At 59.5% G+C, this 57671-nt stretch carries 46 protein-coding genes, 1 other RNA gene and 3 pseudogenes (1 of these 50 only partly in view); 28 read left to right on the top strand and 22 right to left on the bottom strand.

Annotated elements, in window-relative coordinates; all coding sequences use genetic code 11:
* Both ACIP8I_RS19840 and ACIP8I_RS19835 read left to right on the top strand, forming a co-directional pair.
* Nucleotides 1-1332: the 3' portion of an amidohydrolase family protein gene (locus ACIP8I_RS19840; RefSeq protein ID WP_400763215.1), read on the top strand. Its footprint begins 126 nt before the window's first position; the window shows 1332 of its 1458 coding nt (coding positions 127-1458); the start codon falls outside the window, past its left edge; the stop codon is at nucleotides 1330-1332.
* A gap of 151 nt (nucleotides 1333-1483) precedes the next feature.
* Nucleotides 1484-1852 carry a glyoxalase superfamily protein gene (locus tag ACIP8I_RS19835; protein WP_041066674.1) on the top strand — a complete coding sequence of 123 codons (369 nt, stop codon included), beginning with the start codon at nucleotides 1484-1486 and terminating at the stop codon, nucleotides 1850-1852.
* Between the two features lie 256 nt (nucleotides 1853-2108).
* Here the strand turns inward: ACIP8I_RS19835 and ACIP8I_RS19830 are convergent, their stop codons facing one another.
* Both ACIP8I_RS19830 and ACIP8I_RS19825 read right to left on the bottom strand, forming a co-directional pair.
* Nucleotides 2109-2474 (bottom strand): DUF6124 family protein, encoded by a 366-nt coding sequence (locus ACIP8I_RS19830; protein WP_400763213.1) that lies wholly within the window; start codon nucleotides 2472-2474, stop codon nucleotides 2109-2111.
* 519 nt (nucleotides 2475-2993) lie between these two features.
* Nucleotides 2994-4010 (bottom strand): AraC family transcriptional regulator ligand-binding domain-containing protein, encoded by a 1017-nt coding sequence (locus ACIP8I_RS19825; protein ID WP_400763211.1) that lies wholly within the window; start codon nucleotides 4008-4010, stop codon nucleotides 2994-2996.
* A 211-nt stretch (nucleotides 4011-4221) separates the two neighbouring features.
* On the opposite strand from ACIP8I_RS19825, the gene ACIP8I_RS19820 reads away from it, so the two are divergent.
* The 6 genes from ACIP8I_RS19820 to ACIP8I_RS19795 all read left to right on the top strand — a co-directional run bounded on the left by ACIP8I_RS19820 (nucleotide 4222) and on the right by ACIP8I_RS19795 (nucleotide 14053).
* Nucleotides 4222-5817: an FAD-binding oxidoreductase gene (locus ACIP8I_RS19820; protein ID WP_400763208.1), complete on the top strand. Its 1596-nt coding sequence runs from the start codon at nucleotides 4222-4224 to the stop codon at nucleotides 5815-5817.
* A gap of 5 nt (nucleotides 5818-5822) precedes the next feature.
* Nucleotides 5823-7418 (top strand): glycerol-3-phosphate dehydrogenase/oxidase, encoded by a 1596-nt coding sequence (locus tag ACIP8I_RS19815; RefSeq protein ID WP_400763206.1) that lies wholly within the window; start codon nucleotides 5823-5825, stop codon nucleotides 7416-7418.
* A 20-nt stretch (nucleotides 7419-7438) separates the two neighbouring features.
* On the top strand, nucleotides 7439-9007 hold the full coding sequence (locus ACIP8I_RS19810; protein ID WP_400763204.1) for an FGGY-family carbohydrate kinase: 1569 nt from the start codon (nucleotides 7439-7441) through the stop codon (nucleotides 9005-9007).
* Between the two features lie 228 nt (nucleotides 9008-9235).
* Nucleotides 9236-10525, top strand: coding sequence for a phospholipase (locus ACIP8I_RS19805; RefSeq protein WP_400763203.1), 1290 nt, complete (start codon nucleotides 9236-9238; stop codon nucleotides 10523-10525).
* Between the two features lie 47 nt (nucleotides 10526-10572).
* Nucleotides 10573-12531 (top strand): DUF1302 domain-containing protein, encoded by a 1959-nt coding sequence (locus tag ACIP8I_RS19800; RefSeq protein ID WP_400763201.1) that lies wholly within the window; start codon nucleotides 10573-10575, stop codon nucleotides 12529-12531.
* A gap of 148 nt (nucleotides 12532-12679) precedes the next feature.
* Complete coding sequence (locus ACIP8I_RS19795; RefSeq protein ID WP_367083009.1) at nucleotides 12680-14053, top strand: DUF1329 domain-containing protein; 1374 nt, start codon at nucleotides 12680-12682, stop codon at nucleotides 14051-14053.
* Between the two features lie 264 nt (nucleotides 14054-14317).
* Here the strand turns inward: ACIP8I_RS19795 and ACIP8I_RS19790 are convergent.
* Both ACIP8I_RS19790 and ACIP8I_RS19785 read right to left on the bottom strand, forming a co-directional pair.
* Nucleotides 14318-14914 (bottom strand): annotated as a pseudogene (locus tag ACIP8I_RS19790) (methyl-accepting chemotaxis protein); the annotation flags it as partial.
* Nucleotides 14915-15223: 309 nt separating this feature from the next.
* Nucleotides 15224-16204 (bottom strand): annotated as a pseudogene (locus ACIP8I_RS19785) (methyl-accepting chemotaxis protein); the annotation flags it as partial.
* Between the two features lie 288 nt (nucleotides 16205-16492).
* Between ACIP8I_RS19785 and ACIP8I_RS19780 the strand changes: the two are divergent.
* Entirely contained in the window at nucleotides 16493-17164 is a 672-nt protein-coding gene (locus ACIP8I_RS19780) for a histidine phosphatase family protein (protein ID WP_400763198.1), read from the top strand.
* Between the two features lie 77 nt (nucleotides 17165-17241).
* Here the strand turns inward: ACIP8I_RS19780 and ACIP8I_RS19775 are convergent, their stop codons facing one another.
* The 6 genes from ACIP8I_RS19775 to ACIP8I_RS19750 form a co-directional block, all read right to left on the bottom strand.
* Complete coding sequence (locus tag ACIP8I_RS19775; RefSeq protein ID WP_400763196.1) at nucleotides 17242-18681, bottom strand: ArnT family glycosyltransferase; 1440 nt, start codon at nucleotides 18679-18681, stop codon at nucleotides 17242-17244.
* A 69-nt stretch (nucleotides 18682-18750) separates the two neighbouring features.
* Nucleotides 18751-19338: a ribosomal protein S5-alanine N-acetyltransferase gene (rimJ, locus tag ACIP8I_RS19770; protein ID WP_400763194.1), complete on the bottom strand. Its 588-nt coding sequence runs from the start codon at nucleotides 19336-19338 to the stop codon at nucleotides 18751-18753.
* A gap of 220 nt (nucleotides 19339-19558) precedes the next feature.
* On the bottom strand, nucleotides 19559-20965 hold the full coding sequence (locus tag ACIP8I_RS19765; protein WP_400763193.1) for a DUF2252 domain-containing protein: 1407 nt from the start codon (nucleotides 20963-20965) through the stop codon (nucleotides 19559-19561).
* Between the two features lie 76 nt (nucleotides 20966-21041).
* Nucleotides 21042-21488, bottom strand: coding sequence for a hypothetical protein (locus ACIP8I_RS19760; RefSeq protein ID WP_400763191.1), 447 nt, complete (start codon nucleotides 21486-21488; stop codon nucleotides 21042-21044).
* 411 nt (nucleotides 21489-21899) lie between these two features.
* Complete coding sequence (locus ACIP8I_RS19755; protein ID WP_400763189.1) at nucleotides 21900-23768, bottom strand: DNA/RNA helicase domain-containing protein; 1869 nt, start codon at nucleotides 23766-23768, stop codon at nucleotides 21900-21902.
* Between the two features lie 24 nt (nucleotides 23769-23792).
* On the bottom strand, nucleotides 23793-24176 hold the full coding sequence (locus ACIP8I_RS19750; RefSeq protein WP_007961389.1) for a nucleotide pyrophosphohydrolase: 384 nt from the start codon (nucleotides 24174-24176) through the stop codon (nucleotides 23793-23795).
* 323 nt (nucleotides 24177-24499) lie between these two features.
* Between ACIP8I_RS19750 and ACIP8I_RS19745 the strand changes: the two genes are divergently transcribed.
* Both ACIP8I_RS19745 and ACIP8I_RS19740 read left to right on the top strand, forming a co-directional pair.
* Nucleotides 24500-25057 carry a hypothetical protein gene (locus ACIP8I_RS19745; protein WP_400763188.1) on the top strand — a complete coding sequence of 186 codons (558 nt, stop codon included), beginning with the start codon at nucleotides 24500-24502 and terminating at the stop codon, nucleotides 25055-25057.
* A gap of 403 nt (nucleotides 25058-25460) precedes the next feature.
* A complete protein-coding gene (locus ACIP8I_RS19740; RefSeq protein WP_400763186.1) occupies nucleotides 25461-26018 on the top strand; it encodes a hypothetical protein in 558 nt (185 codons plus the stop codon).
* A 62-nt stretch (nucleotides 26019-26080) separates the two neighbouring features.
* On the opposite strand, the pseudogene ACIP8I_RS19735 reads toward ACIP8I_RS19740, so the two are convergent.
* The 8 genes and pseudogenes from ACIP8I_RS19735 to ACIP8I_RS19700 form a co-directional block, all read right to left on the bottom strand.
* Nucleotides 26081-26161, bottom strand: a pseudogene (locus ACIP8I_RS19735) (hydrolase); the annotation flags it as partial.
* Nucleotides 26162-26228: 67 nt separating this feature from the next.
* Nucleotides 26229-26618: a transfer-messenger RNA gene (gene ssrA, locus ACIP8I_RS19730) on the bottom strand.
* Nucleotides 26619-26714: 96 nt separating this feature from the next.
* Nucleotides 26715-26993: a hypothetical protein gene (locus tag ACIP8I_RS19725; protein ID WP_007961392.1), complete on the bottom strand. Its 279-nt coding sequence runs from the start codon at nucleotides 26991-26993 to the stop codon at nucleotides 26715-26717.
* A gap of 129 nt (nucleotides 26994-27122) precedes the next feature.
* Nucleotides 27123-29933 carry an FAD-binding and (Fe-S)-binding domain-containing protein gene (locus ACIP8I_RS19720; RefSeq protein WP_400763184.1) on the bottom strand — a complete coding sequence of 937 codons (2811 nt, stop codon included), beginning with the start codon at nucleotides 29931-29933 and terminating at the stop codon, nucleotides 27123-27125.
* A complete protein-coding gene (locus ACIP8I_RS19715; RefSeq protein WP_400763182.1) occupies nucleotides 29930-30601 on the bottom strand; it encodes a lactate utilization protein C in 672 nt (223 codons plus the stop codon). Before ACIP8I_RS19715 ends, ACIP8I_RS19720 begins: the two co-directional genes overlap by 4 nt.
* A complete protein-coding gene (locus tag ACIP8I_RS19710) occupies nucleotides 30598-32055 on the bottom strand; it encodes a LutB/LldF family L-lactate oxidation iron-sulfur protein (protein ID WP_400763180.1) in 1458 nt (485 codons plus the stop codon). The genes ACIP8I_RS19715 and ACIP8I_RS19710 overlap by 4 nt, the downstream gene beginning before the upstream one ends.
* Nucleotides 32052-32876: a (Fe-S)-binding protein gene (locus ACIP8I_RS19705; RefSeq protein ID WP_400763178.1), complete on the bottom strand. Its 825-nt coding sequence runs from the start codon at nucleotides 32874-32876 to the stop codon at nucleotides 32052-32054. Before ACIP8I_RS19705 ends, ACIP8I_RS19710 begins: the two co-directional genes overlap by 4 nt.
* A 161-nt stretch (nucleotides 32877-33037) precedes the next feature.
* A complete protein-coding gene (locus tag ACIP8I_RS19700; RefSeq protein WP_027610771.1) occupies nucleotides 33038-34732 on the bottom strand; it encodes a lactate permease LctP family transporter in 1695 nt (564 codons plus the stop codon).
* A gap of 261 nt (nucleotides 34733-34993) precedes the next feature.
* On the opposite strand from ACIP8I_RS19700, the gene ACIP8I_RS19695 reads away from it, so the two are divergent.
* Entirely contained in the window at nucleotides 34994-35761 is a 768-nt protein-coding gene (locus ACIP8I_RS19695; RefSeq protein ID WP_400763176.1) for a GntR family transcriptional regulator, read from the top strand.
* A gap of 143 nt (nucleotides 35762-35904) precedes the next feature.
* Here ACIP8I_RS19695 and smpB read toward each other — a convergent pair whose 3' ends face one another.
* The gene (gene smpB / locus ACIP8I_RS19690; RefSeq protein ID WP_003221505.1) at nucleotides 35905-36387 is read right to left on the bottom strand and encodes an SsrA-binding protein SmpB; all 483 of its coding nucleotides are present in this window, start codon (nucleotides 36385-36387) and stop codon (nucleotides 35905-35907) included.
* A gap of 119 nt (nucleotides 36388-36506) precedes the next feature.
* On the opposite strand from smpB, the gene ACIP8I_RS19685 reads away from it, so the two are divergent.
* The 3 genes from ACIP8I_RS19685 to ACIP8I_RS19675 are packed head-to-tail and all read left to right on the top strand — an operon-like array spanning nucleotide 36507 to nucleotide 38659.
* On the top strand, nucleotides 36507-37910 hold the full coding sequence (locus ACIP8I_RS19685) for a sodium-dependent transporter (protein ID WP_007961408.1): 1404 nt from the start codon (nucleotides 36507-36509) through the stop codon (nucleotides 37908-37910).
* 7 nt (nucleotides 37911-37917) lie between these two features.
* Complete coding sequence (locus tag ACIP8I_RS19680; protein ID WP_003221509.1) at nucleotides 37918-38352, top strand: type II toxin-antitoxin system RatA family toxin; 435 nt, start codon at nucleotides 37918-37920, stop codon at nucleotides 38350-38352.
* Entirely contained in the window at nucleotides 38345-38659 is a 315-nt protein-coding gene (locus ACIP8I_RS19675) for an RnfH family protein (protein ID WP_400763173.1), read from the top strand. The genes ACIP8I_RS19680 and ACIP8I_RS19675 overlap by 8 nt, the downstream gene beginning before the upstream one ends.
* 61 nt (nucleotides 38660-38720) lie before the next feature.
* On the opposite strand, the gene ACIP8I_RS19670 is transcribed toward ACIP8I_RS19675, so the two are convergent.
* On the bottom strand, nucleotides 38721-39248 hold the full coding sequence (locus ACIP8I_RS19670; RefSeq protein WP_007961419.1) for an outer membrane protein assembly factor BamE: 528 nt from the start codon (nucleotides 39246-39248) through the stop codon (nucleotides 38721-38723).
* A gap of 97 nt (nucleotides 39249-39345) precedes the next feature.
* On the opposite strand from ACIP8I_RS19670, the gene fur reads away from it, so the two are divergent.
* Nucleotides 39346-39750, top strand: a complete 405-nt coding sequence (gene fur / locus ACIP8I_RS19665) for a ferric iron uptake transcriptional regulator (protein ID WP_003221515.1) — start codon at nucleotides 39346-39348, stop codon at nucleotides 39748-39750.
* Nucleotides 39751-39825: 75 nt separating this feature from the next.
* On the opposite strand, the gene recN is transcribed toward fur, so the two are convergent.
* On the bottom strand, nucleotides 39826-41499 hold the full coding sequence (gene recN, locus ACIP8I_RS19660; protein WP_095139827.1) for a DNA repair protein RecN: 1674 nt from the start codon (nucleotides 41497-41499) through the stop codon (nucleotides 39826-39828).
* Between the two features lie 240 nt (nucleotides 41500-41739).
* On the opposite strand from recN, the gene grpE reads away from it, so the two are divergent.
* The 8 genes from grpE (at nucleotide 41740) to ACIP8I_RS19620 (ending at nucleotide 52211) form a co-directional block, all read left to right on the top strand.
* Complete coding sequence (gene grpE / locus ACIP8I_RS19655) at nucleotides 41740-42306, top strand: nucleotide exchange factor GrpE (protein ID WP_007961425.1); 567 nt, start codon at nucleotides 41740-41742, stop codon at nucleotides 42304-42306.
* Between the two features lie 102 nt (nucleotides 42307-42408).
* Nucleotides 42409-44325 carry a molecular chaperone DnaK gene (gene dnaK, locus ACIP8I_RS19650; protein WP_003221521.1) on the top strand — a complete coding sequence of 639 codons (1917 nt, stop codon included), beginning with the start codon at nucleotides 42409-42411 and terminating at the stop codon, nucleotides 44323-44325.
* A 297-nt stretch (nucleotides 44326-44622) separates the two neighbouring features.
* Complete coding sequence (gene dnaJ / locus ACIP8I_RS19645; protein WP_400763169.1) at nucleotides 44623-45747, top strand: molecular chaperone DnaJ; 1125 nt, start codon at nucleotides 44623-44625, stop codon at nucleotides 45745-45747.
* A gap of 9 nt (nucleotides 45748-45756) precedes the next feature.
* Nucleotides 45757-46563, top strand: coding sequence for a 4-hydroxy-tetrahydrodipicolinate reductase (gene dapB, locus ACIP8I_RS19640; protein WP_108591473.1), 807 nt, complete (start codon nucleotides 45757-45759; stop codon nucleotides 46561-46563).
* Between the two features lie 257 nt (nucleotides 46564-46820).
* Complete coding sequence (carA, locus tag ACIP8I_RS19635; RefSeq protein WP_027610776.1) at nucleotides 46821-47957, top strand: glutamine-hydrolyzing carbamoyl-phosphate synthase small subunit; 1137 nt, start codon at nucleotides 46821-46823, stop codon at nucleotides 47955-47957.
* A 126-nt stretch (nucleotides 47958-48083) separates the two neighbouring features.
* Nucleotides 48084-51305: a carbamoyl-phosphate synthase large subunit gene (gene carB / locus ACIP8I_RS19630; RefSeq protein WP_400763166.1), complete on the top strand. Its 3222-nt coding sequence runs from the start codon at nucleotides 48084-48086 to the stop codon at nucleotides 51303-51305.
* Nucleotides 51302-51778: a transcription elongation factor GreA gene (greA, locus tag ACIP8I_RS19625; RefSeq protein WP_003221530.1), complete on the top strand. Its 477-nt coding sequence runs from the start codon at nucleotides 51302-51304 to the stop codon at nucleotides 51776-51778. The genes carB and greA overlap by 4 nt, the downstream gene beginning before the upstream one ends.
* 28 nt (nucleotides 51779-51806) lie before the next feature.
* Nucleotides 51807-52211 (top strand): MFS transporter, encoded by a 405-nt coding sequence (locus tag ACIP8I_RS19620; RefSeq protein WP_400763164.1) that lies wholly within the window; start codon nucleotides 51807-51809, stop codon nucleotides 52209-52211.
* Nucleotides 52212-52220: 9 nt separating this feature from the next.
* Here ACIP8I_RS19620 and ACIP8I_RS19615 read toward each other — a convergent pair whose 3' ends face one another.
* On the bottom strand, nucleotides 52221-52529 hold the full coding sequence (locus tag ACIP8I_RS19615) for a YhbY family RNA-binding protein (RefSeq protein WP_003221534.1): 309 nt from the start codon (nucleotides 52527-52529) through the stop codon (nucleotides 52221-52223).
* A 101-nt stretch (nucleotides 52530-52630) separates the two neighbouring features.
* Here ACIP8I_RS19615 and rlmE point away from each other — a divergent pair, with 101 nt between their 5' ends.
* The 4 genes from rlmE (at nucleotide 52631) to glmM (ending at nucleotide 57584) form a co-directional block, all read left to right on the top strand.
* On the top strand, nucleotides 52631-53260 hold the full coding sequence (rlmE, locus tag ACIP8I_RS19610) for a 23S rRNA (uridine(2552)-2'-O)-methyltransferase RlmE (RefSeq protein ID WP_003221536.1): 630 nt from the start codon (nucleotides 52631-52633) through the stop codon (nucleotides 53258-53260).
* Between the two features lie 202 nt (nucleotides 53261-53462).
* The gene (gene ftsH / locus ACIP8I_RS19605; protein WP_045122149.1) at nucleotides 53463-55370 is read left to right on the top strand and encodes an ATP-dependent zinc metalloprotease FtsH; all 1908 of its coding nucleotides are present in this window, start codon (nucleotides 53463-53465) and stop codon (nucleotides 55368-55370) included.
* Nucleotides 55371-55378: 8 nt separating this feature from the next.
* Nucleotides 55379-56230 (top strand): dihydropteroate synthase, encoded by an 852-nt coding sequence (gene folP / locus ACIP8I_RS19600; protein WP_400763161.1) that lies wholly within the window; start codon nucleotides 55379-55381, stop codon nucleotides 56228-56230.
* Between the two features lie 16 nt (nucleotides 56231-56246).
* Nucleotides 56247-57584, top strand: a complete 1338-nt coding sequence (gene glmM, locus ACIP8I_RS19595; RefSeq protein ID WP_400763159.1) for a phosphoglucosamine mutase — start codon at nucleotides 56247-56249, stop codon at nucleotides 57582-57584.
* Nucleotides 57585-57671 lie beyond the last annotated feature (87 nt).

The following is a 57671-nucleotide window of genomic DNA, read 5'->3' as shown; positions in this document are numbered from 1 at the left end:
GCCACGGAAGAAATTGACGCCGCCGGCCGCGTGCTCGCCCCGGGGTTCATCGACGTGCACACCCACGACGACACCGTGGTCATCCGCCAGCCGCAGATGCTGCCGAAACTCAGTCAGGGCGTGACCACGGTGATCGTCGGCAACTGTGGGATCAGCGCCTCGCCGGTCAGTCTCAAAGGCAATCCGCCGGACCCGATGAACCTGCTCGGCAGCGCAGCGGCGTTCGTCTATCCACGTTTCAGCGATTACCGCGCCGCCGTCGAAGCGGCGAACACCACGTTGAACGTCGCCGCACTGGTCGGCCACACCGCGCTTCGCAGCAATCACCTCGACGACCTGTTCCGCACCGCCACGCCAGATGAAATCACCGCGATGCGCGAGCAGCTGCGTGAAAGCCTTGAAGCCGGCGCGCTCGGTTTATCCACAGGCCTTGCCTACGCCAGCGCCTACAACGCCTCCACCGACGAAGTGAAACAACTGACCGAAGAACTGACCGCATTCGGCGCGGTGTACACCACCCATCTGCGCAGTGAATTCGAACCGGTGCTCGAGGCGATGGACGAAGCGTTCAGCATTGGCCGTCACTCGCGGTCCCCGGTGATCATCTCCCACCTCAAATGCGCCGGTGTCGGTAATTGGGGGCGCAGTCCGCAGTTGCTCGCGGCGTTGGAGCAAGCAGCGAAAACCCAGCACGTCGGCTGCGATTGCTATCCCTACGCGGCGAGTTCTTCGACGCTGGATCTGAAGCAGGTCACCGATGCTCACCGCATCACCATCACCTGGTCGACGCCGCATCCTGAAGTCAGCGGACGCGACCTGATCGACATCGCCGCCGAATGGAACGTGCCACTGCTCGACGCCGCCAAACGCCTGCAACCGGCGGGCGCGGTGTACTACGGCATGGACGAGGCCGATGTACGAAAAATCCTCGCGCATCCATTGTCGATGGTCGGCTCTGACGGACTGCCGGAAGACCCGTTCCCGCATCCACGCCTGTGGGGCGCTTTCCCACGGGTATTGGGACATTTCAGTCGTGATGTCGGGCTGTTTCCGCTGCACACCGCCGTGCACAAGATGACCGGTCTGTCGGCGGCGCGGTTTGGCTTGAAAGGGCGCGGCGAGATTCGTAAAGGCTATTGGGCGGATTTGGTGTTGTTTGATCCGGCGACGGTGCGCGATGTGGCGGATTTCACTGATCCGCAGCGGGCGGCGCAGGGGATTGACGGGGTGTGGGTCAATGGCGTGTTGAGTTATCGCGACGGACAGGCGAACGGTCGTCGGGAAGGACGATTTCTGGCGCGGAACGGGGATTTGCGCGAAGGATTTCATTGATTGCCAAGCCCCTGTAGGAGCTGCCGAAGGCTGCGATCCTTTGATCTGCGTCTCATAGTGGCACTCTGAGATTAAAGAATGTCGAAACCAAGCCGAATTGCTGACATCCAGCCCGGCTACACTCTTGGGCCAACCAGTCAGGGAGCACCCCATGAGCTTCGGCAAAACCACCCCGATCCTGCGGATCTTCGATGAAGCCAAGGCGTTGGAATTTTACGTCGACTTCCTCGGTTTCAAGATCGACTGGCAGCACCGTTTCGAAGCGAACTTCCCGCTGTATTTGCAGGTGTCCCGTGGCGAGTGCGTGCTGCACCTGTCCGAGCATCATGGCGATGCGACCCCGGGTTCGGCGTTGCGCATCGAGACCGATGAGCTGGAGGCGTTTCAGCAGCAGTTGCAGGCCAAGGATTACAAGTTCTCGCACCCACAGATTCAGGCGATGCCGTGGGGCAGTCAGGACATGACGATTGCTGATCCGTTTGGTAATCGGTTGGTGTTTACCAACGCGATCAGTGTTTGAGCTGAGAAGAGCCCCTCACCCTAACCCTCTCCCAGAGGGAGAGGGGACTGACCGAGGTGTCTTGCGCTGTACATCGACCTGAATGATCCGCTGCGATTGTGCATTCACAGCAGCATTTTCAGGTCGGTGTGTCTCGCGAGCATCCCTCGATCGGCCCCCTCTCCCTCCGGGAGAGGGTTGGGGTGAGGGAAAAAGATTCACGCCATACAAAAAAGCCCGCAGCCAAACCACTAAGGTCTGGCTGCGGGGTTTTTCGTTACTCGGTTGGCACTAACTGATCCAGCACCCGATTGACGGCGATTTCCGCCACCATCACCACCTGCGCGATGCCTTGCAGGGTCTTGCGGTGCGAGCCGTCAAGCAGGCCGGCAAAGTCGTTGAGCATCACGGTGGCCGAGCCAAGGGATTCGCAGGCGTCGGCCAGCAACGGTTCGGTGCCGCTGGCCGGATTGGCCATGTAGAGACGATTGGGCTGGTATGGGGTGGCCATGATGGCGGGCCTCGGTGGGCCGAGGTAGTGGTCGAGGGCGCGCTCGGCGGCTTCGTGGAATTTCCTTGATTCGGGGGATTCGTAGGGGGAGGCCGCGTCGGTGGGCGGCGGGTTGGGTGTAACTTTGAACATGATTTTGGGTCCTGAAGTAGGAGCCATCACCGCTTCTCTACTAATAAGAAGAGGTGGCAGCTGTGCGCAGGTTAGTAGACCGGGGACCCAGGGAACCGGCGCGCTCGAAAGCGCCCTACGCACAGCCACCATAGAGCGCAGGCGGAAAATACCTGACTGTTTGATGTGCAATGCACCCTGGAAGAACCTCGGGCTACTAAACCCGATCACTGGAAATCAGTGACGGATTCAAGTTACCGACGGCCTCCGGGGCGCACAAGCCGGCGGATTCTGGCGTAGCCGTAGGCAGTGGCGCAAGGATTTGTAGGCAGTAGGGCGTAACACTGAGTGTCTTTAAACACTGGGGCTGCAGCGGGTTTATCGGCCGCTGAAATTGAGGAATTGTCTGTCGGGTTTTTGGTGTGGACACTGGCGCCATCGCTGGCAAGCCAGCTCCCACAGGGTTATGTGCGAGCCGCAGATTTTGTGTACGACCCGGTCACTGTGGGAGCTGGCTTGCCAGCGATGAGGCCAGTCCCGTCACCCCCGATGCATCTGCCGAAACTCCCCCGGCGGCATCCCGCGCCTACTTTTGAACGTACGATGAAACGAACGCGGCTCGGTAAACCCCAGATACTGCGCAATGTCCTGAATCGGCAACGTGCTGTTGAGCAAATAATGCTCCGCCAGCTCCTGACGCAAATCATCCAGAATCTGCTGATACGACGTCCCCGCCTGATGCAACTGGCGTTGCAACGTGCGCACCGACACCGCGAGCTGTTCTGCCACCTGCTCCTTGCGCGGCAAGCCTTCCTTGAGCAACTGGCGCAGGATGCTTTTGACCCGCTGCTCCAGCGACGCATCCTCCAGCGTCGCCATCAAACCCATCGCATGTTCTTCCAGGGTACGCAGCAATTGCGCGTCGGCCTGGCGCAGCGGTAACTGCAGATACGCCAGCGGCACGATCAGCGCCGAATAGGCCTGATCGAACAGCACCGGGCAATCGAAAAACGCTTCGTACTGCGCCGGTGTAGCGTCTGCCGGGCACGGGTGTTCCAGCCACACGGCGGCGGGCGACATCTGTGTGTCGGCAATCCAGCGCGCGTATTGCAGCCACGAGCCGAGGACGTTTTCCACCAGATGCCGGCGAATTCGCGGACGCTCATAGCGGCAAGTCCAGATCAGATGCACATGGCCGTCCTGCACTTCGGCGCGGCTGACGCCCATGTCGCCCACCAGTTTTTCGAACGGCATGATCCGGCTCATGGCATCGCCCAGGGTCGCGCAGTTCATGGTGATGTAACCGAGCACGCTCCAGGAATTGGGCAGGACGAAATTGGCCGCGTTGAGACCAAACAGCGGATCGCCCGAGTGCGCGCAGAAATAATCGAGCAGGCGCTCATGGGTTTCGCCCGGCAAGCGCAGGCTGTTGTCGCTCAGTTGCTGCGCCTGCAATCCGGCTGCCGCCAACGCCGGCTCGATGGCCATGCCCAGTTGCTCGGCATGGCGCACGTATTTGAGCAGCGGCGGAACCGAGGTGAAGCCGAGCGATTGCATGATCCGAATCCCTTGATCAAGGCCTGCGTGAGCGAATGAATGGCTGAAAGGTAATTTGAAACCCCGACTAAAGTAAATGGCTGGCACTTGCGCGACGTTTGACTCAATTGGCTACTCGAACTGGCCGGATGTGACCGTGACACTTTGCGGCCGCTGACTAGTATGGAGGCCTGCCACATCACTGATCAGACTGCATAAGAAGGACACACGCATGCGACGCTGGAACGGCTGGGGAGATGCAACCACGGTGGTCGAACTGCCGGCCCAGGGTGCGAGTTTTCTCCATGAACGGTTGGGGGCCGGGCGGGCGCTGCCCGATGCCACGCTGGAGGCAGCATTGGCGCGGGTGCCGGTCTCACGGTTGGCGGCGCACGCCTTGTACAGCGTCGACGCCCATGACCGCCTGCTGCACGCCCGGGGCCAGAGCCTGCCGGACTGGCTGGCGTTGCGCGAAGGCGCGCTGGGCAACTATCCCGATGCGGTGGCGTTTCCCGAAACTGCGGAGCAGATCCGCCAATTGCTGGCGCTCGCCCATGAGCAGGACCTGTGCCTGATTCCCTACGGCGGCGGCACTTCGGTGGCCGGGCACATCAACCCGCCGGATTCGACGCGGCCGGTGGTGACCGTGTCGCTGGCGCGGATGAATCGCCTGATCGACCTCGACGAGCAGAGCCAACTGGCGACGTTCGGCCCCGGTGCCAGTGGCCCGCAGGTGGAAAGTCAGCTGCGCGCTCGCGGCTACACGCTGGGGCATTTCCCGCAATCGTGGGAGCTGTCGACGCTGGGCGGATGGGTCGCCAGTCGCTCCAGCGGTCAGCAGTCGTTGCGCTACGGGCGCATCGAGCAATTGTTCGCCGGCGGTACCCTGGAAACTTTCGCCGGCCCTTTGGAAATCCCGACCTTCCCAGCCTCGGCGGCGGGGCCTGATCTGCGCGAAGTGGTGCTCGGTTGCGAGGGCCGTTTCGGGATCATTTCCGAGGTCAAAGTGCGAGTCAGTCCGCTGCCGGTCGATGAACGTTTTTACGGGGTGTTCCTGCCCAACTGGAGCAAGGCGCTGCAAGCGATTCGCCAATTGGCCCAGGCGCGAGTGCCGCTGTCGATGCTGCGCCTGTCGAACGCGGTGGAGACCGAAACCCAACTGGCGCTGGCCGGGCATCCGCAGCAGATCGCCTGGCTGGAAAAGTATCTGAACCTGCGCGGTGCCGGTGAAGGCAAGTGCCTGCTGACCTTCGGCGTGACCGGCAACCGTCGGCAAAACGCGCTGTCGCTGAGCCAGGCGCGCCAGCATCTGAAAGCCTTCGGCGGTGTGTTCACCGGTACTTTGCTCGGCAAGAAATGGGCGCAGAACCGCTTCCGTTTCCCCTACCTGCGCGAGAACCTGTGGAACGCCGGTTACGTGGTCGACACCCTGGAAACGGCCACCGACTGGAGCAACGTCGACCACCTGCTCAACCTGATCGAAAACAGCCTGCGCGACGCCTTGGCAGCGCAGGGCGAGCGGGTGCATGTGTTCACCCATCTGTCCCACGTCTATGGCGAAGGTTCGAGCATCTACACCACTTACGTGTTTCGCCCGGCGGCGGATTATCCGGCGACGCTGGCGCGCTGGCAGGCACTCAAGCACGCGGCCAGCCAGACCATCGTCGACAACCACGGCACCATCAGCCACCAGCACGGCGTCGGTAAGGATCACGCGCCGTACCTGTCGCGCGAGAAAGGCGCGCTGGCGATGGACACCTTGCAGGCGCTGAGCAGGCACTTCGATCCGGCCGGGCGCCTCAACCCCGGCACGCTGTTGCAGGAGTGACGGCCATGCACACGGACTGGAACGCCGCGTGGCGCCAGCAAGCCTTGCCGACATTGGCCGACGAAACGTGGGACCTGATCGTCATCGGCGGCGGCATCAGCGGTGCCGGCATCCTGCGCGAAGCGGCGCGGCGTGGCTGGCGCTGTCTGCTGCTGGAACAACGGGATTTCGCCTGGGGCACCTCCAGCCGATCATCGAAAATGGTCCACGGCGGTTTGCGTTACATCGCCAAGGGCCAGTGGCGCCTGACCCGTGATTCAGTGCGCGAGCGTCAGCGCCTGCTCGACGAAGCACCGGGGCTGGTTGAACCGATGAGTTTCATGATGCCGCACTATCGCGGCGGCTTTCCCGGGCCGCGTGTGCTTGGTGGCCTGTTGTCGGTTTATGACGCATTGGCGGGACGCCGCAGCCATCGATTTCATGACGCGCAGCAAATGCGTTTTCTCGCGCCGGGGGTGAAGGAAACCCAGCTGCTGGGTGGCACCTGTTTTATTGATGCACTGACCGATGACGCACGGCTGGTGATGCGCGTGTTGAGTGAAGCGCGGGCCGATGGCGCGGTGGTGCTTAACGGGGTACGCGTCGAACATTTGCTGCGCGAAAACGGTCGGGTGTGCGGGGTGCAGGTCGAAGATTGCGAAGCGGGTGGGTCGCTGCAATTGCGTTGCGGCGTACTGGCGGTGGCGACCGGGGCATGGGCTGAGCGCTTGCGGTTGCCCGAGGCACCACGACAACTGCGGCCTTTGCGCGGCAGTCATCTGCTGCTGCCGGGCTGGCGTTTGCCGGTGGCGCAGGCGTTCACGTTTCTGCATGAGCGCGACCGTCGGCCGGTGTTCGTGTTTCCGTGGGAGGGGGGGACGGTGGTCGGCACCACCGACCTCGATCATCGCGAGAATCTGGATCAGAGCGCGAGCATCAGTGCTGACGAACTCGACTATCTGCTGGCGGCTTGCACGCAACAATTTCCAGGTGCCGAAGTGACGGCGAGCGATGTGCTGTCGACCTGGTCCGGCGTGCGTCCGGTGGTGGGCAGCGCGACGGGTCAACAGCAAGGCAAGCCGTCGAATGAAACCCGTGAACATGTGCTGTGGCAGGAGCCGGGGTGCGTCACGTTAGCCGGCGGCAAGCTGACGACGTTTCGCCCGCAAGCCATCGAAGTGCTCAAGGCCTGTGCCGACATGCTCGGTCGCGAATTCGAAGATCACGGCGCTGCCGTTTTTGCCGCCGTAGCGCCACGGCCGATCCCCGGACTCAGCCCGCAACAGTGGCGACGGCTGGCCGGCAGACACGGCCGCGATCTGCCGCGACTGGCGCAGTTGATCGCCGAGTTGGGCCGCGAAACGGTCGGTAACACCGACACCTTGTGGGCAGAACTGGCCTTCGCCTGTGAGGCGGAAATGGTGCTGCACCTCGATGATCTATTGCTGCGTCGTACCCGTCTGGGACTGTTGCTGGCGCGCGGTGGCGAAGCGCATTTCGCGGCCATCCGCCAACTCTGTCAGCCCCGCCTGGGCTGGGACGATGCACACTGGCAACAAGAGCTGCAGCGTTACCGGGCGTTGTGGCAACGCCATCACGGTCTGCCGGATGCCACGCCTTGATGCCCCTTGAAGAGAGCGCCATGGATAACCACTCGAACAAGCGCTACCTGCTGGCGATCGACAACGGCACCCAGAGCGTGCGCGCATTGCTTTTCGATTTGCAGGGCAATTTGCTCGGCAAAGGCAAGGTCGAATTGCAGGCGTACTACTCGACGCAACCGGGCTGGGCCGAGCAGGACCCGGAATATTATTGGGCAAAACTCGGCGAGGCCTGTCAGCAGGTGTGGGCGCAAACCGGGATTGATCGCTCGCAGATTGCCGGGGTGTCGCTGACCACCCAGCGCGGCACGGTGATCAACGTCGATGCTCAGGGCAAGCCGCTGCGCCCGGCGATTCTGTGGCTCGATCAGCGCCAGAGCGAAGTCGAGGGCGGGATCAAGGGGCCGTGGGGCTGGCTGTTCAAACTGGTCGGCGCGCAGGCCACGGTGGATTATTTTCGCGCGCAGGCCGAGGCCAACTGGATCGCCAGACACCAGCCTGAAGTCTGGGCCGCGACCGACAAGTTTCTGCTGCTCTCGGGCTTTCTCACCCATCGCCTGTGCGGGCGCTTTGTCGACTCGGTGGGTTGCTGCGTCGGCTACCTGCCGTTCGACTTCAAACGCCTGAAATGGGCCGCGCCCAGTGACTGGAAATGGCAGGCGTTGGCGGTGCGTGCGGAGCAATTGCCGACCTTGCACAAACCCGGCGAAACCCTCGGCTATATCAGCGCTGAAGCGAGCCGTCACACGGGGATTCCTGAGGGGCTGTCGCTGATTGCCGCGGGCGCTGACAAGGCCTGCGAAGTGGTCGGCTCCGGCGTGGTCGATGCGAGCACGGTGTGCCTGTCCTACGGCACCACGGCGACGATCACCAGCACCCGCTCGCGCTATCTGGAAATCGTCCCGCTGATCCCGCCGTACCCCTCGGCGGTGCCGGATCAGTACAACTGCGAGGTGATGATTTATCGCGGTTACTGGATGGTCAGCTGGTTCAAGAACGAGTTCGGCCTGCGCGAAATGCAGCAGGCCAAAGAGCAGGGCATCGAGCCCGAGCAATTGTTCGATGCGCTGGTGAACGCGGTGCCGCCGGGGTCGATGGGGCTGATGCTGCAACCGTATTGGTCGCCGGGGATTCGTGAGCCGGGTGTCGAGGCTAAAGGCGCGATGATCGGCTTCGGCGACGTGCACACCCGCGCGCATATTTACCGGGCAATTCTCGAAGGGCTGGCGTATGCGTTGCGTCAGGGCATGGAGAACATCGAGAGGCGTTCGAAGGTGTCGATCAAGCGTCTGCGCGTGGCCGGTGGCGGTTCGCAGAGTGATGCGGCGATGCAGCTGACGGCGAACATTTTCGGCCTGCCGGCGGAGCGTCCGCATGTGTACGAAGCGTCGGGGTTGGGCGCGGCGATTTGTTGTGCGGTGGGGTTGGGCTTGTATGCGGACTTCCCCACGGCGATCGCCGCGATGACAAGGGTGGGCGAGGTGTTCACACCGCAGCCCGAGGCGCAGCAGGTCTACGAACGTTTATACAAAGAGGTGTACCTGCGCATGTATCGCCAGCTCAAGCCGTTGTACCAGAGCATCCGCAAAATCACCGGTTACCCCGCCTGAAACAACACCACCAATCCCCTGTAGGAGCTGCCGAAGGCTGCGATCTTTTGACTTGGATTTTTAAAAACAAGATCAAAAGATCGCAGCCTTCGGCAGCTCCTACACAGGTGGGCGGTGATTCGCATATGGCGCTATCGGAGACTTTTTCTGGTGAGATCGGACAGTGTCAGCGCCGGGAGCGGTTGTTAGGCTCAACCCCCACAGCACCTCCAATAAGAATTAAAAGCAATGAAGCTGACCTTTCTCCTGTTGCTGCTTTGTGCAATGGCCCCGACGGCGTGGGGCTGGTCGAATCACACGGTGGGCAGCTATCTGGCGTTGCAGGAATTGCCGGCGCTGCGCGATGCGCCGCCGGTCGAGGTCGAGCCGCTGGAGCGTTTTCTCGCCGAGCAGTATCCGGCCGTGGTCGCGCTGCTGGAGCAACAGGAAAACTTCGCCCGTGAACACTTCACCCAATACCTGCCGCGCCCCGACAATCTGAAGCTGCCCGCCGTACCGAGCGACAATCTGCGCCACGATTTTCTCACCGCGCTGCGGCTCAATCCGCGCATTCATCTGGCGATGGTCATTCAGCCGCTGCCGGGTCATGACCTGCCTGAGCGCGAACACCTCAGCGCCGATCAGGTGATGGTCGAGCAGACGCTGTCACCGTGGAATCGCCAGCGTTTCATTCGCGTGGCGGACGGCGAAAAAGTCGCGACGCTGGCGGTGCTGGCCAGTGCTGCCGACGAGCCGGATTACGGTCACGACATCAACCTGTTCAGCGACAACCCTGGTGAGGTCGGCGCGCTGTATGGCTTCGGCCCGCAGCCGTTTGGCGATGCGCGTTTTCAGTACAGCTCGCAGGCGCCGTTCCACATGGGCTTCTTCCATGAAAGCGCGGTGGTGTATGCCGCTGCCGGATTTCTCCAGCGCAGTTGGCCGGACTGGCGCGCCTATCAGTACCTGGGGCTGGCGCGTTTGGCATTCGCCTCTGGTCATCCTTACTGGGGCTATCGGTTTCTCGGTTGGGGCGTGCACCACGTGCAGGACCTGACCCAGCCGTATCACGCCAAGCCACTGCCCGGGGTCGAGCTGCCCAGCCTGTTGCTGCTGGAAGGCAAGGCGCTGGCCGGTTTTGCCGATGATAAAAAAGCCTCGATCGAGCGCGTCGCCACCCGCCACATGGAAATCGAGAAGTATCAATCGACCTGGCTGCGTCGCGTGCTGCGCACCGGGCAGGCGCATCCGATGCTCGCGGCCTACGCCGATGTCGCTCAAGACCAACACTATCCGCTGTACTCGGTGGACTACCTGCGCGACGTGGTCAGCGCCGAGTCGGTCGAGGACTCGGCGGCGTTCGATGAAACTATCGGCCAGTGGCTGGAGACGGCTCCGGTGACCAGCGATTTCAGCAGCGGCAATCAGTTGCAGCGCGAGACGTTCGAGCATCCGGCACTCAATCAGCAGCTGTTCAAACTGCTCGGGCATTTCGGCGCGCACAGCCGGATTTATGTCCGTGCGGGGCTGGCACCGTAGCCATCGCGGTCACGCAAAAAACAATAAGAACAAGGAAGGAGGAATCCATGATCAACACTCGATTGCGCCTCACCGGCGTGGCACTTCCCGGTGTCGGCCTGGCAGGGCTGCTGCAACTCTGTGCGGTGGATGCGCTGCAGGCGGCCGAGTTCAGCGTGCTGGACAATCAAGTCACCGGCTCGATCGACACGACCCTGTCCTATGGGCGTTTGTGGCGGGTGCAAGGCCGCGACAAGAACAACGATGACGTCAACACCAACGACGGCAATCGCAACTTCGACACCGGACTGGTTTCCGAGGTGTACAAGATCACTTCGGAGCTTGAGGCCAACTACCAGAACTACGGGATGTTCCTGCGCGGCACGGCGTTCTACGACACCCAGTTGATGGACAAGCGCAACGATTACTACCGCAACAACAACCCCTCGCAGCCGAGCCAGAGTTACCCGCAGGACGACCGCTTCACCAGTCAGACCCGCGACATCGCTGGCAGCCGGATCGAGATGCTCGACGCCTATGTCTACGGCAATTGGGACGTGGCGCAGATGCCGGTCACCGCGCGGGTCGGGCGTCAGGTGTTCAACTGGGGCGAGGGGATTTTCTATCGCGGCGGGATCAACACCACCAACCCGGTGGACGCCGCGAAATACCGTTTGCCGGGGGCCGAGGTCAAGGAAGTGCTGATGCCGGTGGAGGCCGTGAGCTTCAACATTGGCCTCAGCGATTCGCTGACCCTGGAGAGCTTCTACCAGACCAACTGGAAGGAAACCCGCATCGACCCGGTCGGCACTTTCTACTCGCAGACCGACCTGTTCGCCGATGGCGGCAACACCGGTTACAACAACTTCAGCGGCACCGCGCTCGACACGCCGGTGCCGGGCTTCGGCAACGTCATCGGCCTGTACAGCGCACTGGGCAACAACCCGTTGCTCGGCCCGGCGCTGAAAAGCACCGGCCTATATGCCAATGGTGTGACCCCGGCCTACGGCAACACGCTGAAAGTGGCGTCGATCGGCAAGGACTACAACGCCCGTAACGACGGCCAGTTCGGCTTCGCCTTCCGCTACATCGCCGAGGAGCTGAACAGCACCGAGTTCGGCCTGTACCTGGTCAATTATCACGCCAAGGAACCGACCATCGCCGCTGACCTCGGTGGCTACAAAGGCATCGACATGAATGCCCTGACCAACATGCTCGCCGGTGTCGCCGGCAGTCAGGCCGGGGCGCTGGCCAGCGGTCTGGCGACGGCCGATGTGATGGGCAACATCCAGGCGCATCGACGTTATGCCGAAGACATCCGCATGTACGGTTTCAGCTTCAACACCACTTTGGGTCAGGCTTCAGTATTCGGTGAAATTGCCTACCGGCCGAACCTGCCGATCGGCATCGCTGCCACCAACGACCTGATCGGCGACCTGGCCAACGGTGCCGCTGTGGCGGTGACCGGCAAACCCGTCAATGTCGGCGGGCAGATGGTCACCCTCGACAGCGAGATCAACAACGCCGAGCGCGTGGAAGCGTTCAACACCTCACTGGGCAGCATCTACAACTTCGGCCCGACGCTGTCGTTCGACTCGATGTTCGGCATCTTCGAACTGGCCTCCGAACACCTGCGCGGCAGCAGTCTGCAATACACCGCTTACGACGGCAGCACGCGCTATTACGCTGGGACCGGCAACACCTCTTATGTGTCCGGCGGTGATCGTGACGATCAGGTCAACCGCAACTCCTACAGCTACACGGTGATGTTCAACGGCACCTGGAACGACGTGTACGCCGGGGTCAACGTGTCGCCTTACGTCGTCTACAAGGACGACTTCAAGGGCAACAGCTATCAGGCCGGCAACACCATCGACGGGCGCAAGGCCTACACCCTGGGGATCAAGGCCAACTACCAGAACAAGCTCGAAGCCGAGGTGCAGTACACCAACTTCTGGGGCGGCGGGCAGAACAACGGGATTCGCGACCGCGACAACGTCGGGTTCAACCTCAAGTATTTCTTGTGAGTTTCAGACGCAGATCCCGGGACAACTCATTCCCCTGTGGGAGCGGGCTTGCCCGCGATGACGGCAGCACATTCGACATCAATGGTGGCTGATCCACCGCTATCGCTGGCAAGCCAGCTCCCACAGGGTACGCATTCTGGAGAAGAACATGTTTCATATTTCAAGATTGACGAAGACAACGCTGGCGCTTGTGCTGGGTCTCGCTGCGAGCAGCGCTTTCGCCGCCATCACCCCCCAACAAGCCGAACAACTGAAAACCACCCTCACACCCATGGGCGCCGAGCGCGCGGGTAACGCCGCCGGCACCATCCCGGCCTGGACCGGCGGCATCACCCAGGCGCCAGCCGGCTATAAACCGGGCCAGCACCATCCGGACCCGTATGCGGCGGACAAGCCGCTGTTCACCATCACCAAGGCCAATCTGGATCAGTACAAAGCCCACCTCAGCCCCGGTCAGATCGCACTGTTCAACAGCTACCCCGACACGTTCCAGATGCCGGTCTATCCGTCGCGTCGTTCCGGTTCGGCGCCGCAATGGCTGTACGACAACACCCTGAAGAATGCGACGTCGGCCAAGCTGCTGGAGGGTGGCAGCGGATTCGCCGATGCCTACGGCGGCGTGCCGTTCCCGGTGCCCAAGGACGGCATCGAAGTGCTGTGGAACCACATCACCCGTTATCGCGGGATCTACGTGGTGCGTCGCGCATCCGAAGCGCCGGTGCAGCGCAACGGCAGCTTTGCGCTGGTGACTTCGCAGCAAGAAGCGCTGTTCAACTTCTACCGCCCGGGCGGGCAGTACGCCGACCTGAAAAACATCCTGTTCTACTACCTCGCCTTCGTGAAAAGTCCGGCGCGCCTGGCCGGTGGCGCAGCGCTAGTGCACGAGATGCTCGATCAGCTCAAGGACCCGCGTCAGGCCTGGGTCTACGACGCCGGGCAACGCCGCGTGCGCCGCGCGCCGAACCTGGCGTATGACACGCCGATTGCCTCATCCGATGGCCTGCGCACCGCCGATGACACCGACCTGTTCAACGGCGCGCCGGACCGCTACGACTGGAAGCTCAAGGGCAAGCAGGAAATCTACATCCCCTACAACAACTACAAGGTCGGCAGCCCCGACGTGAAGTACGCGCAACTGCTGACCCCCGGCCACCTCAACCCGCAATTCACCCGCTATGAGTTGCACCGTGTGTGGGTGGTCGAAGGCAACCTGAAACCGGGTGCCCGACATGTCTATTCCAAGCGCGTGCTGTTCCTCGACGAGGACAGCTGGGGCGCGGCGCTGGTCGATCAATACGATGGGCGAGGGGAGTTGTGGCGAGTGTCGATGGCCTACCTGAAAAACTTCTACGACCTGCCGACGACGTGGAGCGCGCTGGACGTGTTCCACGACCTGCAGGCCCGGCGTTACTACGTGCAGAACCTCGACAACGAAGAAGCCTCCACCGTCGACTTCTCGCAACCGGTGCCGGAAGACGCGTATTTCATGCCGTCGGCGTTGCGCCAGCGCGGGACACGATAGAGGCGTATCACAACCCCTGTAGGAGCTGCCGAAGGCTGCGATCTTTTGACTTTGATTTTAAAAAACAGGATCAAAAGATCGCAGCCTGCGGCAGCTCCTACACAAGGCGGGTTGTCTTTGACATTGGGTTGACTGGTCGGACGCCATCGCGGGCAAGCCCGCTCCCACAAGTTTTTCGGTCGTTCACATATTCCGTGTTCGACTCGTTTCCTGTGGGAGCGGGCTTGCCCGCGATTGGATTTACGCTTTGGCGCTGACTGAAGATCAGACGCGGAAGTGGCTGACCATCTGCTGCAACTGACCACCCAGGCGTGCCAGTTCAACGCTGGACGCGGCGGTTTCGTCGCTGGCGGCAGCGGTCTGTTCCGACACGTCGCGCACGTTGATGATGCTGCGGCTGATTTCTTCGGCCACGGCGCTTTGCTGTTCGGCCGCGGCGGCGATCTGCTGGTTCATCGACTGGATGTTCGACACCGTGCGGGTGATGTTTTCCAGGGAGTCGCCAGCCTTGCGGGTCAGGGCCACGCTGCTGTCGGTCAGGGCGCGGCTGTTGTTCATCACGGCAGCCACTTGCTGGGTGCCGTTCTGCAAACCGGCGACCAGACCTTCGATTTCTTCGGTGGATTTCTGCGTGCGCTGGGCCAGGCCACGGACTTCGTCGGCGACCACGGCAAACCCACGGCCGGCTTCACCGGCACGCGCCGCTTCGATTGCGGCGTTGAGCGCCAGCAGGTTGGTCTGCTCGGCTACGGCCTTGATCACGTCCATGACGCTGCCGATCTTGTCGCTTTCCTGTTGCAGCACGCTCATGGCTTCGGTGGAACGCACCACTTCGCTGGCCAGACGCTCGATCTGCGCGATGGCTTCATTCACCACTTTGTCGCCTTCACGGGCTTCGCCATCAGCGGCAGCAGCGGCTTGCGAGGCTTCTTCGGCGTTGCGCGCGACTTCCTGCACAGTGGCGGTCATCTCGTGCATGGCGGTGGCCACCTGGTCGGTCTCGACCTTCTGACTGTTCACGCCGGCGCTGGTCTGCTCGGTCACGGCCGAGAGTTCTTCAGCGGCGCTGGCGATCTGGGTGACGCCGTCGCGGATGCCGCTGATCAGGTCGCGCAGGGTTACGCCCATGCGCGCGATGCCTTGTTGCAGCACGCCGAGTTCGTCGCGGCGGGTGACGGTGACGTTCTGGGTCAGGTCGCCGCTGGCAATGCGCTCGACCACGGCCAGGGTTTCCTGCAACGGACGGGTGATCTGACGGGTGATAATCACCGCGGCAATCACACCGACCAACAGCGCCAGCAGGGTGCTGATCAGCTGGAAGGTACGGGCCTGGGCGCTTTCGATGTCGCGACGGTCGAGCTGGATCTGGTACAGCTGCTCGCTGGTGTTGACGATCGCGGTGCCCTGATCGGTCATCTCTTTACGCGCTTGCACCGCTTCGCTGTTGGCGTTCTTGTAGGCCTGCAAGGCGCTGCGGTAGTTGCTCAGGGCGGTTTCCAACTGACGCAGGGCGTCTTGCTGGGTGGCGGCGAAATGCACGTTCAGTTGCTTGAGGCTGGCGATTGCTGCGTCCAGTTGGCCGACGGCTTTCTGCTCGGTTTCGGCGTTGGTGGTGGCGGTGTAGCCGCGCACTTCATAGCGCGCGAGGATGAACGCTTCCTTGGCCTGGGTGATGGCCTGGAACTGCTCGAAGCGCTGCTCGCTCATGTCCATTTGCTGCACGCGCTTGCTGATCGTTTCGATCAGGTTGTAAGCGGTGTCGGCGTTGGTGCCCATCACGTCGCGGGCGCTATTGCCGGTGCGGTAGGCGTTGCGCATCTTGTTCAGCGAGGTCTGGTATTCGGCGATGGTCGCGGCCTGCTCTTTCAGCAGCTTGACGTTTTCCGGACTCTTGAACTTGTTGATCAGCGCCTGTTGTTGCGCGGCGAAGCTTTCGAGGGTGGTTTGTACATTCTGCGCGGCGGTTTCGTCGCCGTTGGTCAGCATGTATTGCAGGCGCACCACGCGCAGCTTGGTCAGACCGGCATTGAGCTGGGTGATGTCGCTCATCCAGTTGCTGCGGTCAATCAGGCCGCCGAGGCTGGTCCAGCCCGTCAGGGCGAGGACGCAGGTCAGGGCCAGGACCAGGCCGAAGCCCAGGCCCAATTTCATGTTCACGCTGATGTTGCCGAACCAGCTATTCATCACAATTCCTCCAGGAACGTTGTGCTTCTTGATCGTCGGTCAGGCTGGAAGATTGTTGTTTTTTTGAGCCAGCAAGGGTGTTAGCAGGTCTGTATCGGCCGCAAACACGAGAGCTGAAAGGATTTTGTCCGACGGAATTTGTAACAAGGGCACCTCAAGACTTTTTTCACATACGTTTCACCGACCGCTTACGCCGGCTTCACTAACCTCGCCGCATCGAATTGACTGTGATGGATGCCGACGAGGCGGCCCGATGTGGAATTGAGACTGAGTCTGTTCGGCGTCAAACGCTCGATCTCCCTGAGCGGATTGGCCCGCTATCGCAATACCTGGGTCGTGCTTGGTGCATCGCTGCTGGTGATTCCGCTGACTCTATGGCTGCTCGCCCCAGCGGCGGTGCCGGACCTGGCCCATGGCAACGTCTCTGGTGCCAAGGCACTGGCGGCCGGATGGGCCAAGGGCGACATGATTGTGCTGGTGCGGCACGTCGAACGCTGCGATCACTCGCCGGCGCCGTGCCTGAGTGGCGACGACGGCATCACCGACCGCTCGCGCAGTGTCGCGGTCGGTGTCGGCGCACAGTTCGAGCATCTGGGCCTGAATAACGCCGACATCTACAACAGCCCGATGCTGCGCACCGTGCAGACCGCCGGTTACATGTTCAACCGCGCGGCCACGGGTGAAGATTGGCTGATCAGTTGCAAGGGCCACATCCTGCAGGAAGCGCTGGCGCACAAGCTCCCGGGACGTAACCTGATCCTGGTGACCCACAGCGAATGCATGGCGGAGTTGGAGAAGGACTTGAATTCACCGGTTTCTGATCCTGGCTACGGTTCCTCACTGTTTGTGTCTGCCGCAAACAAAGCGGACCCGCGCGTGCTTGGCTTCATCGAAGCCTCCGACTGGCACTCAGTGAGCACTCGATGAACTGACGTTTGCCAAGCGTCAGCGCAAACAAAACCCGCCGGTGACGGCGGGTTTTTTATTGTCTGGCGTGAGGGTTGTCAGTAGCCGACGAAGTAGTACGCCTGGCGCCCGACCATCATGGTCTTCAGCACTTTGAGCGGTGCGACGGGTTCGCTGTCCGCCGAGATCACCGCGACATTGGAGGGCGAGGCACTGAGGAAGTCGTGCAATTGCGCGTCGGTGTCCAGACCCTTGAGCACACTTTGCGTGTAGAACACGCTGGCGCCGCCGACCCGTTCATTGGCCTGGAACAGCGCGACTTGCTGACCATTGGCCTGCAAGCTCTGAATGTGTTCGGTCAACGGCAGGAACGACAGTTCCTTGTCGGCGTTGGGCAATGCCCACTGGGCCGCGCCGAGGTAGCTGGCGATCACCACTGTGAGCAATCCTGCGGCAAGCGCCTGACGATGACGGGCGATTCTTCCGATAAAGCGGTCGGCGGTTTCGCGCGCCTGCAAGCGCTCGAACAACACGCGCGCGTACTCGGCGGCAATCACCGCCGCAGCCGGGGTCATCGACATCAGGTACACCGTGCGTTTGCTCGAGGCCAGGGTCAGCATGATGAACTGCGCGACGATCCACAGGCTGAAAAACAACAGGTAACGGTTGGCCTTCAGCTCCTTGCGGAAATGCCACAGCCCCAGATACACCAGAATGTTCCACGGCAGGAACGCTTCCGGCAGTTTGGCCAGATAGTAATAGAACGGTTCGTAATGCCCGGCCTCGACGAACGAGCCGCTGAAGCGGCCGACGCTGTTGGTCAGCAGGACTTCAGCGACAGCGTGCGAACCACCGCGCTGATAGAGCACGGCGAGCCAGGTCAGCAATGGAATCAGACCGACTGCCGTGAGTAAACCGGGACGCAACCACGCGCCGATCTTCAAGCGCCTGTCGATCAGGTTGTCGGCCAGCAGGTAGGCGAAAATCACCACCCCCGGCATCGCCAGCCCAAGCACGCCTTTGCTCAAGGTGGCGATGGCGATCCCGACGATAAACAGCAGCGAGTTACCCGCGCTCGGTACGCGTTGCGCCTGAAAGAATGCCAGCAACGCGGTGGTCACGCCGAGCGCCAGCAACGCATCCTCGCCGACCCCGCGCACGTTGCTCCAGTAACTGGCCATGGTCGCCAGCAGAATCCCCGCCGTCCAGGCGACGGCTTTCGGCCGACCGAAGCGGCGCAGCATGCCATACAGCACCATTACACTGAGCAACCCGGCCACCGCCGACGCCAGCCGCACCGCCCACGGCGAAACCCCGAACACGCGCATGGCGCCGGCGTCCAGCCACAGGCTCAGCGGCGGTTTTTCCAGAAACGGTTCACCGAACAGGCGCGGCGTCACCCAGTCATCGTCCAGATGCATCTCCATGGCGATCCCGGCGACGCGGGCCTCGGTGGAGCCTTGCAACTGGTGGTTACCCAAAGCGAAAAAAAACAGCAGGGCGGCGAGTAGAAACAGGGAGGTGGCGGCACGCGGCATGGGTTTCAGGCAACCGGAAAGGGCAGGAGCCTTGAGCATACTTCGCCAATGCTTAACAAATTGTGAAACTCACGCCAGTTGACGCGACCAACGCTTTTCCGGCGTTTCAAACAGCGGATTGACCAGCGCCGTCAGCACATGGTCCTGCCAGCGGCCGGCGATGTTCAGGTAGGCCTTGGCGTAGCCCTCGCGCTCGAAACCCAGACGCTCCAGCAACCGCTCGCTGCGCTCATTACCGGGCATGTAGTTGGCCATGATCCGATGCAGGTTCTGCGTGTCGAACATGTAGCCGATGCCAGCCTCCAGCCCTTCCTGCATCAGACCCTGGCCCTGGTGCGCGTGGTCGATGTGATAACCCAGATAACACGCCTGAAACGCACCGCGAATGATCCCGCTGAAATTGCACGCGCCGATCATCTGTTGGCCATCCGGCGTCAGCAGGGCGAAATGCATCGCCAGCCCGGCCTCGAAAGCACTGGCCTGAACTTCAAGGCGTCGACGAATCTGCTCGGTGGAAAAGTATTCGGTGGTGCGAATCGGCGACCACGGGGCGAGGTGGCGCTGGTTGCGTGCATAGAACGCACTTTCCAGTTCGGCCTGTTCCGGGGCGAGGATGGCGAGCGTCAGGCGTTGGCAGGGCAGGCTCAGCAATGACATCGGGCGCTCCGGTTGGCAGGGTCGAGGGACAGGATTGCCCACGAAATGGAAAAAAACAAACCGGGTGTATCGCTTCGGCAGCAAACGCCAGGCAAAAAAAAGCCCGCGGGAGAGCGCGGGCGAACCGTAGTTTCTTGAATGAGCGAGCGGACTGTACCGTGTTGATCGAACGGGGGCAGTGAAGAAAAATTCATCTCGATAGCGACCGTTCTGCAACGCGTCATGGCAAGTGATCCGCAGCGAAATCGGCTTCCGAACGTGCCCGCAGCCGATCCTTGCGACAGGCCTGCTGAAAGCGTTCGAAGTCGCGCTCGTTCTGCGCGGTGTAACTGCGTGCGTACTTGAACAAAGCGTCGGCCAAGGCATCGCCCTTGCCGATGTAGCCGCTGATGACCGCCGCATTGCCCGAGGCTTTGGCGTGGGCGCGGGCCAGTGCGCGACCGCAGACCCGGGCATAGGCGGCGAAGGTTTCGGCATCGAAGTTTTCCAGCTCGGCGGAGATCTTCATGTCGCGCAACTGCCGCACATAAAAATGCCGACCGTTGGGACCGGTGGTCCAGCCGAGAAACAGATCGCTCGCCGACTGCATCAAGCGCTGGCCTTCGACCACCCGCTGACCCTCATGGCGCGTGCGGGACTTGGCCTTCACATAGTCGGCGAGCACTGAGCGCCGGGCCTCCTTGAATTGCAGAAACAACGGAAACTCCTGATCGTCGGTCAGCAGCGCCACCAGACACCGCGTGCCGACACTGCCCACGCCGACCACCTTGAACGCGAGATCCTGTACGTGAAACCGCGAGAGCAATTCCCGCCGGTCAGCCTGCAGCGTGGTGCGGTAATCACGCATGAATGTATCGAACAACGGTCGCCAATCCGCCAGCCGCAACCAGTCATCATCGGCGTCGAGCAGCGTGGTGTTCTTGTGCAGGTGGAAAATTTCCGGCAGGTCGTCACGAATGACCAGTCGCCCGTTGGCGTCGCGCTCACTGATTTTCGGCAGCAACTCGGCGTGGGTGCGCCGCTCGGCCTTATCGACAGCACGCTGCACATGCTCCAGCGCACTCTTGCGCGCCTGATCGAGCAAATCTTCGTACTTGATCGATTCATACCAGGTTTCCAGCGCACTCTGTTCGGCGCACTCCAGCAATGTCGCCTGATAGGCGCCGACCATCTGCCGACACACGTCTTCCTCAACCGACTCGCCATGGCGCAAATCCCGCGCCGCCACCACAAAACTCGCCGCCAGCCGCTTCACATCCCATTCCCAAGGCCCAGGATGCGCCTCATCGAAATCATTCACGCTGAACAACAGATTGCGCTCCGGCGTGGCAAACCCGCCGAAATTCATCAAATGCGCATCCCCACAGATCGGCCCGACCAGCCCCATGTTTTCGGTACTCGACAGATCATGCGCCTGCAGCAATGCATTGCCACGGAAGAACGTGAAGGGCGACACCAGCATCCGCCCGTAACGCAGTTCCACCAGTGAGGCGACGCGGCCCTGACTGGAGGCCTTGATCAGCGGGATCGGATCGCGGTTCATTTTACCGGTGGTGGCGTGGGCGCTGCGCGAGCATTGCTTGCGGGCGTCCTTGCCTTGCCTCATGCGGGTTTGGAGGGTGGTCATCAGCGCTCGCTCTGGGAAGGGGCGCTGTGAGTGTAGAGGGGGATTTGGGGTTTATCTGGCAAGGCGTTGATGTCTGTCAGGGACTTTTTGTTGCCGGTTTTTTCGCGTCCGCGCTGGCATTGTCGGAAAGCCACAACGACAACGAATAACTGGCCACCGCCTGCCGCCGCGCCGCGTTGCGCATCAGATACACCTGAACCGTGTACTCGCCATCAGCAGGCACGGCGGCGGCAAAGTGATCACCCATGATCGAACCGTTGAACAGCGCCTCGTCAGCACCCGGGGCGGCGACGTTGAAATAGGCGGACGTGTTGGAAGATTTGAAATCAACCGTCAGCGTCTGACCGGCCTTGGCAACGAGTTTATATTCGGCGGTCTGATAGCCCTTGATCTTCTGTTTGAACTGCACGCTGCCGACTTCACTCTTGAACGTGACCTGTTGTACACGTGGGGGAAGCGCGTCTGCGGCGATGGCGGGGAGTGAAACCAATGAGGCCAGGGCGGCGGCGATCCAGGTGTTCATGGTGGGTAATCTCCTTGATGTTCAAGCCGTAACTTGGAGCTTCCAGTCACTGTGACAGTCGGATTTTGCAGGAGTGCGGCCTGCGCTAAAGGTGTCGCTCCGGTTGGGGGAACGTCAGATGCGATAAAACCCGCACAAGGCGGGTTTTACCGTGGAAAGTTGATGGGCTGGGGTAATTTGAAACAAGTCGGTATCTAACTTTTTTTAATAAATAATTTATTGGTCAACTTGCGTGGAATACCAGTTGGAACGCTGCGTAGTCTGGATTTCGATGGACGGTGCTTTTTGAGCTCCGCCCAAAAAGCGAATCGGGATTGAGTCGATCAAGCAAATCATCGCGCTGTTGATTGTTGCCCCTGCGCGTACGGTGTCCCCACTCGCAGGTACAGGGGTTCCTAGCAAACGATACCGTCAATGATTGCCGTGTTGGCTGAGCCGACTCTCGAAGTACTGCGCAGTCTCTTTGTCGGTGCAGTACAGGTAGCAGCCCTTCATCCCGCGTGTCATCAGAGTTCGGTATGTATTTTTGATGATCAGGTCTGTTTCTTTTTTCGCGAGGGTAGGTTGCTCTTTCATCATTTTTTTCCAGCCACGAATCGATTTATCGTGCTTGTCGCGCTCGTCCGGGGATGTCAATACCTTACCGTCACGTACGACTAGGTCTGGCCCGATGATCACCCCGATGTAGTCGACTTCCAGACCTTGGCAGGTATGAATGCAGCCAACTTGCTCAATGGAGTTCTCAGCGATGATCCATAGGCTGCCATCCTGATCCAGGTTCCATTGGCGTTTGTAGTCTCCAATGACGATATCAGCAGCGGTGGAGTCTTTCTTGCTCAGCCAGGGCCAACAATAGCCTGCGACCACACGAGCTTTGTTTCCGTGGTTTTTCTCGTTGATTGCTTCATGCATCGCCTGAGGTGAGTCGAACACCTTAAACTCGTACTCTTGAGTCTCAAGCGTCGGATTTGCCGTCGAGCGAATGCCTAGCATGTCATCCAGCCATGCCAGGTAACCGTCAGAACCACTGCAGCGAAACTGCGAAGAGAGCACGTATTCTTCAACCACAGCACCCTTGGCTTTTGCAAAGGCGCGTATCGCCTGCTTGCTGCCGATATCGCTCAAGGTTACACGCTGGTCTTCATCAATGAAGAAAATTGAGCATTTCGCTGAATCAATCAGCTCCTTGATCTGGTTTTCCCCAAGGTTTCCATAAAGCCCGCTTTTCTCATTCAGCCGGTGAGCTTCGTCCACGATAAGCGCATCGAATGTGTTGGGCTCAGTGTCGATGAATGCCCCAGAGCCTGAAAAGAAATTCGAGAAATGGCTGCGCTTGATGGTGCCAACCAGTTTGCTCTCGTAGACCTTGCGCGGGGCTGCGTTCTTGGAGACGTATTTGCTCATCAGCTTCAATTCGGTGAGCCTCACCAGCAGATTGATAGCCAGAACGGTCTTCCCGGTACCCGGTCCACCTTCAATGATAATCACCTTGGGGGCTTGGTCCGAGGCCTCGCTTGCCGCCGCCAGCGCCGACTCAAAAATTGCTTTCTGATCGTCAATCAATACGAACTCGGGTTTGCCTTTCATCAATCCACCGAGCGCTTCGGCTAGCGCCTTGGACGGGCGAATTTTTCCTTCAGACAGCTCGTAAAGAACCTCTTTGTTGTCGCCATGACTTATATGCTTTTTCAGAAAGCTTCTGAGTTTACTGAGCTCTTCCGGGCCTTTCAGAAACAGCGGAGCCTTGCTGATGTGGGGCTCATAGTGAGCTGAATCTATGACGCCGTCGCTGACGTAGTTATGGAGGTAGGCACACGGACGGATTTCGATGCTTTTGTCATACACCGCCTCGTTGAAGCCTTCCAGCAGCGCTGCATAGGACCATACCTGATAGGACGGGTGAATGGTCTCGATGAGGCCGCCACCCAACGCCGTTTTGACGATGGCATCCTTGGTTGTGGCGTTGGCCTTACTCCATTGCTTCAGCTCTATCAGTACGGCCTTTTTTGCCTGGTTTTCGTCGCGACCGGTGAGTAGAAAGTCGATTCGCTTCGACGACTGCGGAATGTGCAATTCAATGGCCAGGCCTGCGTCGCTCGGCAGGCCCTCATCTCTAAGAACCTTGGCCATATACGTTAGGGATCCTTGCCACGACCTGATTTCCGAGGTGCCAACGTTCTTGCCGGTAGCTTCCTTGTAATGCCTGAGGATCACTTCCTCAATGTCATCGTTATCGTTGTCTTTAAGAAATTGCTGTTTGGTCGCAGCGTAGACGATCACGGGCTGTCCTTAGATTGGAATTATTCAGAGTCGGTCGTACTTTTTGCTGCTGCTTTTGGCTTTATCCACGGGGTATTTCTGGCCGTTCGAGGCGAGTTTCCGTGTCACCGCCTCGTTGAGGTCGATGCCGAGCACGCTGCTCAGGCGAACCAGATACATCAGTACGTCCGCCAATTCGTCTTTTACGGCTAGACCAATTTCGGGATCATTAGCTACGGAGAGCGAATCGGCATCGTTCATCCATTGGAAAATCTCGCACAACTCTCCTACCTCGCCAGTGAGCGCCAAGATGAGATTTTTTGGGGAGTGGAACTGCTGCCAGTCGCGATCATCTGCGAAACGCTGAAGGGAGGCGGCAAGCTTCACTACGTCAACCAGTGGCGCGGATGAGGTGTCTGAATCACTCACGGGGCTATCTCTTGGGTATCAGTGGGAAGGCAAAAATGTGTAGGAAATTCGGCTTTGGATTGTAAGGGTTTTCTCTGTTTGAGCAGATGTTTTGTTTTTCTCCCATACCTATTCGCGCATTCTGAGGGGGAGCCCCCGAGCATATGCATAAGCAAATAGGTGAGGCGCGTAAGTACTTCAAGCTTTGAGGTCCGCCGAGGTACTGCTACGTCAGGGAGGTTGTAGCTCGGCGATGCTTATATTTATGGCAACGAATTGCTCGTCTACCTTGAGTGCTGAAGTTGGGCGACATAACTTTCTAATCTGTGAATTTGGGAATATGCATGGGATATAACGAAGAGTGGAAAGCAGCTGTTGAGAGGTCCGAGCGCTACGGTTTAGCCGTTCCGATGCAAGCAGATGTGACGCAGCAGCGATATTTGACAAAAGAGATATACGATCGCTTTCCATATGTGGTAAGCGACGCATTTGGCGATCTTGGCTACGAAGACGTGGTAGCTCAGTGCATGTCAATTCACTACCGTCTTCTCCCCGTAATCGAGGATCTACTTGAGTGCCCAGTCTTTTTTACCATCGGTTGGGTTGATGATGGGTCGGAAAAAGGGATGTTCCGCTTCGATGAGGATTTCATTCAAGATCGGCTGCAGAAGCCGAGTGTGGCTTTAGGGGGGGAAACCAACTTGCATGCGTGGCTTACATTACCAAGCATGGAAGTTATTGATGTTTCGCTCGTGACGACCATTGCAGTGGTTCAGAAGCTCGAAAAGGGGCATGGAGGGGTATTGGCGGGACCCGCAGATGATTTCAAAGGGTTCGCATATAAGCCGATGCTCGTCGGAACCGATTTTCTGAGAAAGGCCGGAATGCTGTTCGAATTTTGATGCCGTTGGCTGAACCCCTCCACGACTGAGCAGGCCCAAGCAGCTCTACATATTTTGTGCGCACTGCTTGGGCAACCCTCGCAACTCAGACATTCCCGACAAGCAACTGCCACGGGTGCTTGCCGTAACAGCCTATCGCGTGTGCCAGTTTGGATACCTGCTTCGAATCCTCCACCACTTCACGCATTAGAGTGCTTACTAGAGCGGCCACCGATGATGGTCACCACCGAGCGAACGGCTGAACTCATAGAAAAGGGCGGCGACCATCTCAGCTACGCGTCGGATTTCCAGCCCTCACAACTGCAAGCAGTTGGAATGCATTCTCCCGGCTGACTCGATATGTTACCTCTTGACGCCGAACATTCAGGGAGGCGCAACCTTTCAATTTCAAGGATTACGCTACATGCAGATGGGTTTTCGATTCGCGGCGTTTTTTGCATCCGCACTGGTTGCTGGCTGTGCTGGGGGGAAGCCTGACGCGAGGGATGCGGCAGTTGTCACCGTTTCCGCGTACGGGCCGGATCTGTTCGGTAAGCACGCTCATGGTGTAGGGGGACTTTTAGAGGTGCGTGAGGGAGTAGCCTCTCAGCTCAGCTATCCACCCATGGATGTGCGCAGTTGCAACCAATCCGATACGAGCTGCTCGTTGGGTATTGGTGTCGTTGATGGGAACGCTGAAATCATCTCGGCGAGCGCAACCGGCGCAACAGTGGCAATCAACCTGAATTACCGGGTGGGTCGTAGCTACTCAGCTGACTCCAACGGTCAGCGGTTCAAGTTAGAGATACCTCCTGATGTCCAGGCATTGCAAGCCAACCATGTGATCTCGAAGACCATCAATGTCGCTTACGGCGAGATTGTACATCTGCCGCTTCCATTCGGAGTGGATGTTGCAGTTTGTGCGCAGAATCAAATTGCCGGGGAAATCATCCCCGATCGGAGCGTGTGTTCAATTTATTGAGAGCATATTTCCCTTCGTAGGGTGGCAACAGTGACGGTTGAATGTCACGCACTGCCACTCTCCAGCGACCGGAAGCCTTCGACAAGCCAAGGCGGCGGGGAAAAGCAGGGTTGTACGTCGATGATCAGCAGTGCCTGGCGCATGAGCTTTCCGGATACAAATCCCCAGATACAACAAGGCCCGCACTTGGCGGGCCTTGTCGTTGAGAGTTGGTGGAGCCGGGGGGATTTGAACCCCCGTCCGCCAGTGCTCCGCTGTCGGTACTACATGCGTAGCCGTGTCTATTAAGTTAACCCTCAGCGACCCGACGGGCAGGGTGCTTTGGGCGAGTTGTGTAAGTTTTAGCCGCTTCGTCCACAACGTACTGCACGGCGATTCTGTTCTATATGACAATCATTTCGGGTTTACAGACATCCCCTGATGATTGCTGGGCCCGAAGGCACCAGGAGTGCATGTCAGCTGCAATTAAGCAGCGAGAGCAGCACCGTATTGGTCGTCATTGGCAACTATAAGAAGTTGCAACAGTGGATTTACGACTTCTGTTACCAAGTCGGCATGCACCTAAAGTTTCGTCACCGGCGTCGAATCCTAATCGGCCCCGAACTCATTGCCTCGTACATCAGGTGAGGCAACAAGCCTGCGCAGTGTACGCCAAACGGCCCGCGAGGCCAACCCGAAGGTTGGCCGGGGCGTGAATCAGTTGTTGGTGCCGGTGGATTTACGCAGTTCTATGATGGTTTGCGAGGTTTCCGCTACGCAGTCATCAATCTTGCCCTGGGCTTTCAGCGCCTGTGCCTTGCTCACGCTGGCCTCAGCACGCTGGCTGAGTTCCGGGTTCGCTGACAACTGCCCCTTGGCATTGTTGATGGTCTGGATATTGGCATCGCACAGGTCGGCAGGCTTGTCGGCGGCGAACGAGGTGGAAGCCATCATCGAGGCAGTAACGAACAGACCTAACAGTACAGAACGTTTCATGTGTATCTCCTTGAACTGAGGGATCCAGACTGCGCTGGCCGTCAGGACGGGCAACCGAGTGGAAGAAAAGCCCCGATTTTCGGGGTCTGTTCTGTGGACTACGGTCGCACGCAAGGGTTCTATTTTTCTTCAGCCGGCCTTGGCCCGGGTCACCCGATCCACCAGATAGACCAGTCCGTGATAGTCGATGCCGCCGTGTTGCGTCAGGCCGATCTCACAGGTGCGGCTGGTGGAAATGCCTTCGCTGCAATGCTGCACCGCGTCCTTGAGGGTGCGCAGCGAATGGCCGTTCAGCTCCGGGGTGGTGAAGCCCTTGTCACCGGCAAACCCGCAACAATGAATGCCTTCCGGAATCACCACGGTTTTGCTGCATTTGCGCGCCAGATCGATCAGCGCCTGGCTTTCGCCAAGATGCTGGGTGCTGCAGGTCACGTGCACCGCAATCGGTGACTCTTGCGGGGTGAACTCCAGTCGATCGAGAAGATGCGTACGGATGAAACGCACCGGGTCGTATAGATCCAGGCGAACATTTCTCACGTCCTGCACCAGGCGCAAAGTACAGGGGCTGGTGTCGCAATAGATCGGATCGAGTCCACCGCGACTGGCGTGCAGCAGCGCGCTGATCAACTCCTGACGCTTGTGCTCAGCCTGTTCGGCGTAGCCTTTGGAAGCGAAGGGCTGACCGCAGCAGAGGTTGTCCTGATTGTCCGGGAACACCACTTGGTAGCCGGCCTTTTCCAGCAGGCCACGGGTTTTGTCGTAGAGCGACATTTGCTCTTTGTCACCCGCGGCCGGACCCATCACCCGCGTAACGCAGGCTGCCAGATACACCACCCGCGGGCGCTCATCGGAAACGCTCGAGTTGAAGCGAATGGCTTTTTCCGGCTGCGGCATCGCGTTGGTCCACAACGGCACCTGGCCTTTGGACAAGCGTGTCAGTGTCGCCGAAAACTTCGCCAGACGCGGTGCGCCAAGCAGCATTCGGGCGCCGTTGGCCACGTGCAGGGTGAAGCGTGCGCCTTGCAGGGTCTTGGCGAAATTTCCTTCGATCCAGTCGGCGGTTTTCTGATGCGTCGCGTTGCGGGCGCGGAGCTTTTTCACCAGCTCGCCGGTATTGATGCCTACAGGGCAACGCTGAGCGCACAAGCCTGTCGCGGCGCAGGTCTCGATGCCTTGGTACTCGTAGGCTTGTTCCAGCTCGGTGGTGTCAACGCCGGCGCGTTTCTTCGCCTGAATATCACGCCAGATCACGATGCGCTGACGCGGACTCAGGGTCAGGCCTTTCGACGGGCAGATCGGTTCGCAGAAGCCGCACTCGATGCATTTATCAACAATCTCGTCCGCTGCCGGCAGCGGTTTCAGGTGCTTGAGGTGGATCTGCGGATCTTCGCTGAGCACCACGTCGGGGTTGAGGATGCCGTTGGGATCGAGCAGACGTTTAAGCTGCCACATCAGTTGATAGGCATCGCTGCCCCATTCCAGTTCAACGAACGGCGCCATGTTGCGCCCGGTGCCGTGTTCAGCCTTGAGCGAGCCGCCGAACTCCACCGCCACCAGTTGCGCGACGTCGTCCATGAACGCCTGATAGCGTGCGACTTCTTCCGGATTGTTGAAGCCTTGGGTGAAGACGAAGTGCAGATTACCTTCCAGTGCGTGTCCGAAAAGGATCGCTTCATCGTAGGCGTGTTTGTCGAACAGTGCGATCAGGCGATTGACGCCGATAGCCAGTTGCTCGACCGGGAAGGTCACGTCTTCGATGATCACCGTGGTGCCGGTTTTGCGCACGGCGCCGACGGCGGGAAAGGTGTCCTTGCGGATGGCCCAAAGCTTGGCGTTCTCGGCCGGATCTTCGGTGAAATCGACCTGTTTCTCCACCGGGAAACGGGTCAGCGAAGCCATGATCTGCGCCAGTTGTTCCTGCAGCAACGTGGAAGAGGCGGCGCGGGATTCGATCAGCAGCGCGCAGGCATTGTTCGACAGGTGCTGTACGAAATCCGGCATTCCCGGTTTGTCCTGCACCGAACGCAGACTGCGCCGATCGAGCAATTCCACTGCCGACACCGGTTGGCTTTTCAGCACGGTGACTGCGTTGCAGCAGGTTTCCACATCCGGGAACACGATCAGCGCCGAGGCCTTGTTCGGGTGGTCGATCACGGTGTCATAGGTCACCGCGCTGATGAAGCCAAGGGTGCCTTCGGAACCAACCAGCAGGTGGCTCAAGATATCCACAGGCTCGTCGAAATCCACCAGGGCGTTGAGTGACAGGCCGGTGGTATTTTTCAGACGATATTTGTGGCGGATTCTCGCCGCCAGTTCGGCATTGGCGCGGGTCTCGCGGCCCAATGTTGCCAGGCGCTCCAGCAGATCGCTGTGGCTGACGCAGAAAGCGGCGACGCTGGCGGCGTCTTCGGTGTCGAGACGGGTGCCGTCGGCGAGTACCAGGCGGATCCCGGCCAGTGTGTGATAGGTGTTTTGCGCGGTGCCGCAGCACATGCCGCTGGCGTTGTTGGCGACGATGCCACCGATCTTGCAGGCGTTGATCGACGCCGGGTCCGGGCCGATCTTGCGCCCGAACGGTGCCAGCCACGCGTTGGCTTGCGCGCCGATCACGCCCGGTTGCAGGCGAATCTGCATGCCCTGGCCGCGAATCTCGCGAGCGTTCCAGTTATCTCCCAGCACAATCAGCACCGAATCGCTGATCGCCTGCCCGGAAAGGCTGGTGCCGGCGGCGCGGAAGGTCACCGGGACTTGATCGCGCTGGGCCAGTTTCAGCAGCGCGACCACTTCGTCTTCGGACTCGACGCGGATCACCAGTTTGGGAATCAGCCGATAAAAACTGGCGTCGGTGCCGAAGGCCAAGGTCGACAGTGGATCGTCGAAACGGCGCTCCGCTGGAATCAGTTGCTGCGCATCACGCAGGAAATTCACCGGAAGCGTCATTGGTCCTCCAGGATCAGTACAACCAAATCTTTCGGGCCGTGGGCGCCATAGGCCAGCACTTGTTCGATGTCGGCGGTTTTCGACGGGCCGGACACCAGCAGCGCATTGGTCGGCATGCCTTGGGCCCACTCGAATTCCTGTTGCACCTGATAGAAGTTGTCGCGGATTTCGCTGGCCTTGAGCAGGGCGAAATGCACCGGCGGCACCAGGCTCATCAGTCGCGGTTCTTCACGAGTGGGCCAGAGGATCAGGCTGCCGGTGGCGGCGATGGCACCGAGGGTGCCAGTGAGGCTGGCCGGGGTGTCGTTGAACAGCTCGGCTTTCCACTCTTCCATCGGCCGGTTGTAGGACTTCAGCGTCGGCAGATCAGGATTGTTCGCCCAGTGCTGTGTGATGCGCTGCCCGTGGGGTGTAGTCGGTGCGATCAGCAGGCTCGGCAGCTGACGGTCACCCAGCAATTGCGCGAGCAGCGCCGGCCAGTCTGCGCCGGTCGTCAGATGGATCTCGGTGTGCACCGCTTCCATCAGTTTGCGCAGTTGCGGAATGCGTTGCTCGGCGCTGTAGGTGTAAGGCTGGGTCACCAGATCGACATCGAAGTCGTCGGCAATCGGTGTGGCGCCGGTCAGACTTTTCCGCAGCTTGGCGAGGATATTTTGCTTGGCGCTCATCGGCGGTCTCCCTGTTTGCCCAGATGCTCGCGGGCCATGTCGTGCAGTGAGCGGGCGGCGGGTTTTGGTGCGCTGTGGTTTTGCGTCCACGGGCCGACATTGCTCGGGGTCAGGGCGCGCAGGCGCGTGGCGAAGAACCCGAACAATCGATACAGCGTCGGCGAGCTGTTGAGTTTCGCCCAGGCGTTCCAGATGAAGCGTTCCTTGCGCGAATACTTGCTGCCCTGGCCGCGCATCACTTGGTGTGGAGCGTCCGGGGCTTTGACGTTTTCTTCGCGCAGGCGCCGCAGAATTGCCGGGATCGGAATTTTCACCGGGCACACTTCACCGCAGGCGCCACACAGCGACGAAGCGCTAGGGTGATCCGGGACTTTCGCCAGACCGACCATGTGCGGCGTGATGATTTTGCCGATTGGTCCCGGGTAAACCTCGCCATAGGTGTGACCACCGACGCGGGTGTAAACCGGGCAATGATTCATGCAGGCGCCGCAGCGGATGCAGTTCAGGGTCTGGCGCAGTTCGCTGTCGGCAAAGGCCTGGCTGCGACCGTTGTCGAGCAGCACCAGATGCACTTCCTGCGGGCCGTCGAGTTCATGTTCCTTGCGCGGGCCGGAGATCATGTTGACGTAAGTAGTGATCGGAATGCCCAGCGCCGAGCGGGTCAGCAGCGAGAGCAGCGGCACCACGTCGCGCAGGTTTTCCACAACCTTTTCGATACCGGTGACGGCGATGTGCACCGGCGGTACGGTGGTGGTCATGCGTCCGTTGCCTTCGTTTTCCACCAGCAGCAGGGTGCCGGTTTCGGCTACGGCGAAGTTGACGCCGGAAACGCCGATGTCCGCTTCGAAGAATTTCTGCCGCAGGACTCTGCGACCGATCTGAATGAGTTGGTCAACGTCCTTGGTGTACTCCACGCCAAGTTTGTCGTGGAACAAGGACGCGACCTGACCGGCATTCTTGTGGATCGCCGGCATAATGATGTGTGAAGGCTTCTCGTGGTCGAGCTGGACGATGTATTCCCCCATGTCGGACTCCAGGCATTCAACACCTTGAGCCTCGAGGAAATGGTTCATCTCCATCTCTTCGCTGACCATCGATTTGCCCTTGATCACTTGCCGCGCCTCGTGAGCGCGGATGATCGACAAGACGATGCCATTGGCCTCGTCCACCGTTTCCGCCCAGTGCACTGTCACACCGTTGCGGTTCAGGTTCTGTTCCAGTTGCTCGAGCAGGTCGGGCAACTTGGAGAGCGCACGCGCCCTGATCGAGTTGCCCAGGGCGCGCAAGTGTTCTCTTTCGTGGGCATCGCTGAAAGCCGCTGCCCGCTTGGTCATCAGTGAATCCATCGCAGTGCGGAAGTTGTTCCGTAACTGCGCATCGCCCAGGGCGTTGTGTGCCCGGGTGCGGAAATCTTCTTCTACGGCAACCGTAGGAATAATCGCGGAGGTGCTCATTGCGCACCTCCGGTTCGTTGCCACAGAAAGCTGGCGAGATGTTGCCCGCGCAGCGCTTCTTTTTGTTTCTCCAATGCGCCGTTGATGTTCATCAAACAGCCACAATCGGCGCTCAACACCTGATGCGCGCCGGACTCCTTCAACGCGCGGGTCTTGTCGGCCACCATCGCGCCGGAAATGTCTGGCATACGGACGCTGAATGTCCCACCGAAGCCACAGCATTCGCTTTCGTGATCGTGGTTGACCCGCTCCACGTTGCTCAACTGCGCCAACAGCTCGCGGCCGTGCAGGTGGGTATTCATTTCGCGGCGCGCCGAACACGAGGTGTGCAGCGCGACTTTGACCGGTTCGCCGCTGTCCTTGAGCTGCACCTTGCAGACGAACAGCAGAAACTCGGCCAGTTCATAGGTGCGGGCCGCGAGGGCCTGCACCTGTTTCAACGTTTGCGGCTCGTCCTTGAACAAGTCGGCGTAATGCTCGCGCAGCATGCCCGCGCAGGAACCCGACGGCACCACCACCGGATAATCCCCGGCAAACAGCGCCAGTTGCGAGCGAGCGACTGTCCGCGCCTGCCCGGTGTAACCCGAGGTGTAGGCCGGTTGCCCGCAGCAGCTCTGCCCTTGCGGGTACTCGACCGTTATCCCTTCGCGCTCCAGCAAGCGGATCGCGTCCATGCCGGCTTCGGGGTAGAACAGATCGACCACGCAGGTACCGAACAGGTAGACCCGCGACGGTTTCTCGCTGGGGTACTGCCGAGGTTCGGGCAGTGGCGGTGCGACGCGGGTGGCGTTGGGCACAGCGTTGTAAAAAAGCTCGCTCATCAGGCGTGTCTCCGGGTGGGCCCGGTTATCCGTCTGTGGCGGCTGCTGAATATAAAGAGCCTTGCTTTCAGCAGCCTTACAGACCGGGGTGTGAATTGCTGACGCCGGAATCACGAACCGGCGTCGGTTATTTCAATGTCGCTTGTAGTCTTCTTCTTGGTTTAGTGCACCAGCATGCCGGTGAACCAGTAGGCCTGGGCCAGGGTGATCAGGCCGACAATCGTGGCAAAGAATAGGCTGTGCTTGAGGGTGAAGCGGAACAGATCCGATTCCTTGCCCACCAGCCCGGTGGCAGCGCAGGCCACGGCAATCGATTGTGGCGAGATCATCTTGCCGGTCACCCCACCGCTGGTATTGGCGGCGACCAACAAGGTGTCATTGACGCCGATCTGGTGCGCGGTGGTCGCCTGCAGCGAACTGAACAGCGCGTTCGACGAAGTATCGGAGCCAGTGAGGAACACGCCCAGCCAGCCGAGGAACGGCGAGAAGAACGGGAAGGCTGCGCCGGTCGCGGCCAAGACCAGGGCCATGGTCGAAGACATGCCCGAGTAGTTGGTGACGAAGGCAAACGCCAACACCATGCCGATCGACAGAATCGGCCAGCGCAGTTCGTAGAAGGTCTCTTTCAAAGTGGTCAGACCAGTTTTGAAGTTGATCTTCAGCACCAGCATCGAGATCAGCGCCGAGAAGAAAATTGCCGTGCCGGTCGCGGAAATCGGGTCGAGTTTGAACACCGCTGGAATCGCAGTCGGGGTGGCGACGATCGGGGCAGTCTTGATCACCAGTTGATCAAGGTGCGGGATGGCAAAGTTGAACACCCAGGCGTACATCGAGCCGCCGGCGGCGAACATCGCTTTGAAGGGCTTGAGGGTCCAGATGGTGACCAGCACGGTGAGGATCAGGAATGGCGACCAGGCGATGAAAATTTCCCAGAGGCTGTAAGGCGATGCCACGGTGCTGCGTTTCTGGCCGAAACCTCCTGCGCTGGCGGTTACCACCGAGGCCGAAACGGCGCCGGCGATGTGTTGGCCGGCGGCGCGTTTTGGCTGCCAGACTTTGAGGAACAGGGTCAGGGAAATCAGGCTGGCCAGGGCCGAGGTGATGTCCGGCAACTCCGGGCCGATGAAGTTCGAAGTGAAGTACTGGGTCACGGCGAAGCTCAGGCCTGCAACCAGCGCTGCCGGCCAGGTTTCACGCACGCCACGCAGGCCGTCCATCATGAACACCAGCCAGAAGGGCACGAACAGCGACAGCAGCGGCAGTTGGCGGCCGGTCATGGCGCCGATCTTGAACGCGTCGATACCGGTGACCTGACCGGCCACGATGATCGGAATCCCCAGGGCGCCGAACGCTACGGGTGCGGTGTTGGCAATCAGGCACAGGCCGGCGGCGTACAGCGGGTTGAAGCCGAGACCGACCAGCAGCGCAGCGGTTATCGCTACCGGCGCGCCGAAGCCGGCGGCACCTTCCAGAAACGCACCGAAGCAGAAACCGATCAGCAACACCTGCAAACGCTGGTCGTCGGTGATCGACAGCACCGAACTGCGAATGACCTCGAACTGACCACTCTTGACCGTCAGTTTGTAGAGGAACACCGCCGCGACAATGATCCAGGCAATCGGCCACAGACCGTAGGCAAAGCCGTATCCGGCGGCGGCGAAGGCCATGTCGACCGGCATGTGGAAGGCGAAAATCGCCACGGCAATCGACAGGGCGAGCGTGATGCTGCCGGCCACGTGACCCTTGAGGCGGAACACCGCCAGAGCCAGAAAGAAGAAAACGATGGGGATGACGGCCGCGAGTGCGGAGACGCCGAGACTGCCGAGCGGGGTATAGAGCTGTTGCCAGGTTTGCATATGGGGTGGCCCCTAATTGTTGTTGGTCAGGCACTGTCAGCGTTCTTGGTTAATTGGTAATACCAATTTACAATCGCTGTTGGCTAGGGTAAAAGCCTTGATGACGGTGTGTCAATTTGTCGCCCTGAAACTTTTGTCGAACAAGCGGTGCAGAGGGCATCTGATCCGGTCGGGCGAATGTGCGTTGACAGGTGTCGGCGGGGCGCCGATAGGCCAGAATAGAGGGCCCGGCGCGCGGTCGGGATCGTGGAGAAATGAGTTATGGGGTTTGATCAGATTCGTCAGCGCCGTTTGTCTGACGATATTGTCGAGCGACTCGAGGGGATGATCCTCGAGGGCACGCTGAAGTCCGGCGAACGGCTTCCGGCCGAGCGCGCCTTGGCCGAGCAGTTCGGTGTGTCGCGTCCATCGTTACGCGAGGCAATTCAGAAACTGGCGGCCAAAGGCTTGCTGGTCAGTCGCCAGGGCGGCGGCAATTATGTGGTGGAAACGCTCGGCTCGACCTTCAGCGATCCGCTGCTAGTGCTGCTGGAGAGCAATCCCGAGGCGCAGCGTGATCTGCTGGAATTTCGGCATACTCTGGAGGCATCGTGCGCCTATTACGCAGCATTGCGCGCCACCGATGTGGATCGCGAGCGACTCACTGTGGCGTTCAACGAGCTGCAGGATTGCTATACGCGGCATGACGAAGTGAGCCGGGCGGAAGAGGGCGCGGCGGATGCGAAGTTTCATCTGGCAATCGCCGAAGCCAGTCATAACGCCGTGCTGCTGCACACCATTCGCGGGCTGTTCGATCTGCTCAAGCGCAACGTGGTGACCAACATTGGCGGCATGTACAAGCAGCGCACGGAAACCCGCGACATGCTGATCTCTCAGCACCGGGAATTGTATCTGGCGATTATCGAGGGGCGGGCGGAGCAGGCGCGCGAGGTTTCCAGTCGGCACATTCTGTATGTGCAGGAGGTGCTGGAAGAGGTGCGGCAGGAGGTTCAGCGCATGGCTCGGGCGGAGCGGCGTAAAGGAATGTGACGGCAGTTTAATTGTGGCGAGGGAGCTTGCTCCCGCTCGCATGCGCAGCAGGCGCCTTGGCTCTCGCCACTACCTGTAAAGCGAGGGCCGCTTCGCGCCCCAGCGGGAGCAAGCTCCCTCGCCACAGGGTCAGGCAGAAGAAATTACTCTTCCTTGCCCTTGTTGCGCACGGCGCGCTGCAACTCGCGACCGGCGTCACGTTCGCGCTCGGTGTCACGCTTGTCGTATTCCTTCTTGCCTTTGCCCAGAGCGATCTCGCACTTGACCATGTGCTTGCTCCAGTAGAAGGACAGGCACACGCAGGCGTAGCCTTTCTGTTGCACGGCAGCGGCGAGTTTTTCCAGCTCGCGCTTGTTGAGCAGCAGTTTGCGGGTGCGGGTCGGGTCGGCGATGACGTGGGTGCTGGCGGTCATCAACGGTGTGATGTGACTGCCGAGGAGCCAGGCTTCGCCATCCTTGAGCAGCACGTAACTGTCGACCAGTTGCAGCTTGCTTGCCCGCAGACTTTTTACTTCCCAGCCGGCCAGGACCAGACCAGCCTCGAAACGATGTTCGATGAAGTAATCGTGTCGCGCCTTTTTGTTCTGCGCGATGGTCCCTGTTGGGTGTTTCTTCTGTTTAGCCATAGGGGCGGCATTATATGGAGATAAACGGTCCTCGGCTACGGTGATGCTGTGTGCTTGAGCACGTTGAGTGAATCCCGGACAATGCGGCCTCTTTTTCTAACGCTTGGGCGTGATATTCAATGTCGACAGACAAGGTTTCTGTCCACGGCAGTTGGGCTAGCCGCTGGGTTTTCATATTCGCCGCGACCGGTTCGGCCGTGGGACTGGGCAGTATCTGGAAATTCCCCTACATGGTCGGGGTCTACGGTGGCGGTGCCTTCGTGCTGATGTTTCTGGCCTGTATCGCCCTGATCGGAATCCCGGTCATGCTGGCCGAAACCCTGATCGGCCGCCGCGCACGGCAGAGTCCGGCGAACGCCCTGAAGGTGCTGGCACTGGAAGCCGGGCATTCGGGCAAGTGGTCGTGGGGCGCATTTGCCGGGATGATCACGGCGCTGCTGATCCTGTCTTTCTATAGTGTGGTTGGCGGCTGGTCGCTGGATTACATCATCGACATGGGGCGCGGCGACTTCCAGGGCGCTACGGCGGAGCAGGTTGGCGCTTATTTCGGCAATGTCATCTCCGATCCCTGGCGCCTGACACTTTGGCACACAGTTTTCATGCTGTTGTCGGCCGTGGTGATCGCCAAAGGCGTGGTTGCCGGGCTTGAGCGCAGTCTGCGGATCATGATGCCGCTGCTGTTCGTGATGGTGCTGGTGTTGCTGGGTTACAGCATGACCACCGGGCATTTCATGGAAGGCGTGCATTTCATGTTCGATTTCCACCCGGAAAAAGTCCTCGACGGCTTGCTGCCCGCCATGGGCCATGCGTTCTTTTCCCTGAGCGTGGGCGTCGGCTCGATCATGATCTACGGCGCTTACATGACCAAGGAAGCCTCGCTGTCCGGCACGGTGGTCGGTGTGGCACTGCTCGACACCTTCGTGTCGCTGGTAGCCGGTCTGGCATTGTTTCCGATTGTGTTCGCCGGTGGTTTGAACCCTAGCGAAGGCCCCGGCCTGATGTTCGTCAGTCTGCCATTTGCCTTTGGTAACGTGGTTTTCGGCCAGTTGATGGGCGTGGTGTTCTTTGTGCTGGTGGCGATTGCCGCCTGGAGCTCGGCGATTTCCCTGCTCGAACCGATGGTTGCCTATCTGGTTGAGCGCACGAAAATCAGCCGTGGCTGGGTGACTTTCTGGCTGGCATTCATCTGCTGGTTCGTTGGTCTGGGTACGGTTTTCTCCTTCAATATCTGGAAGGAAGCCAAATTTTTCGTGAACGATGGCGGCCTGTTCCACCTCTACCAATGGGGGGCGGCGGGCGGTCTGGACTTCTTCGGCGTGATCGATTTCTTCACCTCGCGGATCATGTTGCCGCTCGGTGGCCTGTGCTTCGTGCTGTTTGCCGGTTGGGTGATGGGGCGCGAGGCGGTGCGTGACGAGTTGTCGATTCGTAACCCGGCACTGTTTGCCCTGTCCTTGTTTTTGATGCGCTACGTGGCGCCTATCGGCATTCTTGTAGTGTTTGCCGCTCAGCTCTGGAAGTAACGCTTACATGACGACACATATTCAACGTTCGGCGTTGCTGCCATACCCGGCGCAATTCCTCTACGACCTGGTCAACGACGTAGCGCGTTACCCGGAATTCCTGCCGTGGTGCTCGTCCGCCGAGGTACTGGAGAGCTCGCCCGAGCACATGCGCGCCAGCGTTGGCGTGGCCAAGGGCGGCCTCAGTCAGCACTTCGTCACGCGCAATACGCTGGTGCCGGGGCAATCGATCGAGATGAACCTGGAAGAAGGTCCGTTCAATCAGTTGCATGGTGTCTGGGTGTTCAAGGCATTGAACGAGAAGGCCTGCAAGATCAGTCTCGACCTGTCGTTCGACTACGCCGGCCCGCTGGTGCGCGCGACACTCGGTCCGCTGTTCAATCAGGCGGCGAATACGTTGGTGGATGCGTTCTGCCAGCGTGCCAAGCAGATGCATGGTTGAGCCGGTGATCGAGATTGAGGTGGTGTATGCCGCCGTGGATCGTCAGGTTCTGCGCACTTTGCGCGTCCCTCAGGGGACAACAATGCGTGAGGCGGTGCTCAAGTCAGGTATTGGCGATGAATTTCCGGAGCTGGATCTGAGTGATTGTCCGCTGGGGATTTTCGGCAAGGTGGTGGCTGATCCGCAGGTTCGCCTGATTCAGGCGGGGGATCGCATCGAGATTTACCGGCCGTTACTGGCGGATCCGAAAGAGGTTCGGCGCTTGCGGGCGGCCAAGGCTGCCGAAGCCAAGGCGCGAAATCAGTAGGCTGAGCAAATCGCAGGCAATAAAAAACCCGGAAATTCCGGGTTTTTTATTGCCTCGCACATTACTGCGGCGAGGTGTCCAGCGGTTCAGGCGTCGGAACCGGAACGGTTTCAACACCGTCCACGTCCTTCTGGATCGAATCCAGCAAGGAGCCTGGTTTGGCTGGTTCTTCCGGTTTCGGCTTCTCGGCGTTTTCAGCAGGGGCGGTCACGCTGGTGCCACTGTCCTTGCCGAGAATGGCTTCGTCACGGCTTACGCCCGGCATGAAGTCACCGGACAGGCTGACAAGCTGGTCGTTGGAGTTGAAGTTAACACTCACGCGCTCCTGCTGGCGTTCACCGCCACCAGGTTGCAGGCTGTACAGATAATCCCAGCGATCGGCATGGAACGTGTCGGTCAGCAGAGGGTTACCCATGATAAACCGTACTTGCCGACGGGTCATTCCCGGGCGTAACTGGTCTATCATGTCCTGCGTGACGACATTGCCCTGCTGGATGTCGATTTTGTAAACCCCGGGGAATGAACAACCGGCGAGTGCGAGCAGTCCCACAAAGGTGAAACTGGTTAGCAAGAGCTTGGTGTTTTGCATCGGTGGGCGACTTCCACTATCTTGGCTGGGACAACGTAAACGCCGATCATACCCGCATTAAGAGAAGCTGCGAAGCAGCATCGCGAGAAAGCTGACCATGGTTGAAAATAGCGAACTACGCAAAGCCGGCCTCAAAGTGACCCTGCCACGGGTCAAGATCCTGCAAATGCTCGACTCTACCGAGCAGCGTCACATGAGTGCCGAAGACGTCTACAAGGCGTTGATGGAAGCGGGCGAGGACGTCGGTCTGGCCACGGTTTACCGTGTTCTGACCCAGTTCGAAGCCGCTGGCCTCGTGGTCCGTCACAACTTCGACGGTGGCCACGCGGTATTCGAACTGGCCGACGGTGGCCACCACGACCACATGGTCAACGTGGAAACCGGTGAAGTCGTCGAATTCGTCAGTCCGGAAATCGAAAAGCTCCAGAAGGCAATTGCCGAGGAGCACGGTGTTGATCTGGTAGATCACAATCTGGTGCTGTACGTACGCAAGAAAAAGTAAGCATGTCGCGCGAATTTCAGGTTCGCGAAACGAACGAAGGCGACCCAAGGGTCGCCTTCGTGCTTTCTGCTGCTCTTAAACTTTTGCGGTGACCACCATTTTTTTCGCGTGAGCCAAAGACTCTTTGGTCAGGTCGATGCCACCCAGCATCCGCGCCACTTCTTCTATACGGTCGTTCTTGCTCAGCTTAGACACGGCGGTGTGAGTCGCCTGCTCACCACGCACCTTGTGCACGAACAGATGCTGATGTCCCTGCGCCGCCACTTGCGGCAAGTGCGTCACGGTCAGCACCTGCCCGCGATCGCCAAGTCGCCGCAACAACTGGCCGACGATTTCGGCAGTCGGCCCGCCGATGCCCACGTCCACTTCGTCGAATACCAGCGTCGGCACCCGTGAGGTCTGCGCGGTGATCACCTGAATCGCAAGGCTGATCCGCGACAGCTCGCCACCGGAGGCCACTTTGGCCAATGCCTTCAGTGGCTGGCCGGGGTTGGCGCTGACCAGCAGTTCGACTTGTTCCAGGCCATTGGGCAGCAATTCGTCGCTGCTGTTGGCGCGCAATTCGATGGTGAAGCGCCCGCCCGGCATGCCCAGGCGCTGGATTTCCTGTTCCACGGCGCTGGCAAGGCTGCCGGCGGCCTGGTGACGCAAGTCGCTCAGCTCTCGGGCCTTCTCTTGATAATGGCGCGCGTAGGAAGCCAGTTCTTCACCCAGGCGCTCGATGGATTCGTCATTGGCGTTGAGGGTTTCGATTTCATCCAGCAACTTCTGCTGCATCTCGGCGACTTCGGTTGGCTGGATCCGGTGTTTGCGGGCCAGGGTGTAAATCGCGTCGAGGCGTTCTTCCAGATATTGCAGGCGCGCCGGGTCGGCATCGAAGTTGTCGAGGAAGCGGTTGAGTTCGCCCACGGCTTCTTCGACCTGGATCTGCGCGCTGGTCAGCAGGCTGCTGGCTTCGCCCAGTGCGCCAACCGAGTTGTTCACGCTCGACAGGCGATTGAGGCTGGCGGTCAGTGCGTTCAGTACGTTGCCGGAATCGCTTTCGCTGCACTGCTCGACCACCTGTCGGCAAATGCCGAGCAGGGTTTCGGCGTTGGTCAGGTTTTTGTGTTCCTGCTCCAGCTGTTCCAGCTCGTTTTCGCCGAGGCCGAGGTTTTCCAGTTCTTCGAGCTGGTAGCTGAGCAGTTGGTGACGCGCGCGTTGTTCGTCGCCGGAGTTGGAGAGGCGCTCCAGTTCCTGGCGGGTCTGGCGCCAGCGCTGCGCGGCCAGTTGCACCTGACGGGCCAGATCGGTAGCGCCGGCGTATTCGTCGAGCAGGCGGCGATGGGTATCGGTTTTCAGCAGGGACTGGTGTTCGTGCTGACTGTGGATATCGATCAGCAGTTCACCGAGAGCCTTGAGATCGCCGAGCGGGCAGGGCGTGCCATTGATATAGCCGCGCGAACGGCCTTCGGCGGTGATCACCCGACGCAGAATGCACGGGCCGTCATTTTCGAGATCGCGCTCGGCCAGCCAGGCATGGGCTTCAGGGATGTCGACCAGATCGAAGGTGGCGAGAATGTCGGCCTTGTCGGCGCCCGGGCGGACCACACCGCTGTCGGCGCGATCGCCGAGGGTCAGGCCCAGCGCGTCGAGCATGATCGACTTGCCGGCGCCGGTTTCCCCTGTGATCACGCTCATCCCGCGATCGAGTTCGAGATCGAGATGTTCAACGATGGCGTAGTTGTGTACGGACAGGTGCACCAGCATAAAGGCCGCTCCCAGGCTTTAGGTCTGGTTATTTATACAGTGTTTTGTTTCGGCCTGACAATGCCCTCGCTTAGCTCGATTTGCTTGATCCGATCAAATGCTTAGTCCGAGCGGGAATGACAATGCAGCACTTTTTTGTAGGGTTAATCATTGCAGGCCCTTGAAGCCTGATTTTGCGGCCCCATATATCGGGGCAGAAGCGCGAGTACAGCTCGCGGACGTAATTGAAAGGAGAATTCTATGGCTGACGAACAGACAGTAGATACGCAAAATCCAGAAGCCAATCAGGCGCCCGAGACTTCGGGTGACGACCTGGCGACCCGTGTACAAGTGCTCGAAGAGCAGTTGGCCGCCGCGCAGGATCAGTCGCTGCGCGTAGCTGCCGATCTGCAGAACGTCCGCCGCCGTGCCGAGCAGGATGTCGAGAAGGCGCACAAGTTTGCGCTGGAAAAATTCGCCGGTGACCTGCTGCCGATCGTCGACAGCCTGGAGCGCGGCCTCGAGCTGTCGAGTCCGGACGACGAAAGCATCCGCCCGATGCGCGAAGGCATCGAGCTGACCCTGAAAATGTTCCACGACACCCTCAAGCGTTATCAGCTTGAAGCGATCGATCCGCATGGCGAACCGTTCAACGCCGTTCACCATCAGGCGATGGCCATGCAGGAAAGCGCCGACGTCGAACCGAACAGCGTTCTGAAGGTGTTCCAGAAGGGCTACCAGCTCAATGGTCGCCTGTTGCGTCCGGCCATGGTTGTGGTCAGCAAGGCGCCGGCGCCAATTTCGCCTTCGATTGACGAGAAGGCTTGAAATTAGCCGCAAGGCCCCCATTTAGAAGTCAAGCGTTTAAGTATTACCGCAGTTAGCCACCACTGCTGCGGCAACAAAATCCAAAGTTTCGGGAGAGTGAACATGGGCAAAATTATCGGTATCGACCTGGGGACTACCAACTCCTGCGTCTCCGTGCTGGAAAACGGCGTAGCCAAAGTTATCGAAAACGCCGAAGGCGCGCGTACCACGCCGTCGATCATCGCTTACGCCAACGATGGTGAAATCCTCGTTGGTCAGTCGGCCAAGCGTCAGGCAGTGACCAATCCGCACAACACCCTGTACGCGGTGAAGCGTCTGATCGGTCGCAAGTTCGACGAAGAAGTCGTACAGAAAGACATCAAGATGGTCCCGTACAAAATCGCCAAGGCTGACAACGGCGACGCCTGGGTTGAAGTGAACGGCCAGAAAATGGCGCCGCCACAAATCTCGGCTGAAATCCTGAAGAAGATGAAGAAGACCGCCGAAGACTACCTCGGCGAGCCTGTGACCGAAGCGGTAATCACCGTTCCGGCCTACTTCAACGACAGCCAGCGTCAGGCGACCAAAGACGCCGGCCGCATCGCCGGTCTGGACGTTAAACGTATCATCAACGAACCAACCGCAGCGGCTCTGGCTTACGGTATGGACAAGGCCAAGGGCGATCACACCGTGATCGTTTATGACCTGGGTGGCGGTACTTTCGACGTTTCCGTGATCGAGATCGCTGAAGTTGACGGCGAGCACCAGTTCGAAGTGTTGGCCACCAACGGTGACACCTTCCTCGGCGGTGAAGACTTCGACATTCGTCTGATCGACTACCTCGTTGACGAATTCAAGAAAGAAAGCGGCATGAACCTCAAAGGTGACCCGCTGGCCATGCAGCGCCTGAAAGAAGCCGCTGAGAAAGCCAAGATCGAGCTGTCGTCCGCTCAGTCGACCGACGTCAACCTGCCGTACATCACTGCAGACGCTACCGGTCCTAAGCACCTGAACGTGAAGATTTCGCGTGCCAAGCTCGAAGCACTGGTTGAAGACCTGGTTCAGCGCACCATCGAACCTTGCCGTATCGCCATGAAAGACGCCGGTATCGACGTTGGCGCGATCAACGACGTGATTCTGGTCGGCGGTCAGACCCGTATGCCGCTGGTACAGAAGCTGGTTACTGATTTCTTCGGTAAAGAAGCACGTAAAGACGTGAACCCGGACGAAGCGGTTGCAATGGGTGCTGCGATTCAGGGCGCCGTTCTGGCCGGTGACGTGAAAGACGTTCTGCTGCTCGACGTCAGCCCGCTGACCCTGGGTATCGAAACCATGGGTGGCGTGATGACCGCGCTGATCGAGAAAAACACCACGATTCCTACCAAGAAATCGCAAGTGTTCTCGACTGCCGATGACAACCAGGGCGCTGTGACCATTCACGTTCTGCAAGGTGAGCGTAAGCAAGCCGCACAGAACAAGTCTCTGGGCAAGTTCGACCTGGCCGACATTCCACCCGCTCCACGTGGCGTGCCGCAGATCGAAGTGACCTTCGACATCGACGCCAACGGCATCCTGCACGTCGGCGCGAAAGACAAGGCGACCGGTAAAGAGCAGAAGATCACCATCAAGGCCAACTCCGGTCTGTCGGATGAAGAAATTCAGAAGATGGTTCGCGATGCCGAGCTGAACGCCGAGGAAGACCGCAAGTTTGCTGAGCTGGCTGAATCCCGTAACAAGGGTGATGCACTGGTTCACTCGACTCGCAAAATGGTTACCGAAGCGGGCGACAAGGTCAGCGCTGAAGAGAAGACCGCGATCGAAGCTGCCGTGGTTGCACTGGAAGCCGCTGTGAAAGGCGACGACAAGGCTGCCATCGAAGCGAAGATCGAAGAGCTGTCGAAAGTCTCGGCTCCGGTTGCTCAGAAGATGTACGCCGAACAGGCTCAGCCTGCTGAAGGCGCGGCACCGCACGACGAGAAAGCTGAAAAGGCTGACGATGTTGTCGATGCCGAGTTCGAAGAAGTCAAAGACCACAAGTAAGTTGTTGGTCGGCCGGTTGACTGCCTTGCGGCGGTGACTGGTAGGATGTCGCCGCGCGGGAGCTTGCTCCCGCGTTGGCGTATCTGGAATACACGAATTTTTACAGCATGCGACAAGGTTCGCCTGCTGCTGGTATGGCCGGGAATGCTCCTGCTTTTCGCGCCGCAAGTACCAAATGAAACAAAGACCAGGATCGTTGAATTGACGTGAGTTGGGTCCGGGCCTGTATTGGGGCTCAACGAGTTTGGCCATCCTCAGGAGGGGTTTGCCGGACGTCCTCAAGAGTGCAAAAGAATTATGGCAAAGCGTGACTATTACGAAGTATTGGGTGTTGAGCGTGGTTCAAGCGATGCAGACCTGAAGAAGGCCTATCGTCGTCTGGCGATGAAGCATCACCCGGATCGTAATCCCGATGACAAAGCGTCGGAAGAACTGTTCAAAGAGGCCAACGAGGCCTACGAAGTATTGTCCGATTCGAGCAAGCGCGCGGCGTACGACCAGTACGGTCATGCTGGCGTCGACCCAAGCATGGGTGGCGGTGGCGCCGGTTTCGGCGGGCAGAATTTCTCGGACATCTTTGGCGATGTCTTCAGTGACTTCTTCGGTGGCGGTCGCGGCGGTTCCCGTGGCGGCGCCCAGCGTGGCAGCGATCTGCGCTACACCCTGGAGCTGAATCTGGAAGAAGCGGTGCGCGGCACTACCGTGAATATCCGCGTTCCGACACTGGTCAATTGCAAGCCATGCGATGGTTCCGGCGCGAAGAAAGGCTCGTCGCCCTCGACCTGCCCGACCTGCGGCGGCATCGGTCAGGTGCGCATGCAGCAAGGCTTCTTTTCGGTGCAGCAGACCTGTCCGCGTTGCCATGGCCAGGGCAAGATCATTTCCGATCCGTGCGATTCCTGCCACGGCGACGGTCGCGTTGAAGAGTACAAGACCCTGTCGGTCAAAGTGCCGGCAGGCGTTGATACCGGCGACCGCATTCGTCTGTCCGGCGAAGGCGAAGCGGGTACTCAAGGTGGCCCGACTGGCGACCTGTACGTGGTGATCAACGTGCGCGAGCACGACATATTCCAGCGCGATGGCAAACACCTGTTCTGCGAAGTGCCGATCAGCTTCGTTGATGCGGCGCTCGGCGGCGAACTGGAAATCCCGACCCTCGACGGTCGCGTCAAACTGAAAATCCCTGAAGGCACCCAGACCGGCAAGCAGTTCCGCGTACGCGGCAAAGGCGTGGCGCCGGTGCGGGGCGGTGGTGCGGGCGACTTGATGTGCCGTGTAGCGGTCGAGACCCCGGTCAATCTGAACCGTCGTCAGCGCGAATTGCTCGAAGAGTTCCGCAGCTCGCTGGCGGATGACAACAGCCATTCGCCAAAAACCACCGGTTGGTTCGATGGTGTGAAGCGCTTATTCGGCGATCTGTAAGGAGTCGGCATGCGACGTATAGCTGTGATGGGCGCCGCCGGGCGCATGGGCAAGATTCTGGTCGAGGCCGTGCAGCAGCGCGCGCCGTTGACCGGCCTGACCGCGGCGATCGTTCGTCCCGGCAGTACGCTGATCGGGGTGGATGCCGGTGAGCTGGCTTCGCTGGGTCGCATCGGCGTGCCATTGTCCGGCAATCTTGAGTCGGTGGCTGAAGAGTTCGATGTGCTGATCGATTTCACCCTGCCGGAAGTGATGCTGAAAAACCTCGCCTTCTGTCGCAAGGCCGGCAAGGCCATGGTCATCGGCACCACCGGGCTCGACGCTGCGCAGAAGCAGCTGCTGGCCGAGGCGGGCAAGGATATTCCGATCGTGTTCGCGGCCAACTTCAGTGTCGGGGTCAATCTGTCGCTGAAGCTGCTCGAAATGACCGCCCGGGTGCTGGGCGATGATGCCGACATCGAAATCATCGAAGCGCATCACCGGCACAAGATTGATGCGCCTTCGGGCACGGCGCTGCGCATGGGTGAGGTGATCGCCGATGCGCTGGATCGTGATCTGCAGAAAGTCGCGGTCTATGGCCGTGAAGGCCACACCGGTGCGCGCGAGCGGGAAACCATCGGTTTCGCCACCGTTCGCGGCGGTGATGTGGTCGGTGATCACACCGTGCTGTTTGCCTGCGAAGGTGAGCGTCTGGAGATCACGCATAAGGCTTCCAGTCGCATGACATTCGCCAAGGGTGCGGTGCGTGCGGCGTTGTGGCTGGATGCTCGCGAGCCGGGTCTGTATGACATGCAGGATGTGCTCGACCTGCATTGATTGACTGTTTCACCCAGCGCAAACGCCCGGTTTGCGCTGGTTTTTCTACACCGCGCGACGGCCTGTCGCATTCTCCGGCCTTTTAGGCTCTTTAGCGGTGGACCAAAAAAGCCTTTTTCTGTAAGCTACAGCTTTAGTGTGTCCACTAAAAGCGCGCAGAATAATTCAGTGAAGAAGCGGGGTGACGTGTCCATACGTCACTCCGCTTTTTTACAACCTGCGATTGCCCTTTCATGCGTTATTTACGGGAGGTCTTCTTGACTAAGCCAGCCATACTCGCCCTTGCTGATGGCAGCATTTTTCGCGGCGAAGCCATTGGAGCCGACGGTCAAACCGTTGGTGAGGTGGTGTTCAACACCGCAATGACCGGCTATCAGGAAATCCTTACCGATCCTTCCTACGCCCAACAGATCGTTACCCTGACTTATCCGCACATCGGCAACACCGGCACCACGCCGGAAGATGCCGAGTCCGACCGCGTATGGTCCGCTGGTCTGGTTATCCGTGACCTGCCGCTGGTAGCGAGCAACTGGCGTAACACGATGTCCCTGTCCGACTACCTGAAAGCCAACAACGTTGTGGCAATCGCCGGTATCGACACCCGTCGCCTGACTCGCATCCTGCGTGAAAAAGGCGCTCAGAACGGCTGCATCATGGCCGGCGACAACATCTCCGAAGAGGCGGCCATCGCCGCGGCGCAAGGCTTCCCAGGCCTGAAGGGCATGGATCTGGCCAAAGTCGTCAGCACCAAGGAAAAGTACGAATGGCGCTCGACTGTCTGGGACTTGAAGACCGATAGCCACGCGACCATCGAAGCGTCCGAGCTGCCATACCACGTGGTTGCCTACGACTACGGCGTCAAACTGAACATCCTGCGCATGCTGGTCGAGCGCGGCTGCCGCGTCACCGTGGTGCCGGCACAAACCCCGGCGGCCGACGTACTGGCGCTCAAGCCGGACGGCGTGTTCCTGTCCAACGGCCCTGGTGATCCGGAGCCTTGCGACTACGCGATCAAGGCGATCAAGGAAGTGCTGGAAACCGAAATTCCGGTCTTCGGCATCTGCCTCGGTCACCAGCTGCTGGCTCTGGCCTCTGGCGCCAAGACCCTGAAAATGGGCCACGGCCACCACGGTGCCAACCACCCGGTACAGGATCTGGACACTGGCGTCGTGATGATCACCAGCCAGAACCACGGTTTTGCAGTTGACGAAGCGACCCTGCCGGCCAATGTGCGTGCGATCCACAAATCGCTGTTCGACGGCACCCTGCAAGGCATCGAGCGCACCGACAAGAGCGCGTTCAGCTTCCAGGGCCACCCTGAAGCGAGCCCGGGGCCGAACGATGTGGCGCCCCTGTTCGACCGCTTCATCAACGAGATGGCCAAGCGACGCTAAGCGTTCGCCTTGAGACTGTAGCGAGAAGCCCTCGAGGGCGGCCCCGACATCGGTGGCGCCCCTCAGGGCTTCAGAAATCGATCAAGACGGCTTGCCGACTGACCTGCGGATTTGAGTGACAAACCCATGCCAAAACGTACAGACATTAAAAGCATCCTGATTCTCGGCGCTGGCCCGATCGTTATCGGCCAGGCCTGCGAATTCGACTACTCCGGCGCCCAGGCCTGCAAAGCCCTGCGCGAAGAGGGTTACCTCGTCATCCTGGTGAACTCCAACCCGGCCACCATCATGACCGACCCGGACATGGCCGACGCCACGTACATCGAGCCGATCAAGTGGCAGACCGTGGCCAAGATCATCGAAAAAGAGCGTCCGGATGCGGTGCTGCCAACCATGGGCGGCCAGACTGCACTGAACTGCGCCCTGGACCTGGAGCGCGAAGGCGTTCTGGAAAAATTCGGCGTGGAAATGATCGGCGCCAATGCCGACACCATCGACAAGGCTGAAGACCGTTCGCGTTTCGACAAGGCCATGAAATCCATCGGCCTGGAATGCCCGCGTTCCGGTATCGCCCACAGCATGGAAGAAGCCAACGCCGTCCTTGAGCGTCTGGGCTTCCCGTGCATCATCCGTCCGTCCTTCACCATGGGCGGCACCGGTGGCGGTATCGCGTATAACCGTGAAGAGTTCGAAGAAATCTGCGCCCGCGGTCTGGACCTGTCGCCGACCAAGGAACTGCTGATCGACGAGTCGCTGATCGGCTGGAAAGAATATGAGATGGAAGTTGTCCGTGACAAAAAGGACAACTGCATCATCGTCTGCTCGATCGAGAACTTCGATCCGATGGGCGTGCACACCGGTGACTCGATCACCGTTGCTCCGGCACAGACCCTGACCGACAAGGAATACCAGATCCTGCGTAACGCCTCGCTGGCGGTACTGCGCGAGATCGGCGTCGAGACCGGCGGTTCCAACGTGCAGTTCGGTATCTGCCCGGACACCGGCCGCATGGTCGTGATCGAGATGAACCCGCGTGTGTCGCGTTCTTCGGCACTGGCTTCGAAAGCCACCGGTTTCCCGATCGCCAAGGTCGCGGCCAAGCTGGCTGTGGGCTACACCCTCGACGAACTGTCGAACGACATCACCGGCGGCAAGACTCCTGCGTCCTTCGAACCGTCGATCGACTACGTCGTGACCAAGCTGCCACGTTTCGCCTTTGAGAAATTCGCCAACGCTGACGCCCGTCTGACCACTCAAATGAAGTCGGTCGGTGAAGTCATGGCCATCGGCCGCACCTTCCAGGAATCCCTGCAGAAAGCCCTGCGCGGTCTGGAAGTCGGCGTTTGCGGTCTGGACGAGAAGCTCGACCTGAGCAATCCGGAAAGCATGAGCATCCTCAAGCGCGAGCTGACCGTGCCGGGCGCCGAGCGTATCTGGTACGTGGCGGACGCATTCCGCGCCGGCATGACCGTCGAAGACATCTTCGGCATGAACATGATCGATCCGTGGTTCCTGGTGCAGATCGAAGATCTGATCAAGGACGAAGAGAAGGTCAAGACCCTCGGTCTGTCCGCCATCGACCGCGACCTGATGTTCAAGCTCAAGCGCAAAGGCTTCTCCGATCAGCGTCTGGCCAAACTGCTGGGTGTGACCGAGAAGAACCTGCGTACTCATCGTCAAAAACTGGAAGTGTTCCCGGTCTACAAGCGCGTTGATACCTGCGCCGCCGAGTTCGCCACCGACACCGCTTACCTGTACTCGACGTACGAGGAAGAGTGCGAAGCCGCGCCGTCCGGTCGCGACAAGATCATGATTCTGGGTGGCGGTCCGAACCGTATCGGCCAGGGCATCGAGTTCGACTACTGCTGCGTACATGCCGCCCTCGCACTGCGCGAAGACGGCTACGAAACCATCATGGTCAACTGCAACCCGGAAACCGTTTCCACCGACTACGACACGTCCGACCGTCTGTACTTCGAGCCGGTAACCCTGGAAGACGTGCTGGAAATCTGCCGCGTCGAGAAGCCGAAAGGCGTGATCGTCCAGTACGGCGGCCAGACTCCGCTGAAACTGGCGCGTGCCCTGGAAGCCGCTGGCGTGCCGATCATCGGTACCAGTCCTGATGCCATCGACCGTGCCGAAGACCGTGAGCGCTTCCAGCAAATGGTTGAGCGCCTGAACCTGCGTCAGCCGCCAAACGCCACCGTGCGCAGCGAAGACGAAGCCGTTCGCGCTGCCGCGAAAATCGGTTATCCGCTGGTGGTGCGCCCGTCCTACGTATTGGGCGGCCGCGCGATGGAAATCGTTTACAAGGAAGACGAACTCAAGCGCTACCTGCGTGATGCGGTGCAAGTGTCCAACGACAGCCCGGTGCTGCTCGACCACTTCCTCAACTGCGCCATCGAAATGGACGTGGATGCGGTCTGCGACGGTAAAAACGTGGTGATCGGCGCGATCATGCAGCACATCGAACAAGCGGGCGTTCACTCCGGTGACTCCGCGTGCTCGCTGCCGCCGTACTCGCTGCCGGCACACATCCAGGACGAGATGCGCGAACAGGTCAAGAAAATGGCCCTGGAACTGGGCGTTGTCGGCCTGATGAACGTGCAACTGGCGCTGCAGGGCGAAGACATCTACGTCATCGAAGTCAACCCGCGCGCTTCGCGTACCGTACCGTTCGTGTCCAAGTGCATCGGTGTCTCTCTGGCGATGATCGCTGCTCGCGTGATGGCCGGTAAGACTCTGAAGGAAATTGGCTTCACCAAGGAAATCATCCCGAACTTCTACAGCGTGAAGGAGGCGGTGTTCCCGTTCGCCAAATTCCCTGGCGTTGACCCGATCCTCGGCCCAGAGATGAAGTCCACCGGTGAAGTGATGGGCGTCGGCGACACCTTCGGTGAAGCGTTCGCCAAGGCCCAGATGGGCGCGAGCGAAGTGCTGCCGACCGGCGGCACCGCGTTCATCAGCGTGCGTGACGACGACAAGCCGCTGGTTGCAGGCGTGGCCCGTGATCTGATCAACTTGGGCTTCGAAGTGGTCGCGACTGCCGGCACTGCCAAGCTGATCGAAGCCGCAGGCCTGAAAGTGCGTCGTGTGAACAAGGTGACCGAGGGTCGTCCGCACGTGGTCGACATGATCAAGAATGACGAAGTCACCCTGATCATCAACACCACCGAAGGCCGTCAGTCGATCGCTGATTCCTACTCCATTCGTCGTAATGCCCTGCAGCACAAGATCTACTGCACCACCACCATTGCTGCGGGCGAGGCTATCTGTGAAGCTCTGAAGTTCGGTCCCGAGAAGACCGTACGCCGCTTGCAGGATCTACACGCAGGATTGAAGGCATGATCAAATACCCAATGACCGTCCAGGGCGCGAAAGCCCTGGAAGAAGAACACGCTCACCTGACCAAGGTCGTTCGTCCGAAGCTCAGCCAGGATATCGGTACGGCTCGCGAGTTGGGTGACCTGAAGGAAAACGCTGAATACCATGCCGCCCGCGAACAGCAAGGCATGGTCGAGGCGCGGATTCGTGACATCGAAGGCCGGATCCAGAATCAGGTCATCATCGATGTCACGACTATCCCGCACACCGGCAAAGTGATCTTCGGTACCACCGTCGAAATCGCCAACGTCGAGACTGATGAGAGCGTCACTTACCACATCGTGGGTGAGGATGAGGCTGACTTCAAACTCGGCAAGATTTCGGTCGGCTCGCCTTTGGCCCGTGCCTTGATCGGCAAGGAAGAGGGTGATGTGGTTGCCGTGAAAACGCCGAGTGGCGTTATCGAGTACGAGATTGTCGAAGTCCGTCACATCTGAAGGCAGGCGCCCGCTACGTGCGGGCGCCATGCTTTGGCAGCTGACCCAGATGTTGTGGGTTGGCGGCTACTGGTTGATTCATCTCGGTTTGCGACCGGTGTTGGGCAAGATTGGCCTGGCCCCGTTGCTGATCGATGAGATTGCCGATGCGTTCGAAATGCCGGTGGTGGGTTTTGCCGCCGCATGCGTGATTTTTCAGGCTTTGGTGCTGGTACAGGCCGATGGCCTTGCCAGTCTATGGCGGGATTTTCGCGGGCAGGTGTTGCTGATGGCGTTGTTTGCGTGTGCGATGTTTGTCGCCGTGCATGTCGGCTGGCCGCAAGCGCAGCGCTGGCAGGAATTCAGTTTTCTGGTGCTGGGCTTTTCCGGTCTGGTGCTGGTGTTGCAACCGCTGCCGGGATGGAGTGGCAGGGTGCGCGAAGCACACCCTTGACCCTTGTCATCACTTGAAGCGATGAACGTTCGACAGCTGCTTGTTGACGCTGAAGTTCTTGCGGTAAACCAGTGCCATCTTGCCGATGACCTGCACCAGGTCCGCTTTGCCGACCTTGCACAGTTCTGCAATGTGCGCCAGGCGCGACTCGCGATCGAGGATATTGAGCTTGATCTTGATCAGCTCGTGATCCGCCAGTGCGCGTTCGAGTTCGGCTAATACACCTTCAGTCAGACCGTTGTCCGCCACCGTCAAAACCGGCTTCAGGTGGTGGCCAATGGATTTGTACTGTTTCTTCTGCTCTGGAGTGAGCGGCATAATCTGACCCTTTCGTCTGGATTCTGTAAAATGGCGGCCATTTTACCCGAGGGTTCGTGGATCCGCCCAATTAATCACGACCCTTATCATCGAGGTGCCCAATGGCGCGTTCCAAGACAAGCCTTGGTTGGCTGAAACGACATGTCAACGATCCTTATGTGAAGCAGGCGCAGAAGGATGGCTACCGCTCGCGTGCGAGTTACAAGCTTCTGGAGATCCAGGAGAAATACAAGCTGATCCGTTCCGGCATGAGCGTTGTCGATCTGGGCGCGGCGCCCGGCGGCTGGTCGCAGGTCACCAGTCGGCTGATCGGAGGCCAGGGGCGTCTGATCGCCTCGGACATCCTGGAAATGGACAGCATCCCGGACGTGACTTTCATCCAGGGTGACTTCACCGAGGACGAAGTGCTCGCGCGGATCCTTGAAGCGGTGGGTAATTCGCAGGTTGACCTTGTGATTTCCGATATGGCCCCCAATATGAGTGGTACGCCTGAAGTGGACATGCCCAAAGCCATGTTCCTTTGTGAGCTGGCGCTTGATCTGGCGGAGCGGATACTCAAACCGGGTGGCAATTTCGTGATCAAGATTTTTCAGGGTGAAGGGTTTGATGTCTACCTGAAGGATGCTCGCAAGAAATTCGACAAGATCCAGATGATCAAGCCGGATTCTTCCCGAGGCAGCTCCCGCGAGCAATATATGCTGGCTTGGGGTTACCGCGGTGGTAACGAGTAAAACGAGGTTTTTTGCCGGGGCGATAGGTTTTTCGTATTTTGCCCCGCGTGCATAAGCGAATATTGTGTAGAAAGTGTTTCACAAAGGGTTACAGACGGCGCCTGCCAGAGTTGTAGGTAATGTAGTAAGTTAGGCCGGTGAATATCATGCGAAGCGCGCGCCAGTAGCGGAGCTTGCTTCAGAGGGTAGTTTATTGAACGATATGGCAAAGAATCTGATCCTGTGGTTGATCATCGCGGCAGTCCTCGTGACGGTGATGAACAACTTCTCCAGCCCTAACGAGCCGCAGACCCTCAACTATTCCGACTTCATCCAGCAGGTCAAGGATGGCAAGGTCGAGCGCGTAGCCGTTGACGGCTATGTAATTACCGGCAAGCGCAATGATGGCGACAGCTTCAAGACCATTCGTCCGGCGATCCAGGACAATGGCCTGATCGGCGACCTGGTCGACAACCATGTTGTGGTCGAAGGCAAGCAACCTGAGCAGCAAAGCATCTGGACTCAACTCCTGGTGGCCAGCTTCCCGATCCTGGTGATCATCGCGGTGTTCATGTTCTTCATGCGCCAGATGCAGGGCGGTGCCGGCGGCAAGGGCGGGCCGATGAGCTTTGGCAAAAGCAAGGCGCGTCTGCTGTCCGAAGATCAGGTGAAAACCACTCTGGCTGACGTTGCCGGTTGCGACGAAGCCAAGGAAGAAGTCGGCGAGCTGGTTGAGTTCCTGCGTGATCCGGGCAAGTTCCAGCGCCTGGGTGGTCGTATTCCTCGCGGCGTATTGATGGTCGGTCCTCCGGGTACCGGTAAAACCTTGCTGGCCAAGGCGATTGCCGGCGAAGCGAAGGTACCGTTCTTCACTATTTCCGGTTCCGACTTCGTTGAAATGTTCGTGGGTGTTGGTGCAAGCCGCGTTCGCGACATGTTCGAGCAGGCCAAGAAGCACGCGCCGTGCATCATCTTCATCGACGAAATCGACGCCGTCGGTCGCCATCGTGGCGCCGGCATGGGCGGCGGTCACGACGAGCGTGAACAGACTCTCAACCAGTTGCTGGTGGAGATGGACGGCTTCGAAATGAATGACGGCATCATCGTGATCGCTGCCACTAACCGTCCTGACGTACTCGACCCTGCGCTGTTGCGTCCGGGCCGTTTCGACCGCCAGGTTGTTGTAGGTTTGCCGGATATCCGTGGTCGCGAGCAGATCCTCAAGGTCCACATGCGCAAAGTGCCAATGGGTGATGACGTGGCTCCTGCCGTTATCGCGCGTGGTACTCCTGGCTTCTCCGGTGCTGATCTGGCCAACCTGGTCAACGAAGCGTCGCTGTTCGCTGCACGCAGCGGCAAGCGCATCGTCGAAATGAAAGAATTCGAGCTGGCAAAAGACAAGATCATGATGGGCGCCGAGCGCAAATCCATGGTCATGTCCGAGAAAGAGAAGCAGAACACCGCTTATCACGAGGCCGGTCACGCTATCGTCGGTCGCGTCGTACCTGAGCATGATCCGGTCTACAAGGTCTCGATCATTCCTCGTGGTCGTGCGCTGGGTGTGACCATGTTCCTGCCGGAAGAGGATCGCTACAGTCTGTCCAAACGTGCGTTGATCAGTCAGATCTGCTCGCTGTACGGTGGCCGTATCGCCGAAGAAATGACCCTTGGTTTCGACGGTGTGACCACCGGTGCTTCCAACGACATCATGCGTGCCAGTCAGATTGCGCGGAACATGGTGACCAAGTGGGGGCTGTCGGAAAAACTCGGTCCGCTGATGTACGCCGAAGAAGAGGGTGAAGTGTTCCTCGGTCGCGGCGGTGGCGGTCAGGCCGCAAGCTTCTCCGGTGAGACGGCCAAACTGATCGACTCCGAGGTGCGCAGCATCATCGATCAGTGCTACGGCACCGCCAAGCAGATCCTCACGGACAACCGTGACAAGCTGGATGCGATGGCCGATGCGCTGATGAAGTACGAAACCATTGATGCCGAGCAGATCGACGACATCATGGCGGGTCGTACGCCTCGCGAACCGCGTGACTGGACAGGTGGCACGGGTACGCCTCCGCCTCCAGTGATTCAGGATGAGCGTCCGGAAACACCGATCGGCGGTCCGGCTGCTGACGTTTAAGGTTTGAAATGACTTCTGCACAGTCCCTGACCCGGTTGCCTTGCGGCAACCGGGTTCTTGATTTGGCCCGGACGCATGTCATGGGCATTCTCAATGTCACTCCCGACTCTTTTTCCGACGGCGGCCGGTACAACCAGCTCGACGTGGCCTTGCGTCACGCCGAAGCCATGGTGGTTGCAGGCGCGACGTTGATCGACGTCGGTGGCGAATCGACCCGGCCTGGCGCGCGGGCGGTCTCACCGCTGGAGGAGTTGGAGCGCGTAGCTCCGATCGTGGAGCTCATCAATCGCGAGCTGGATGTGGCCATCTCGGTTGATACTTCGACACCTGCGGTGATGCGTGAAACGGCGCGCCTGGGTGCCGGGTTGATCAATGATGTGCGTTCGCTGCGCCGCGATGGCGCGCTGGATGCCGCAGCCGCGACCGGGTTGCCGGTCTGTCTGATGCACATGCTCGGTGAGCCGGGTGACATGCAGGACAATCCGCATTATCAGGACGTTACCCGGGAAGTGGGTGAGTTTCTGGCGGAACGAATGGCTCAATGTGCGGCGGCGGGCATTCCTGCCGAGCGGATCATTCTTGATCCCGGTTTCGGCTTCGCCAAAACCCTGCAGCACAATCTAAGCTTGTTCAAGCATATGGAAGCCCTGCACGCGCTGGGGCGTCCGCTATTGGTCGGTGTCTCACGCAAAAGCATGATTGGCCAGGCGCTGAATCGTCCAGTGGGCGAGCGTCTGCACGGCGGTCTCGCACTGGCGGCATTGGCATCGGTTAAAGGCGCACGTATCTTGCGTGTCCATGATGTGGCGGAAACGGTAGACGTGGTGCGCATGCTCGCAGCCGTGGAATCAGCCGAATAAGAATGATGGAGCACTTATGAGCAAGAAATACTTTGGTACTGACGGTATTCGTGGCCGTGTCGGTGAATATCCGATCACTCCTGACTTCATGCTCAAGCTCGGCTGGGCGGCGGGTATGGCCTTTCGCAAGATGGGCGCCTGCAAGGTGCTGGTCGGCAAGGACACGCGCATCTCTGGCTACATGTTCGAATCGGCGCTTGAAGCAGGCCTGACATCGGCGGGCGCCGATGTGATGTTGCTCGGTCCGATGCCGACGCCGGCGATTGCCTATCTGGCGCGCACGTTCCAGGCCGAAGCCGGGATCGTGATCAGTGCCTCGCACAATCCGCATGACGATAACGGCATCAAGTTCTTCTCCGGCAAAGGCACCAAGCTGCCTGATGAGCTGGAGCTGATGATTGAAGAGCTGCTCGATACCCCGATGACAGTGGTCGAGTCGAGCAAGATCGGCAAGGTGTCGCGCATCAACGACGCTTCCGGTCGCTACATTGAATTCTGCAAAAGCAGCGTGCCGACCGGTACCAGTTTTTCCGGTTTGAAGATCGTTATCGACTGTGCACACGGTGCGACCTACAAGGTTGCTCCGAGTGTCTTTCGTGAGTTGGGTGCGGAAGTGGTCGTGCTCTCGGCTCAACCCAATGGTCTGAACATCAATGATAATTGCGGTTCGACCCATATGGGTCAGCTGCAAGCTGCCGTTCTCGCTGAGCATGCTGATCTGGGTATCGCCTTTGACGGTGACGGTGATCGGGTGCTGATGGTTGATCATACGGGCGCCATCGTTGATGGCGACGAGTTGTTGTTCATCATCGCGCGCGATCTGCACGGGCGGGGCAAATTGCAGGGCGGCGTAGTCGGCACGCTGATGAGTAACCTCGGTCTGGAGCTCGCTCTGGCAGAACTCTCGATTCCGTTCATTCGCGCCAACGTAGGCGACCGTTACGTGATTGCCGAGCTGCTCGAGCGTAACTGGCTGGTCGGTGGTGAGAACTCGGGGCATATCGTCTGCTTCAATCACACCACCACGGGTGATGCGATCATTGCAGCGCTGCAGGTGCTGATGGCGCTTAAAACCCGAAACGAAGGGTTGGCGCAAACGCGTCAGGCCTTGCGCAAGTGCCCTCAGGTACTGATCAATGTGCGTTTTGGGGGCGGTGAAAGTCCGCTTGAGCATCCGGCTGTCAAGGAAGCCAGTGCGCGTGTCACCCAGGCAATGGCCGGGCGTGGCCGGGTACTTTTGCGCAAGTCCGGCACAGAGCCTTTGGTGCGCGTGATGGTCGAAGGTGAGGATGAAGCTCAGGTTCGTACCTATGCCGAGGAACTGGCAAAACTGGTAAGTGAAGTTTCTGCCTGATTCGGCTTGCCAGCCATGATTGTGTTGGGTAACATCTGCGCCCACTTTGACCGACGAGGTACAGCATGCGTCGCCCTATGGTAGCTG

Origin of the sequence: Pseudomonas sp. NPDC088414, from assembly GCF_044753325.1 — a bacterium.
In the GTDB taxonomy this organism is placed as follows: Bacteria; Pseudomonadota; Gammaproteobacteria; order Pseudomonadales; family Pseudomonadaceae; genus Aquipseudomonas.
This window is presented reverse-complemented; position numbering and strand designations above follow the sequence as displayed.

Bases quoted from the DNA above. Each gene is read 5' to 3' on its own strand.
- ACIP8I_RS19835 (WP_041066674.1), top strand. From the start codon at position 1,484: ATGAGCTTCGGCAAAACCACCCCGATCCTGCGGATCTTCGATGAAGCC.
- ACIP8I_RS19830 (WP_400763213.1), bottom strand. From the start codon at position 2,474: ATGTTCAAAGTTACACCCAACCCGCCGCCCACCGACGCGGCCTCCCCC.
- ACIP8I_RS19825 (WP_400763211.1), bottom strand. From the start codon at position 4,010: ATGCAATCGCTCGGCTTCACCTCGGTTCCGCCGCTGCTCAAATACGTG.
- ACIP8I_RS19820 (WP_400763208.1), top strand. From the start codon at position 4,222: ATGCGACGCTGGAACGGCTGGGGAGATGCAACCACGGTGGTCGAACTG.
- ACIP8I_RS19815 (WP_400763206.1), top strand. From the start codon at position 5,823: ATGCACACGGACTGGAACGCCGCGTGGCGCCAGCAAGCCTTGCCGACA.
- ACIP8I_RS19810 (WP_400763204.1), top strand. From the start codon at position 7,439: ATGGATAACCACTCGAACAAGCGCTACCTGCTGGCGATCGACAACGGC.
- ACIP8I_RS19805 (WP_400763203.1), top strand. From the start codon at position 9,236: ATGAAGCTGACCTTTCTCCTGTTGCTGCTTTGTGCAATGGCCCCGACG.
- ACIP8I_RS19800 (WP_400763201.1), top strand. From the start codon at position 10,573: ATGATCAACACTCGATTGCGCCTCACCGGCGTGGCACTTCCCGGTGTC.
- ACIP8I_RS19795 (WP_367083009.1), top strand. From the start codon at position 12,680: ATGTTTCATATTTCAAGATTGACGAAGACAACGCTGGCGCTTGTGCTG.
- ACIP8I_RS19775 (WP_400763196.1), bottom strand. From the start codon at position 18,681: ATGCCGCGTGCCGCCACCTCCCTGTTTCTACTCGCCGCCCTGCTGTTT.
- rimJ (WP_400763194.1), bottom strand. From the start codon at position 19,338: ATGTCATTGCTGAGCCTGCCCTGCCAACGCCTGACGCTCGCCATCCTC.
- ACIP8I_RS19765 (WP_400763193.1), bottom strand. From the start codon at position 20,965: ATGACCACCCTCCAAACCCGCATGAGGCAAGGCAAGGACGCCCGCAAG.
- ACIP8I_RS19760 (WP_400763191.1), bottom strand. From the start codon at position 21,488: ATGAACACCTGGATCGCCGCCGCCCTGGCCTCATTGGTTTCACTCCCC.
- ACIP8I_RS19745 (WP_400763188.1), top strand. From the start codon at position 24,500: ATGGGATATAACGAAGAGTGGAAAGCAGCTGTTGAGAGGTCCGAGCGC.
- ACIP8I_RS19740 (WP_400763186.1), top strand. From the start codon at position 25,461: ATGCAGATGGGTTTTCGATTCGCGGCGTTTTTTGCATCCGCACTGGTT.
- ACIP8I_RS19725 (WP_007961392.1), bottom strand. From the start codon at position 26,993: ATGAAACGTTCTGTACTGTTAGGTCTGTTCGTTACTGCCTCGATGATG.
- ACIP8I_RS19720 (WP_400763184.1), bottom strand. From the start codon at position 29,933: ATGACGCTTCCGGTGAATTTCCTGCGTGATGCGCAGCAACTGATTCCA.
- ACIP8I_RS19715 (WP_400763182.1), bottom strand. From the start codon at position 30,601: ATGAGCGCCAAGCAAAATATCCTCGCCAAGCTGCGGAAAAGTCTGACC.
- ACIP8I_RS19710 (WP_400763180.1), bottom strand. From the start codon at position 32,055: ATGAGCACCTCCGCGATTATTCCTACGGTTGCCGTAGAAGAAGATTTC.
- ACIP8I_RS19705 (WP_400763178.1), bottom strand. From the start codon at position 32,876: ATGAGCGAGCTTTTTTACAACGCTGTGCCCAACGCCACCCGCGTCGCA.
- ACIP8I_RS19700 (WP_027610771.1), bottom strand. From the start codon at position 34,732: ATGCAAACCTGGCAACAGCTCTATACCCCGCTCGGCAGTCTCGGCGTC.
- ACIP8I_RS19695 (WP_400763176.1), top strand. From the start codon at position 34,994: ATGGGGTTTGATCAGATTCGTCAGCGCCGTTTGTCTGACGATATTGTC.
- smpB (WP_003221505.1), bottom strand. From the start codon at position 36,387: ATGGCTAAACAGAAGAAACACCCAACAGGGACCATCGCGCAGAACAAA.
- ACIP8I_RS19685 (WP_007961408.1), top strand. From the start codon at position 36,507: ATGTCGACAGACAAGGTTTCTGTCCACGGCAGTTGGGCTAGCCGCTGG.
- ACIP8I_RS19680 (WP_003221509.1), top strand. From the start codon at position 37,918: ATGACGACACATATTCAACGTTCGGCGTTGCTGCCATACCCGGCGCAA.
- ACIP8I_RS19675 (WP_400763173.1), top strand. From the start codon at position 38,345: ATGGTTGAGCCGGTGATCGAGATTGAGGTGGTGTATGCCGCCGTGGAT.
- ACIP8I_RS19670 (WP_007961419.1), bottom strand. From the start codon at position 39,248: ATGCAAAACACCAAGCTCTTGCTAACCAGTTTCACCTTTGTGGGACTG.
- fur (WP_003221515.1), top strand. From the start codon at position 39,346: ATGGTTGAAAATAGCGAACTACGCAAAGCCGGCCTCAAAGTGACCCTG.
- recN (WP_095139827.1), bottom strand. From the start codon at position 41,499: ATGCTGGTGCACCTGTCCGTACACAACTACGCCATCGTTGAACATCTC.
- grpE (WP_007961425.1), top strand. From the start codon at position 41,740: ATGGCTGACGAACAGACAGTAGATACGCAAAATCCAGAAGCCAATCAG.
- dnaK (WP_003221521.1), top strand. From the start codon at position 42,409: ATGGGCAAAATTATCGGTATCGACCTGGGGACTACCAACTCCTGCGTC.
- dnaJ (WP_400763169.1), top strand. From the start codon at position 44,623: ATGGCAAAGCGTGACTATTACGAAGTATTGGGTGTTGAGCGTGGTTCA.
- dapB (WP_108591473.1), top strand. From the start codon at position 45,757: ATGCGACGTATAGCTGTGATGGGCGCCGCCGGGCGCATGGGCAAGATT.
- carB (WP_400763166.1), top strand. From the start codon at position 48,084: ATGCCAAAACGTACAGACATTAAAAGCATCCTGATTCTCGGCGCTGGC.
- greA (WP_003221530.1), top strand. From the start codon at position 51,302: ATGATCAAATACCCAATGACCGTCCAGGGCGCGAAAGCCCTGGAAGAA.
- ACIP8I_RS19620 (WP_400763164.1), top strand. From the start codon at position 51,807: ATGCTTTGGCAGCTGACCCAGATGTTGTGGGTTGGCGGCTACTGGTTG.
- ACIP8I_RS19615 (WP_003221534.1), bottom strand. From the start codon at position 52,529: ATGCCGCTCACTCCAGAGCAGAAGAAACAGTACAAATCCATTGGCCAC.
- rlmE (WP_003221536.1), top strand. From the start codon at position 52,631: ATGGCGCGTTCCAAGACAAGCCTTGGTTGGCTGAAACGACATGTCAAC.
- ftsH (WP_045122149.1), top strand. From the start codon at position 53,463: ATGGCAAAGAATCTGATCCTGTGGTTGATCATCGCGGCAGTCCTCGTG.
- folP (WP_400763161.1), top strand. From the start codon at position 55,379: ATGACTTCTGCACAGTCCCTGACCCGGTTGCCTTGCGGCAACCGGGTT.
- glmM (WP_400763159.1), top strand. From the start codon at position 56,247: ATGAGCAAGAAATACTTTGGTACTGACGGTATTCGTGGCCGTGTCGGT.